Annotated in this window: 38 protein-coding genes; 14 read left to right on the top strand and 24 right to left on the bottom strand. The window is 68.1% G+C overall.

Features of this window, described 5'->3' with window-relative positions:
* A partial coding sequence (gene hrcA / locus A5691_RS23875; protein ID WP_082950473.1) for a heat-inducible transcriptional repressor HrcA occupies positions 1 to 576 on the bottom strand: 576 nt, incomplete at its 3' end.
* 206 nt (positions 577 to 782) lie between these two features.
* Between hrcA and A5691_RS23880 the strand changes: the two genes are divergently transcribed.
* The 3 genes from A5691_RS23880 (at position 783) to A5691_RS23890 (ending at position 2,632) form a co-directional block, all read left to right on the top strand.
* A complete protein-coding gene (locus A5691_RS23880; RefSeq protein WP_067748401.1) occupies positions 783 to 1,097 on the top strand; it encodes a type II toxin-antitoxin system VapB family antitoxin in 315 nt (104 codons plus the stop codon).
* 63 nt (positions 1,098 to 1,160) lie between these two features.
* Positions 1,161 to 1,760 (top strand): carboxymuconolactone decarboxylase family protein, encoded by a 600-nt coding sequence (locus A5691_RS23885; RefSeq protein ID WP_067748399.1) that lies wholly within the window; start codon positions 1,161 to 1,163, stop codon positions 1,758 to 1,760.
* The gene (locus tag A5691_RS23890; protein ID WP_067785043.1) at positions 1,757 to 2,632 is read left to right on the top strand and encodes a sigma-70 family RNA polymerase sigma factor; all 876 of its coding nucleotides are present in this window, start codon (positions 1,757 to 1,759) and stop codon (positions 2,630 to 2,632) included. Before A5691_RS23885 ends, A5691_RS23890 begins: the two co-directional genes overlap by 4 nt.
* Here A5691_RS23890 and A5691_RS23895 read toward each other — a convergent pair.
* The 10 genes from A5691_RS23895 to A5691_RS23940 all read right to left on the bottom strand — a co-directional run bounded on the left by A5691_RS23895 (position 2,626) and on the right by A5691_RS23940 (position 24,987).
* Positions 2,626 to 3,129 (bottom strand): hypothetical protein, encoded by a 504-nt coding sequence (locus A5691_RS23895; RefSeq protein ID WP_067748395.1) that lies wholly within the window; start codon positions 3,127 to 3,129, stop codon positions 2,626 to 2,628. The genes A5691_RS23890 and A5691_RS23895 overlap by 7 nt on opposite strands.
* 177 nt (positions 3,130 to 3,306) lie before the next feature.
* Positions 3,307 to 3,822 (bottom strand): hypothetical protein, encoded by a 516-nt coding sequence (locus A5691_RS23900; protein ID WP_067888972.1) that lies wholly within the window; start codon positions 3,820 to 3,822, stop codon positions 3,307 to 3,309.
* 168 nt (positions 3,823 to 3,990) lie between these two features.
* On the bottom strand, positions 3,991 to 4,209 hold the full coding sequence (locus A5691_RS23905; protein WP_067748391.1) for an MbtH family protein: 219 nt from the start codon (positions 4,207 to 4,209) through the stop codon (positions 3,991 to 3,993).
* Entirely contained in the window at positions 4,187 to 5,482 is a 1,296-nt protein-coding gene (mbtG, locus tag A5691_RS23910) for an NADPH-dependent L-lysine N(6)-monooxygenase MbtG (RefSeq protein ID WP_067748388.1), read from the bottom strand. The genes A5691_RS23905 and mbtG overlap by 23 nt, the downstream gene beginning before the upstream one ends.
* Complete coding sequence (locus A5691_RS23915) at positions 5,479 to 9,888, bottom strand: non-ribosomal peptide synthetase (protein WP_068266811.1); 4,410 nt, start codon at positions 9,886 to 9,888, stop codon at positions 5,479 to 5,481. Before A5691_RS23915 ends, mbtG begins: the two co-directional genes overlap by 4 nt.
* A complete protein-coding gene (locus tag A5691_RS23920; protein WP_068017767.1) occupies positions 9,885 to 16,406 on the bottom strand; it encodes a non-ribosomal peptide synthetase in 6,522 nt (2,173 codons plus the stop codon). The genes A5691_RS23915 and A5691_RS23920 overlap by 4 nt, the downstream gene beginning before the upstream one ends.
* Positions 16,403 to 19,402 (bottom strand): mycobactin polyketide synthase MbtD, encoded by a 3,000-nt coding sequence (gene mbtD / locus A5691_RS23925; RefSeq protein ID WP_067780003.1) that lies wholly within the window; start codon positions 19,400 to 19,402, stop codon positions 16,403 to 16,405. The genes A5691_RS23920 and mbtD overlap by 4 nt, the downstream gene beginning before the upstream one ends.
* Positions 19,402 to 20,718: a polyketide synthase gene (locus tag A5691_RS23930; RefSeq protein WP_068017770.1), complete on the bottom strand. Its 1,317-nt coding sequence runs from the start codon at positions 20,716 to 20,718 to the stop codon at positions 19,402 to 19,404. The genes mbtD and A5691_RS23930 overlap by 1 nt, the downstream gene beginning before the upstream one ends.
* Positions 20,711 to 21,475: a thioesterase II family protein gene (locus A5691_RS23935; protein ID WP_067748377.1), complete on the bottom strand. Its 765-nt coding sequence runs from the start codon at positions 21,473 to 21,475 to the stop codon at positions 20,711 to 20,713. Before A5691_RS23935 ends, A5691_RS23930 begins: the two co-directional genes overlap by 8 nt.
* Positions 21,472 to 24,987, bottom strand: coding sequence for a non-ribosomal peptide synthetase (locus A5691_RS23940; protein ID WP_067890021.1), 3,516 nt, complete (start codon positions 24,985 to 24,987; stop codon positions 21,472 to 21,474). The genes A5691_RS23935 and A5691_RS23940 overlap by 4 nt, the downstream gene beginning before the upstream one ends.
* Before the next feature lie 99 nt (positions 24,988 to 25,086).
* Here A5691_RS23940 and A5691_RS23945 point away from each other — a divergent pair, with 99 nt between their 5' ends.
* A complete protein-coding gene (locus tag A5691_RS23945) occupies positions 25,087 to 26,745 on the top strand; it encodes a (2,3-dihydroxybenzoyl)adenylate synthase (RefSeq protein WP_067890018.1) in 1,659 nt (552 codons plus the stop codon).
* A gap of 11 nt (positions 26,746 to 26,756) precedes the next feature.
* On the opposite strand, the gene A5691_RS23950 is transcribed toward A5691_RS23945, so the two are convergent.
* Positions 26,757 to 27,371 carry a TetR/AcrR family transcriptional regulator gene (locus A5691_RS23950; RefSeq protein WP_067748371.1) on the bottom strand — a complete coding sequence of 205 codons (615 nt, stop codon included), beginning with the start codon at positions 27,369 to 27,371 and terminating at the stop codon, positions 26,757 to 26,759.
* An 87-nt stretch (positions 27,372 to 27,458) separates the two neighbouring features.
* Complete coding sequence (locus A5691_RS23955; RefSeq protein ID WP_082950474.1) at positions 27,459 to 28,205, bottom strand: maleylpyruvate isomerase family mycothiol-dependent enzyme; 747 nt, start codon at positions 28,203 to 28,205, stop codon at positions 27,459 to 27,461.
* Between the two features lie 946 nt (positions 28,206 to 29,151).
* Here A5691_RS23955 and A5691_RS23960 point away from each other — a divergent pair.
* The 3 genes from A5691_RS23960 (at position 29,152) to A5691_RS23970 (ending at position 33,220) form a co-directional block, all read left to right on the top strand.
* On the top strand, positions 29,152 to 30,534 hold the full coding sequence (locus A5691_RS23960; protein WP_067890014.1) for a condensation domain-containing protein: 1,383 nt from the start codon (positions 29,152 to 29,154) through the stop codon (positions 30,532 to 30,534).
* 86 nt (positions 30,535 to 30,620) lie between these two features.
* Positions 30,621 to 31,976: a hypothetical protein gene (locus A5691_RS23965; protein ID WP_068017773.1), complete on the top strand. Its 1,356-nt coding sequence runs from the start codon at positions 30,621 to 30,623 to the stop codon at positions 31,974 to 31,976.
* Positions 31,970 to 33,220: a hypothetical protein gene (locus A5691_RS23970; RefSeq protein ID WP_067748364.1), complete on the top strand. Its 1,251-nt coding sequence runs from the start codon at positions 31,970 to 31,972 to the stop codon at positions 33,218 to 33,220. Before A5691_RS23965 ends, A5691_RS23970 begins: the two co-directional genes overlap by 7 nt.
* A 77-nt stretch (positions 33,221 to 33,297) precedes the next feature.
* Here A5691_RS23970 and fadD4 read toward each other — a convergent pair whose 3' ends face one another.
* From fadD4 to A5691_RS23990, 4 genes are read right to left on the bottom strand one after another with little or no spacing between them, the layout of a single operon-like run.
* Positions 33,298 to 34,827: a fatty-acid--CoA ligase FadD4 gene (gene fadD4 / locus A5691_RS23975; protein ID WP_067748362.1), complete on the bottom strand. Its 1,530-nt coding sequence runs from the start codon at positions 34,825 to 34,827 to the stop codon at positions 33,298 to 33,300.
* A 42-nt stretch (positions 34,828 to 34,869) separates the two neighbouring features.
* Positions 34,870 to 35,802 carry a TIGR03619 family F420-dependent LLM class oxidoreductase gene (locus A5691_RS23980; protein WP_067748360.1) on the bottom strand — a complete coding sequence of 311 codons (933 nt, stop codon included), beginning with the start codon at positions 35,800 to 35,802 and terminating at the stop codon, positions 34,870 to 34,872.
* Between the two features lie 2 nt (positions 35,803 to 35,804).
* Entirely contained in the window at positions 35,805 to 36,416 is a 612-nt protein-coding gene (locus tag A5691_RS23985; protein ID WP_067748545.1) for a nitroreductase family protein, read from the bottom strand.
* A gap of 44 nt (positions 36,417 to 36,460) precedes the next feature.
* The gene (locus tag A5691_RS23990) at positions 36,461 to 37,546 is read right to left on the bottom strand and encodes a dihydrodipicolinate reductase (RefSeq protein ID WP_067748548.1); all 1,086 of its coding nucleotides are present in this window, start codon (positions 37,544 to 37,546) and stop codon (positions 36,461 to 36,463) included.
* Between the two features lie 126 nt (positions 37,547 to 37,672).
* Here A5691_RS23990 and A5691_RS23995 point away from each other — a divergent pair, with 126 nt between their 5' ends.
* Positions 37,673 to 38,581, top strand: coding sequence for an enoyl-CoA hydratase (locus A5691_RS23995; protein ID WP_067748543.1), 909 nt, complete (start codon positions 37,673 to 37,675; stop codon positions 38,579 to 38,581).
* A 35-nt stretch (positions 38,582 to 38,616) separates the two neighbouring features.
* Positions 38,617 to 39,033, top strand: coding sequence for a PaaI family thioesterase (locus tag A5691_RS24000; protein WP_067890001.1), 417 nt, complete (start codon positions 38,617 to 38,619; stop codon positions 39,031 to 39,033).
* On the opposite strand, the gene A5691_RS24005 is transcribed toward A5691_RS24000, so the two are convergent.
* Entirely contained in the window at positions 39,012 to 40,031 is a 1,020-nt protein-coding gene (locus A5691_RS24005; RefSeq protein WP_068017776.1) for an acyl-CoA dehydrogenase family protein, read from the bottom strand. The two genes, A5691_RS24000 and A5691_RS24005, sit on opposite strands and share 22 nt — an antisense overlap.
* Before the next feature lie 107 nt (positions 40,032 to 40,138).
* Here A5691_RS24005 and A5691_RS24010 point away from each other — a divergent pair, with 107 nt between their 5' ends.
* Entirely contained in the window at positions 40,139 to 41,311 is a 1,173-nt protein-coding gene (locus A5691_RS24010) for an acyl-CoA dehydrogenase family protein (protein WP_067889990.1), read from the top strand.
* On the opposite strand, the gene A5691_RS24015 is transcribed toward A5691_RS24010, so the two are convergent.
* Positions 41,300 to 42,091, bottom strand: coding sequence for a TetR/AcrR family transcriptional regulator (locus A5691_RS24015; protein ID WP_067748352.1), 792 nt, complete (start codon positions 42,089 to 42,091; stop codon positions 41,300 to 41,302). The two genes, A5691_RS24010 and A5691_RS24015, sit on opposite strands and share 12 nt — an antisense overlap.
* A gap of 320 nt (positions 42,092 to 42,411) precedes the next feature.
* On the opposite strand from A5691_RS24015, the gene A5691_RS24020 reads away from it, so the two are divergent.
* A complete protein-coding gene (locus A5691_RS24020) occupies positions 42,412 to 43,599 on the top strand; it encodes an amidohydrolase family protein (RefSeq protein WP_067748350.1) in 1,188 nt (395 codons plus the stop codon).
* Positions 43,600 to 43,632: 33 nt separating this feature from the next.
* Here the strand turns inward: A5691_RS24020 and A5691_RS24025 are convergent, their stop codons facing one another.
* The 4 genes from A5691_RS24025 to A5691_RS24040 are packed head-to-tail and all read right to left on the bottom strand — an operon-like array spanning position 43,633 to position 47,535.
* Positions 43,633 to 44,457 (bottom strand): enoyl-CoA hydratase/isomerase family protein, encoded by an 825-nt coding sequence (locus A5691_RS24025; protein WP_067748348.1) that lies wholly within the window; start codon positions 44,455 to 44,457, stop codon positions 43,633 to 43,635.
* A complete protein-coding gene (locus tag A5691_RS24030) occupies positions 44,454 to 45,539 on the bottom strand; it encodes a hydroxyacid dehydrogenase (protein WP_067748346.1) in 1,086 nt (361 codons plus the stop codon). The genes A5691_RS24025 and A5691_RS24030 overlap by 4 nt, the downstream gene beginning before the upstream one ends.
* Positions 45,536 to 46,654, bottom strand: coding sequence for a TauD/TfdA family dioxygenase (locus A5691_RS24035; protein ID WP_067748541.1), 1,119 nt, complete (start codon positions 46,652 to 46,654; stop codon positions 45,536 to 45,538). The genes A5691_RS24030 and A5691_RS24035 overlap by 4 nt, the downstream gene beginning before the upstream one ends.
* Before the next feature lie 32 nt (positions 46,655 to 46,686).
* Positions 46,687 to 47,535 carry an HpcH/HpaI aldolase/citrate lyase family protein gene (locus tag A5691_RS24040; RefSeq protein ID WP_067779974.1) on the bottom strand — a complete coding sequence of 283 codons (849 nt, stop codon included), beginning with the start codon at positions 47,533 to 47,535 and terminating at the stop codon, positions 46,687 to 46,689.
* 52 nt (positions 47,536 to 47,587) lie between these two features.
* Between A5691_RS24040 and A5691_RS24045 the strand changes: the two genes are divergently transcribed.
* A complete protein-coding gene (locus tag A5691_RS24045; RefSeq protein ID WP_067748342.1) occupies positions 47,588 to 48,733 on the top strand; it encodes an acetyl-CoA acetyltransferase in 1,146 nt (381 codons plus the stop codon).
* Positions 48,733 to 49,137, top strand: coding sequence for a Zn-ribbon domain-containing OB-fold protein (locus A5691_RS24050; protein WP_067748340.1), 405 nt, complete (start codon positions 48,733 to 48,735; stop codon positions 49,135 to 49,137). Before A5691_RS24045 ends, A5691_RS24050 begins: the two co-directional genes overlap by 1 nt.
* Positions 49,138 to 49,154: 17 nt before the next feature.
* Here the strand turns inward: A5691_RS24050 and A5691_RS24055 are convergent, their stop codons facing one another.
* Positions 49,155 to 50,675, bottom strand: coding sequence for a class I adenylate-forming enzyme family protein (locus tag A5691_RS24055; protein ID WP_082950476.1), 1,521 nt, complete (start codon positions 50,673 to 50,675; stop codon positions 49,155 to 49,157).
* Between the two features lie 109 nt (positions 50,676 to 50,784).
* Between A5691_RS24055 and A5691_RS24060 the strand changes: the two genes are divergently transcribed.
* Positions 50,785 to 51,411, top strand: a 627-nt coding sequence (locus A5691_RS24060; RefSeq protein WP_067780009.1) for an SDR family NAD(P)-dependent oxidoreductase, incomplete at its 3' end; no start/stop codon positions are given.

Here is a 51,411-nt window from a genome sequence, read left to right on the forward strand (position 1 = left end):
CGATAGCTTCTTGCCGATCAACGCCTGGCCGAGCATCTCGCGGAGCTGGGACAGCTGGTGGTCGTCGATGACGTCGCCGAGTTCGACGATGCGCTGGTCCACCCGACCGGTGTCGGTGATGACCACCATCAGCAGGCGGGCCGGCGTCAGCGCGATCACTTCGAGGTGGCGCACGGTGGACGACGTCAGCGTCGGGTACTGCACCACGGCGACCTGGCGGGTCAGTTGGGCCAGCAGTCGCACCGCCCGGCGCAGCACGTCGTCCAGGTCGACGCCGGACTCCAGGAAGCTCAGGATCGCGCTGCGCTCGGCGGAGGACAACGGCTTGACGTCGTGGAGCCGGTCGACGAACTCGCGGTAGCCCTTCTCGGTCGGCACGCGCCCGGAGCTGGTGTGCGGCTGGGTGATGTACCCCTCGGCCTCCAGAACCGCCATGTCGTTGCGCACGGTGGCGGACGAGACGCCCAGGTTATGACGCTCCACCAGCGTCTTGGAACCGATGGGCTCCTTGGTGGCAACGAAATCGGCGACGATGGCACGCAACACCTCGAAACGCCGATCGTCGGCACTTCCCACTCGTTGTCACCTCCCTGCACCGCGCTGACCGGGTCCATTTTACGGGTCTCGAGCCGCGCCAACGGTTACCAGCGGGCCGTCGGCGGCGGGCAGTCGGCGGCACCCGCAACGATTACCGACGCTTCGGCGCTGGCGACCCTTCGTCCGGTTAGCCTTTCCAGCATGAACCGGTCCGGTGATCGCGACGCGTCGGGGAAGATCGGGCGATGATTTTCAAGGGCGTGCGCGACGGCAAGCCATACCCCGAGCATGGGCTGTCCTACCGGGATTGGGCCCAGATTCCGCCGCAGCAGATCCGGCTCGACGAATTGGTCACCACGACCACGGTGCTCGCCCTGGACCGCCTGCTGTCGGAGGACTCCACGTTCTACGGCGACCTGTTTCCGCACGCGGTGCGGTGGAAGGGCGTCACCTATCTCGAAGACGGCCTGCACCGGGCGGTCCGCGCGGCTCTGCGGAACCGCACGGTGCTGCACGCGCGGATCTTCGACATGGACATGGCGCCGGGGCCGCCGCGGTAGCCGGTCACGTTTGCGCACCGCCGGGTGTCGACTTGGTGAGGACGACATTCAAGGAGGACCGCCATGCCTCGGCTGCAAGGAGTCTCGGACCGTGACGCCGGTCTGGGCGCCAAGATCGCCTTCTTCTTCACCAAACGCAAGCTGGCCCAGATGACCGGGCTCGAAACGGCCGGGATGCTGGAACCGCTGCGGATGTACGCGCACATCCCCCGGCTGCTCAACGCGTACGGCAGGCTCGAGCAGGCCGAGTCGAAGCTGGACATCCTGCGCCCCCGCGACCGTGCGCTCGCGGAACTCAAGGCGGCGACGACGGTGCACTGCGAGTACTGCATCGACCTGGGTTCGCAGATCGCCCGCCGGTGGGGCATCACCGACGAGGAACTGCTCGCGATGGCCGATTATCGGAACGCCGCGTGCTTCTCCGACGTCGACAAGCTGATCCTCGAGTACGCCACCGCGATCAGCCGCACCCCCGTCGAGGTCAGCGACGAGCTTTTCGATGCGCTGCGCGGGCATTTCGACACCGCCCAACTCGTCGGGCTCACCCACGTCATCACGCTGGGCAACCTGCGGGCCCGCTTCAACCTCGCGCTCGGTATCGGCTCGTCCGGCTTCTCGGGCGACCGGGTCTGCGCCCTGCCGGAAACCCACGGTGACACGTGACCGTCGCTGCGTCGGTGACGGCGCGTTTCGAGGCGGCGCGGCCGCAGCTGGGCGCCATCGCCTACCGCATGCTGGGCTCGATCGACGACGCCCAGGACGCCGTGCAGGAGGCGTGGCTGCGGCTGAGCGGAAGCCACGCCGACGGGATCGCCAATCTGGACGCCTGGCTGACCACCGTGGTGGCCCGCATCTGTTTGAACATGCTCCGCGACCGCCGGGCCCGCGGACGGGAGGACCTGGCCGCCGTCCTGCCGGACCCGATCGTGGAAGCCGACGGCGAGTTCGACCCCGAACACCGGGCGATGCTCGCCGACGCGGTCGGGCTGGCGTTGTTCGTGGTGCTGGATACGTTGCCGCCCGAGCAGCGCCTGGCGTTTGTGCTGCACGACGCGTTCGCCGTGCCGTTCGACCAGATCGCGCCCATCGTCGGCCGCACGCCGGAGGCCACCCGCAAGCTGGCCAGCCGGGCGCGCCGGCGGATCGAACAGGCCGACCCGTCCCCCGACGGCGACGCGACCGCCCAGCGGGAGGCCGTCGACGCGTTCTTCGCGGCGGGCCGCAGCGGCGACTTCGACCGCCTGGTCGCGGTGCTGGATCCCGAGGTGGTGCTGCGCGGGGACTTCGGCCGCGGCACCCCCGGCTTCCGCGCCGAGGGTGCACCCACCGTGGCCAAGCTGGCCCGCAGCTATGCGGGCCCGGACCGCGAGGTGCGCGCCGCGACAGTCAACGGGGCGGCCGGCGCGGTGATCTTCGTCGCCGGGCAGGCGACGGCGATCATGGGATTCGTCGTGCGCGACGGCCTGATCGCCTCGATCGACGTGCTGGCCGACCCCGTCCGCATCGCGCGGTTAGACCTGCGCGCCGATCACTGACCGGCGGCTTGCAGCAACTCCATCGCCGACGCCCGCGACAACACCCAGCCGCCCTGGTTGACGAACGTGACGTTCTGCGTGACCGGTGACGTCAGCTTCGGGCCGGAGACCGCGACGTCAGCCGTGGCCGAGCCGGCCGCGGCCGGCTGGATGTTCGTGACACCGAACGACAGGGGCAGGTCGCCGTTCTTGGCCGCCTTCTGCAGCTTCTTGTCGGCGACGTGCGCCTCGATGCCACTGATGCCGCCCTGAACCAGGTTGCTCTTGCTGGCGAACGAGACGCTCGGGTCGGCCAGGCTGTTCAGCACGCCGGTCAGCTGATCGGCGGTCGGCAGGTCGGCGGCCGCAACCGGAGCCGGATCCTGCGGTAACGGCGCACCGATCGCTGCGAGCCGCACCTGGTCCATCGAAGGCGCGATGGAGACCGCGCCGGCGGCCGCACCCCCGATGACGGCGAATGCTGCCGCGCTGGTGGCGAGCAACTTGACGGTTTTCATGGTTCCCCCTTCGACGGGCGCGCCTGGTGAAACGGATCCACGCATCTGGCGTGGTGTCAACGCGCCTGCTACTCCTGTTGATTCGCCTGGCGGCATGGCTACGTTACGGCCACGCCATGTGAAGACAACAGGCGGAACCTGTGCCCCAGCTGTGTGGCGGCCCAGAATTGCGGCCGGCTAGTTGGTCGCGGTCGCGGCCTGGATCAGGGCGATGGCGGCGTCGTGCTGCAGGACCCAGTTGCCGCCCTGATTGACGAACACCAGGTGCTTTTCCACCGGCCCGGCGAACTTCGGACCCGAGATCGCCACGTCGGCCTGGGCCATGTTCGGGCCGGCCGGCGCGATGTTCGTCACGGCGAAGGTCTCCGGAAAGTTGCCGTTGCGGTAGGCCTTTCGCAGATCGTGATCGGCAACGTGGCCCTCGTCGGGGGTGATGCCGTTCTCCACCAGGTTGTTCTTGGTGGTGTACGAGACGCCCGGATTGGTCGCCTGGTCGCACAGGGTCGACAACTGCTCCGCGGTCGGAAGAGCGCCCGGGGCCGGCGGCGGCGGTGGCGGGTCCTGCGGGAGCGGCGCGCCGAGCGCGGCCAACCGCACCTGATCCATCGGTGCCGCGACGAAAACGCCACCGCCGGCTCCCCCTAAGACGGCGAACGCCGCCACGCCGGTGGCAATACTCTTCATGGTTTTCACGGTTCCCCCTTCGATACGCATGCACCATGGCGGGATCTCAGCGATCTTGTCCCCCACACGGTTCCGCGTGACCACGGTTAGTAGGTGTAAGTGTGCCTGGTGTGACCGGCGATTGTGTCTCGGGCCGGTCACGGTACGGCGACGCTACGGCCGCGCACCGCCCGCCCGTTACGAGCGTCGCTCGATCGATTCCCGGAGACTCTTCGGCCGGATGTCGGTCCAGTTCTGCTCGATGTAGTCGAGGCACTCCGCGCGGCTCGCCTCGCCGTAGACCACGCGCCACCCCGCCGGCTTGTCGGCGAAGCTCGGCCACAGGCTGTGTTGATCCTCGTCGTTGACGAGGACGAAGAAGGTGCCGTTCTCGTCATCGAAGGGGTTGATGCTCATCGCGTCTCCTTGTCGTGTGCTGGGGCGGGCCCACCGAACCCACCGTGGATCCCAATACCCGGTCTGACAACAATCCCAAGCAGCTGAGGTTGGGAAATCCCGGCCCCTGCGTCAGACCGGAGAGGTTGGGCAGGAACAACTTGGGTGCGACGTCGGTGACGGCCAGGTCGTGGCCGATCGCCTCCTGCAGGCTGTCGGCGGTCAGCGGTCCGCCCAGGCCGAGCTCCAACAGGTCCAGCACGTCCTGGCCGAACAACGACGTGAACCACAGCGAGTCGGCGCCAGAACCGTCGATGACGAGGTCGAAACCGTGCACCGTCTCGAGGTTCTCGCTGCCGCGGTTGGTGGACAGGGTCAGTCGGATCTGCCCGTCGCGGCCCACCGCGTGGGCCACCCGGCCCCGCAGATGGCGGATGCGGTCGTCGGCCAGCAGGGCCTCCTGCACGTTCGCCGAGAAGACCCCGCGGTCGGTGCGGGCCAGCGCGTCGCGGCGTTCGGCCAGCGTCAGCGCGCTCCAATCGGTGGGGTCGGAGAACAGCGAGTTCTCGAAGAAGCTCTCCCCGCGGGTGAACAGCGTCACCTGCGGCGAGATGACGGTGATGGTTGAAACCCGGTGCCGGAACAGCTCGTTGAGCATCGACGCCGCGGTCTCGCCGCCGCCGATCACCGCCACGCGCTCGGCGCTGATCCGGTCGTGACCCGCGGCGCGGTCCCAGAACTGGGCGATCGACAGCATGCGCGGATTGCCGGGCAGCAAGGATTTCTCGGCCTGACCGGGCCCGGTGATCATCAGGGCGTCGGCTTGCACGGTCGTCTCGTGGGTGTGCAGCGTCCACTGGTCCCCGCTCACGGCCAGCCGTTCCACCTCACCGTGCACCACGTTGAGGCCGATCCGGTCGGCCACCCAGCCCAGGTATTGGCTCCACTTGCGATGGGTCGGCGCCGGGCGGCCGCGGTCGATCCACTCGGCGAACGACGCCGTGGCGATCAAATAGGACTGCCAGCTATAGCGGGTCATCCGCTCGTCGAGTTCGGCGTTGCGGCGGGGCACCAGTGCCGAGCGGTAGGGGAACCCGACATCCTTCTCCGGGCTGGTGCCCAGCCGGTGCGCGCCGTCGGTCCAGCCGCCGCTCGCCTGCCAGTTCGCCGCCACGCCGATACGTTCGACGGCGATCACCTCGGGGGCGTCGACACCCATGTCCCGCAGCACGGAAGCCTTGGCCGCGACGGCGACCGCCTTGGCTCCCGCGCCGAGGATCGCAAGTGTGCTCATGGGGCCATCTCCCGTAGCGATTCGATCCAAAGATGTTGCAGCTCGGCGACATCGGCGTCACTGAGAATGTCGGGCAGCGTGCGCCACTGCGCGGCCAGCACCCGCTGCCCGTCGAAGGTGAGCATGGCGGCCACGATGGTGAGCTCGTGGCGGACCGCGAGATCGGGTTCGGGCTGTGGCGACACCCCGGCCAGCAGCTCCCGCTCCAGCGTCAACGCGGTGCCGCCGTGGGCATGGGCGGCTCCGATGTAGTTCAGCAGCAGTTGCGGCCGGCGCAGCGGGGCGAGTCGCTCGGCGGTGTCGGTGCGCAGGTAGCGCAGCAACCCGTAGTCCAGCCCATCGCCCGGGATCGTCGCCAGCAGCTCCCCCGCGCCTCGTGGGCCCGTCGACGTCACCCGAATCGGGTAGATGGAGCTCAACAGCCCGACGGTGTCGCCGGTATCGATGCTGCGCGTGCCCGTGCCGTCGACGAGACCGTCGGCGCGCCCGTGTGTTTCGAGCGCCAGCAGGGGCGGTGGCGTGGCCTGGTCGCGCGAGCGCCGCCACCGCGTCACCGTCGCCGCCGTGGCGGCGATCAACAGGTGGGGCATCGGCAGGCCCGAGCCCAGTAACCGGCGGGTGAGGTCGGCGTCGGTGGCGATCATGCGGACGTCCAGATCGCGGGCGCGGTCGCGACGCGGATCGACCCGCCGGGCGCCGAGGTCGGGATCGTCGCCGTCGGACTGGGCGGCCCAGAACTGCACGGTGTCCAGTCGGTGAGCGCGCTCGATGAGGGCGGCGGCCCAGCGCCGGTAGCTGGTGTGTTCGCGGATCGGCGCGGGCGCACGCCCGGTGGTCAAAGCCGTTAGGGCGGAGTCCAATTCGCCGAGGACGACCCGCCAGGACGCCGGGTCCATCGCAAGGACATGGGCGGCCAGCAGCAGGACGCTCGGCCCGGCCGGGGGCCGAAGCCATACCGCGGCCAGCATCGTCCCCCGCTCCGGGTCGAGGCGGTCGACGGCCCCGGCCGCGTAGGCGGGGATCACCGCTCGCAGATCGTCGGAGGTCGCAACCTCGTCGATGAGTCCGGTGTGGGTGTCCGGTGCCGAAACCAGGGTCATGGCGGCCCGGTCCAGGCGGGAGCGCAGCACCTCGTGGGCGTTCACGATGCCGGCCAGCGCGGCGTCCAGTTGTTCGCGGGTGACGTTGTCGGGCAGCCGGATGGCCTCGGTCTGCGCCAGGCGGCGCGGCTCACCGAATTCGTAGAGCCATCGTCCGTTGGGCAACACCGGCATGGGTCCGGTGTCCTCTTCGGCATCGCTTGCGGCAGAGTACGTTTCGGAGTCGATCGCCTCCGCTAATTCGCGGATGTTGGCGCACTCGAGGACGAGCCTGGCGCGCAGGGCAATTCCCCGCGCCCGGGTCGCCTGGACCACCGACAGGGCCGTGATGCTGTCCAAACCCAGCTGCAGGAAATCCGCGGAGACGTCGACTCGCGGCTGGTGGAGCAGCTCCGAAAGCACTTCGGCCAGTGCGGCTTCGGTCGGCGTTGCGGGGGCGGCCTCGGCGGGATCCGGCTCGTTGGCGTCGAAGGCGCTGAGCGCGGCCTCGTCCAGCTTGCCGTTGACCGTCAAGGGGATCTCGTCGACCGCGAGGATGCGCTGAGGGATCATGTAGCGCGGCAACCGGGTGCCGAGCATCGTACGTAGCTCGGCCGCCGTCGGCGGCCGGGGCGCCGCTTCGGCGACGACCACGTAGGCCGTCAGCAGCGCGACCCCATGGCGCCGGCGCACCACGACCCCCGCTCGCCGGACGGCGGGATGCGATTCGAGCGCGGCCGCGATCTCGCCCGGCTCGACGCGGTAGCCGCGGATCTTGACCTGAGCGTCGGCGCGGCCCACGTATACCAGCGAGCCGTCGGGGGCCCGACGCACCAAATCGCCAGTGCGGTACATGCGTTCGCCGGTCGCGAACGGGTCGGCGACGAACCGCTGCCCGGTTTGGGCGGCGCGGCCCAGATAACCGCGGGCCAGCTGGGCGCCGGCGAGATACAGCTCGCCCGTCACGCCGCCCGGAACCGGTCGCAGCGCGGAGTCCAGCACGTAGCCGCGCGTGTACGCGGTCGGCCGCCCGATCGACGGGTCGTCATGCTCGGCGATGGCGGCGACCACCGCCTCGACCGTCGTTTCGGTGGGGCCATAGCAGTTGTGGGCCGCCATGCCGGTGCGCGCGCACTCGGCGCGGATGAGGTTCCAGTCGGGCTTGCCGAGCGCTTCCCCGCCCAGGGCCAGCACCGCCAGCGGCACCGTGCTCAGCAAACCGCATGCCGCGAGTTGGGCAAACATCGACGGGGTGGTGTCGATCATGTCGATGCGGTGCTCGGCGATCGCCTCGACCAGCGCCTCGGCATCGGTCTGCGTGTGCTCGTCGACGACGTGCACGGCGTGACCGTCGAGCAGCGCGACCAACGGCTGCCAGGCGGCGTCGAACGCGAACGACCACGCGTGCGCGATGCGCAGCGGCCGGCCCAGCCGGGCGGCCGCCGGGCGCAGCACGTTGTCCAGGTGGTCGTCGGCGTATGCGCTTAGGGCTGCGTGAGTTCCGATGACTCCCTTGGGTTCTCCGGTGGTACCCGACGTGAAGACGACGTAGGCGGCTTGCCCGGGCGACACTTCGACCGGGTGGAAGCCCGCGCCCGGCGGTTCGCCGGCCAGCGGCGACTCCTCGTCGAGCACGATCGCGGCGCCGGATTGACGCAGGATCGATTCCACCCGTTCCGGGGGTGTTGTCGGCTCCATGGGCACGCACATGCCGCCGGCCTTGAGCACGGCCAGCATCGCGACGATGTAGTGCGGTCCCCGGGAAAGCCGAATGGCCACCGGGCTTTCGGGCCGCACGCCGCGGTCCGCGAGGCGGGCGGCCAGGCCGTTGGCGAGGGCGTCCAGTTCGCGGTAGCTCATCGTGCCGGCCGCCCAGCTGATCGCGAGGTTGTCCGGGGTCTTGGCGACGACGTCGGCGAACCTCGTGTGGATGCCGACCGCAGACGGGGCGGGCGGGGCCGCGGCGCGCGGCGGGGCCGCCTCGTCGTCGAAGAGAACGCTCACTTGGCGCAGCGGCCGGTCCCAATCCCGCAGCAGCCGTTCGGCGGCGGTCAGCACCCGCCGGCCGAAGGCCGCGGCGGGAATGGCGCCCAGCGCACCGTCGATCACTTCGACCAGCACCACCAGTTCGCCGCCTTCGATGTGCGCGGCGACGGTGATCGGGAAATGTGACAGGGTTTGCAGGGTGGACGGCCGGAATGTCGAACCGCCTGCGGTCAATTCGACGCCCGCGGCCAGTCCGTCCAGGGGGAAGTTCTCGTAGACCAGCAGGGTGTCGAACATCTCCCCGACGCCGCCGAGCGCGCGCAGTTGGGCGTGCCCGAGGTAGCCGTGCTCACGCAGCAACGCGGCGTCACGCTGCACCGCGCGACATTGCTCGCCGACGCTTGCGGCCGGGTCGAGCCGCACCCGCATGGGAACGGTGTTGATGAACAGCCCGATCATGGTCTCCACGCCGGTCAGTTCGGGCGGCCGGCCGGAGATGGTGACCCCGAAGACCACGTCGTGGGTGTCGGTCAGCCTGGACAACACCAGCGCCCACGCCATTTGCATCAGCGTGTTGACGGTGATCCCGCGGGATCGCGTCCCGTCGACCAGTCGGGCGGTCGCCGCGCCCGGCAGCCGCAGTTCGGTGGTGCGGGGCAACCCGGCGCGCCGGTCCTCGCCCGAGCCGAGCGCCGCCGACAGCAGGGTGGGGCCCGGAAGGCCGGCCAGGTGCTCCCGCCAGACCCGTTGACTGGCTTGCAGATCGCGGCTGGCCAGCCAGCCGATGTAGTCGCGGTAGGGCCGCGGTGTGGCGGGCAACGCGGACACGTCCCCGCCGGCCCGATACAGAGTCATCATCTCGTTGACGAACACCGGCATCGACCAGCCGTCGATCACGATGTGGTGGGCGGTGAGCACCAAACGCCATCGAGTGCAAGGCAATTCGATGAGCAGGAAGCGGATGGCCGGCCCGCGCTCCAGATCGAACGGGCGCCGGCGTTCACCGGTCTCCAGCGCCTGCACATCCTCGGGCGCCGCGGCGACGGTGCGCCACGGCAGGTCGACCCTGGACGGCACGATCTGGACCGGGTGGGCGATCCCTCGGCTGAAGAAGCTGGCCCGCAGATTGGGGTGCCGCCTCAGCATCTTTGTCGCGCAATCACGTAACAGCGCGACGTCGAGCGCACCGGAGATGTCGGCGGCCATGCCGATCACGTACGGGTCGTCGGCGTCGCCGTCGGCGAATTCGGCGAGCGTGGTCAGCGAATACAAGCCCTCCTGCAGCGGGCTCAGTGCCATCACGTCCTCGATGTCGGGCGCGACATCCTTGGTGGCCGTCATGGCATACCGTCGCGCGACGACCAGAGCTGCGTCACGGCAGCCAAGTCGTCGGCCGAAAGGCCGGACGTGCTCATCGGCTCGAACCGGTCGTCGGCGTGCTCGGTGTCGTTCTGCCCGTCGAGAGCGGCCGCCAGCTGCTGCACCGTCGGGTTCTCGAAAATCATCCGCGGGCTCACCGCCAGGCCGGCGGCCCGTACGCGCGCGGCGAGCTGCACCGACAGGATGCTGTCCCCACCCAGCGCGAAGAAATCGTCGAAGCGGCCAACCTCGGGCGTCGACAGCAGCTCGGCGAACACCTTGGCCAGCGCACGTTCGGTGTCGGTGCGTGACGGCTCCGTTTGTCCGCTGGTGGTGACGGACGGCCGCGGCAGCCCGGGCCGATTCAGCTTGCCCGACTCGGTCTTGGGTAGCGCGTCCAGGACGGTCAACGACGACGGGATCATATAGCCGGGCAGCGTCGCGCCGATGGCGGCGCGCACCTCCGATGCGAACGAGGCCTTCTGCGCGTCGTCGACCATTGGCCGTTGCGGCACAACGTATCCGGCCAGGGAGGTGCCGCCGTTCACCTCCCAGGTGCGTGCGGCGGTGGCGGCGACCCCGTCGACCGCCGCCAGCGCAGCCTCGACCTCGGCCAGCTCCACCCGGAAACCGCGCACCTGGACCTGGTGGTCGGTCCGTCCGACGAATTCCAGTTGGCCGTCCTCGGTCCAGCGGGCGAGGTCGCCACTGCGGTACAGACGTGAACCCGGTTCGAGCGCAAAGGGATCGGCGACGAACCGGGTGGCGGTCAGCCCTGGGCGTTTCCAGTAGCCCCGCGCCAGTTGATCGCCGGCGTAATACAGTTCGCCCACGACGCCGACCGGCACCGCCCGCAGCCCGTCGTCGAGCAGGTAGGCGGCCGCCCCGGGAACCGGCTTGCCCACGAGCGGATTCGGCGGTGCCAGCCGCCCGCGGGATACCGCGCCGGACGTCTCGGTGGAGCCGATGTTGTTCAACAGCTCGATCTCCGTGCCGCCGCACACGGACACCAGCCGTCGTAGCAGCGACGCGCTCACCGGTTCCCCGCCGCACACCAGTCTGGACAGCCCCCGCACCGCGTCGGGCCGGCAGTCCACCAGGGCGGAGACCAGGCTGGGCACCGCGGTCACCTGCGCGACCGCGTGCCGACTCATCAAGTCGCCGAGGGCTTCCGGGTCGCGGTGCTCGGCATCGTCGGCGAGGATCATCGTCGCCCCCGCCGCCAGGCCGGCCAGCATCTCCATGCCACCCTCGAGGAACGTGATCGAGGCCTGCGCCAGCCGCACGTCCTCCGTCCTGGGCGGGTAGTGCCGCAGCTGCCAGTCCAGCCGGGCCGCCATCGACCGATGGGTGCCCAGCGCGCCTTTCGGCTTGCCCGTGGATCCGGACGTGAAGACCAGGAACATCGGGTCGTCGGGGTGCGGCGGCGGCAGTTCCCGCCGAGCGGCATCTCCGTTCTCCAGCGCGGCCCGCACCTGCGCGTCGTCGAGCGAAATGACGGCCACGCCCGCTACGTCGGGGATGGTGTCCGCCGCTTCGGCCGTGGCCAGCACCACCGGCGGCCGCACGTCGTCGAGCATGAACTGCTTGCGCGCCCGCGGATAGCCCGGATCGATGGGGAAGTAACCGCCGCCCGCCTTCATGATGGCCACCAGCGCCACCACCAGGTCGATGCCGCGCCGCATCGACAGCCCGACCAACGACCCCGGCCCGACACCGCGCGCGGCAAGCAACGCCGCCAGGCGGTCCGAAAGGCGGTGCAGCGCTGGGTAATCGAGCTGCCGATCGCCGCAGCGCACCGCGATCCGCCCGGTCCCCCAGCCTCGGCTGGGCTCCAGCAATTCCCCAATGGTGCGCGGCCGGTCGTGCGGCGGTCGCTCGCCGCGGCTCCAGTGCTCCAGCACGCGGTGCCGCTCTGCGGCGTCGGTCAGCTGCACGTCGCGCAAACTTTGGTCGACATTGTCGGCAAATGCGGTGACCACCCGAGTCAGCCAGCCGGCGAATCGCTCGATCGTGGCCCTGCTGTACAGCTCGGTGCGGAAGATCAGATTGCCGTTGTATCCGCCGCCGTCAGAGCCGTCGGTGCCGAAGAAGTTGACGCTGAGGTCGGCGTGCGCCATGTCGAAGACCGGGTCCAGCGAGGTGCACACCGTGTCTTGCTCGCCCTCGCCGGAGCCTTGCTCGATCACGCGCGTCGCGGGCAGGTGGTCGCGGACGTGCACGACCACCTGGAAGAGCGGGTTGCGCGACAACGAACGGACCGGGCTGACGCTGTCGACCACGCGGTCGAACGGCAGGTCCTGATGGGCGTAGGCGGCCAGCGCCGTTTCCCGTGCGCGGGCCAGCAACTCGCGCAGCGTCGGGTTGCCGGTCAGATCGTTGCGCAGCACCAGGATGTTGACGAAGAACCCGATCAGCTGATCCAATTCGGCCTCGGTGCGCCCGGCGACCGGGGTGCCCAGCGGGATGTCGAGCCCACCACCGGCTTTGTGCAGCACCACCGCGACGGCCGTTTGCAAGAGCATGAATTCGGTGATGCCCAGCTCGCGGGACAATTCGGCGAGCTTGGCGCGGGTGGTCGCGTCGATGCCGAAGTCGACGGACTCCCCCTCGCCGCTGGGCACCCGCTGGCGCGGGAAGTCGGGCCGCAGCCCGCTGTCCTCGGGCAGCCCGGCCAGTTGGCGGATCCAGTACTCGCGCTGCTCGGCGGCGACAGCGGACTCCTGACCGCTCGCGTCGCCGAGGAACTCCCCCTGCCACGCGGCGTAGTCGGCGTACTGCACGCGCAGCGGCGCCCACGCCGGGGCTTCCCCCGCCCGCCTGGCCCGATACGCGGTCATCACGTCGGCGAACAGCACCCCGGCCGACCAGTGGTCGGAGGCGATGTGGTGGACCACCAGCGACAGGACGTGCTCGGCGTCATCGGCGGTGCGCAGCACCGCGACCCGAATCGGCAATTCGCGGTCCAGTTCGAAGCAGTGCCTGCGCTCGGCGTCCAATTCCCGTTGCAGCCAGGCTTGATCGGGGCCGGAGGCCCGGCGCACGGAAACGTCACCCGCGGATCCGACCACCTGATACGGCACGCCATCCAGCTCCACGTAGGAGGTGCGCAGGATTTCATGCCGGGCAACGACGTCCCCGACGGCGGCGATCAGGGCGTCCATGTTCCAGGGCCCGCTCAGTTTCGCGGCGAAGGGAATGTTGTTGACCCAGCTTGGCCCGTCGACGCGATAGGCGAACCAGCTGCGCAGCTGTGAGGCCGACAACGGCATCGGCTCGTCGTGGGCCGTGGCGATCAGCTTGGGCCGCGACTGGCGAAGCTCGCCGGAACTGAGCCGGTCGACCCGCTCGGCCAACGCGCTTACCGTCGCCAGTTCGAAGACGTCGCGGATGCCGACCTCCACCCCGCACTCGGATCGGATCGCGGTGACCAGTTTCGTGGCCACCAGCGAATGGCCGCCCAGGTCGAAGAACGAGTCGTCGAGCCCCACTCGGTCGTGACCGAGCAACGCGGAAAACAATGCGGCGATGCGTCGTTCGGCGGGTGTGACCGGATCGCGGTATTCGGCGGCCGCCGCGATCTGGGGCTGGGGCAGCGCGGCGCGGTCGATCTTGCCGTGGGCCGTGATCGGGATCTCGTCGAGCGCCACGTAGGCGGCCGGCGTCATGTAGTCCGGGAGCGCCGCGGCCACCCGGGCTCGGATCCGTTCGACGTCAACGGTTTCCGGGTCCGCTCCCGGCACCGGCGTGACGTATCCCACCAGGCTCTTGCCCAACCGCGGCAGGTCCATGGCCAGCACCACCGCCCGCCCCACGCTGGGGTCGACCGAGATGGCGGCGGCGATCTCGCCCAGCTCGATGCGGAAGCCGCGGATCTTGACCTGCTCGTCGGCGCGTCCGACGAACTCGATGTCGCCGTCGGCGTTGCGGCGGGCAAGGTCGCCCGAGCGGTACAGCCGGCCGCCCGGCGTGAACGGGTCGGCGACGAATCGCTCGGCGGTCAGCCCGGGCCTGCGGTGGTAGCCGTGCGCGACATGCGTTCCACCGATGTATATCTCGCCGATCACCCCCGCGGGGACCGGGCGCAGTGCGTTGTCGAGGAGGTGGACCTGCGTGTTGATCTTCGGGCGTCCGATGGGCACCACCCGGGTGCCCTGGGTGCCCTCCACCGGGTAGCTGGTGCAGTTGACCACGGTTTCGGTCGGGCCGTAGAAGTTGTACAGCAGCGCATCGAAGGTGGCATGGAACTTGTCGGCGATCTCACCCGGCAGGGCCTCCCCGCCGATGGGGACTCGGCGCAGGGTGCGCCATTGGCTGACGCCGGGCAACGAGAGGAACAGACCGAGCAGCGACGGCACGAAATGCATCGAGGTGATGCCTTCGCGGCTCAGCAGATCGGTCAGGTAGCCGATGTCGCGGAGCCCGTCGGGCCGCGGGATCACCAGCCGGGCACCCATGATCAACGTGCCGAAGATCTCGCCCATCGACACGTCGAAGCTCGGCGACGCAACCTGCAAGAGCCGGTCGGTTTCGTCGACGCGGTACTCGTCACCGAACCAGACGAAGTACTCGGCGATCGGTGCGTGCGGCACCGGCACGCCCTTGGGCAGCCCGGTCGAACCCGACGTGTAGATCAGGTAGGCGGTGTTGTCCGGGCTCAGCGGCCTGATCAATTCGCTGGGCGCGGTGGCCGGGTACTCCGACAGTCCGGGAATGGGTTCGCGCAGCACGAGTTTGGCGTCGGCGTCGCCGAGGATGAAGGTCAGCCGATCCTCGGGGTAGGTGGGATCCACCGGCAGGTAGACCGCGCCAGCCTTCAGCACTCCGAGCGCGGTGATGACCAATTCGGGTGACTTGTCCAGCAGCACCGCGACGCGGTCCTCGGTGCCGACGCCCTGCTCGATCAGCCAGTGCGCCAAGCGGTTCGACTCTTCGTCGATCTCGCGATAGGTGTACTCGCGGCCCTCGTACACGACGGCGATGGCGGCCGGTGAGAGCGCCGCCCGGCGGGCGACCAGCGCCGGCAAGGTGGTGGGCGGGGTTTCGAATCTGTCGCCGGTCGAGGCGCGGCGCAGCCACGCGGCGTCGTCGGTATTCATCAGCGCGCACGCCGACAGCGCCGTGTCGGGGTTTGTCAGCATGTCGTCCAGCAACACGGCGTAGTGCCGCAGCAGCTGGTCGACCAGTTGCCGATCCAGAACTTCCACCAGGTATTCGGCTTCGATCAATCCGGCGCCCGTGCGGTCCAGCTCGACCATGAAACTCAGTGGCAGCTGGTTGAAATGGCCGCGCAACTCGCCGCGCGCGCACCGCACCCCGGGCGGGCAGAAACCGGCGCCGTCGGGCTCGCGCTGCCCGAAGCTCACCCGGGTCATCCGGTCGGCGCCGTGCCGGCGGTCGGGATTGGATTCGCGGACCAGCCAGTCCAGGTCGGCGCGCGAATGGGCGAAGGCACCCACCGCGCGGTCCCGGGTCTCGGTCAGCAGCTCTCGGAACGTCTGAAGGGGCCCTGGCCGCAGCCGAATCACCACGGTGTTGCCGTAGTACCCGATCGCCGATTCCGTTCCGACGCCGCGGTTGAGCACCGGAGCGGCGATCAGGGAGTCGGTCGACTGGGTGTAGCGGTGCACCAACGCGGCGAACGCCGCCATCAGCACCATGTACGGGGTGGCGCCCGTCTCCCGCGCGAGCGCCGCCGCCCGGTCGACGGTGGCCGCCGACAACGGCATCGCGGTGCGTTGGGCCCGCCAGGTGCTTGGCACCACCGATCCGTTGGGACCCGGAAGTTCAAGTGGCTCGGGTAGATTCGCCATCTGGCGGCGCCAGTATTCGTGGTCCGCGGCGGGATCCGCGGCTTCGTCCGGCGGGGGGGCCGCCTGCGGGGGCTCGTCGGCGAAGCCGTCCGGATCGACGTACGCGCGGGTCAGGTCGGCGAAAAACGGCGCCCACGAGGCATCGTCCCAGGCGACGTGGTGGACGGTGATCAACAGCATCAGCTCGGTGGCCGAGAGCCGCGCCACGGTGACCCGCAGGGGTGAATCCGTGGCCAGGTCGAAGGGCCGACGGAAATCCCGCTGCGCCAGCACGTCCAGCCGCAACCGCCGGGACTGATCGGTCAGGTCCGACAGGTCGTGCTCGGCCCACTCCGGGCGCAGCTCTTCGCGGATGACCGGATACGGGTCGCCGTCGGCGCCCGTGGCGTACGTCGTATGCAGCAGGGCATGGCGCGCGGCCACAGCGTCCACCGCGTGCCGCAACCGTTGGATGTCGACCGCGCCGCTGAGGCGATAGGAAACACAGACGTTGAGCAGCGCGCTGTCGGGGTCCAGCGACTGCACGAACCACATGCGGTGCTGTCCGACCGACATGCGCGGCCCTTCGGCGGTCGCCACGGGCGAAGCGGCGGGCGGGCTGGCCAGGCCGCGTTCGGCGATCTTGCGGCGCAACAATTCCAGGCGCTCGTCGTCGAGCCGTGCGCCGGCTTGGGTGGTGTCCGTCACGCGGGGAGTCCAACCTTTCTGGCTTCGCGAACGTCGGGTTTCGCGCCTTCGCGCGGCTCACCGGAGCCGGCGCGCAACGCATCGATCAATTCGTTGAGGGTGATCCCGCCGAGCATGCGAGCCACCGGAACCGAGCGTCCGACCGTCCGGCGTAGCCGCTTACGCAGATCCAGTGCGAGCAAGGAATCCACCCCAAGGTCGATCAGCGGTGCGCTCGCGTCGATCGAGACCGAGTCGTCCAGGTGCAGTGTCGCGGCGACGTCCGCGCGCACCACGTCGGCCAGCGATCTGGCGGCGGGGTGGACCGCTCCCCCGTCGCTGCCGCGGGACACGCGGAAAGGCGTTGGCATGCACTGGCTTTCGAAGAACACCGCGAGCCGGTCGAAATCCGCGTCGAAGATCAGCGGATCGCCGTCATTGCGGTGGAAGCCGGCCTCGATCGCCGCGTCGGGCACCATCGCGGTCAGACCGGATCGTTCGGTGCGGGCTATCTCGTCGGCCGCCACGACGCCCGCGGCCTGCCACAGTCCCCACCGGATCGCCACGCAGTCGTGACCCCCGCGGCGCAGCTGGGCGACCAGCACGTCCAGCATCCGGTTGGAGGCGGCATAAGCGGCGTGGTGGTGACCACCCCACACTCCGAACACCGACGAGCAGGCCAGGATTCGGCAGTCCGGACGCAGCGGCCACCGCTGCGCCAGCAGGGCCAGGCCACGCACCTTGGCGGCACACACCGTCGCCACGTCGGTTCCGGTCAGCGCGGCGAGGGAGCGCGCCTGGGCGATGCCGGCGGTGTGAATCAGCATCGACGCCCCCGCGCCGGCGTGCCTGACGGCCTCGGCCACGGCGACCGGATCGGTGATGTCGCAGCGCAGGGCGCGTACCTCGGTGTCGTGATTGTCGGTCAGCCGGCGCAGTACGTCCCGGTCGAGACCGTTGCGGCTCAGCAGCGTGACCGTCCGCGCCCCCCGTTCGATGCAGTATCGCGCGTACTGCAGGCCGATGGCGCCGCTGCCGCCGGTGATCACCACGTTGTCCAGTGCGGCGGCGTCCAGCGGCCGACCGGTCGCCGAGTCGCGGCAGTCCCGGAACGTCCGGATGTACCGTCGCGGTACTTCACTTCCGCGCAGCGCGACCTCGGCCGCCTCACCGAGCAGCACCTCGACGACGGCGCGCGCGCTCCGCGCGTCGAGGTCGCGGCCCGGCAGGTCGAGATGCCCGAAGGCCTGGTCGCTGAATTCGAAGCCGGCGCTGCGATGCATCGCGCCGAGTGCTGCCTGTGCCGGTGATACGTCGGTGTCGTCCGGGTCGATGCTCTCGCCGCCCGCGGTGATCAGCCAGACGGCCCGGCAGCGCGGGCCGATCAGTGCGGCGTAGTCCGGCAGACCCGCGTCCGGCCGGCCGGCGATCTGCGCGATCGCCGATGCGGGGTCGCGCTCGTCGAGCCCGGGGGTGACGACGGCGACGATCTCCGCATCGTGCGGCGCGACCACCCGGCAACCGCCCTGTGCGTCAACGGCTTCCATCAGCCTCCGCGTCAACGCGTCCTCCGCGTCAGGGCCGAAGAATCCGATGTCGGCACCCGCAGCGTCCGATGGGGGGGCGGGTTGCCAGGCCTCGACGGCGACGGTGAGCGAAGGGGCCGGTGCCGTGTCGATCAGCGGCTCGGGCGCTGCCCACAGATGGACCGCCCGCATGGGCGCGTTGGGGAACCCGCGCAGCGGCCGCCGGACACCGCCGGGCATGGTGTTGGCCCACTGGCAGCCGGGATCGGCGGTCGCCACGGTCGCGATGTTTTTCGCCAGCACGTCGGTGATGGCTCCCTCGCGGTGGCCCGAGCCGGCGACCACGCTCGTTCGCTCGTCGATCAGGTCCGCGAGCGGGTACAGCAGCGAAGGATGCGCGGACAACTCGACAAAAGTGGTGGCGCCGAGTTTCTGGGCCGCCGTGACCGCCTTATCGAAACGCACCGTGTTACAGAGATTTTCGTACCAGTACTGAGAGAAGTCCGCCCCGCTGCCCACCTCGGCACCGAAGGTCGAGCCGACGAATCTGACCGGGCTGTCCCGGAAGGCCGAGCGGGGAACCCGCTCGGTCAACTGCGCGCGCAACGGCCGCAGCACACTGGTGTGTCCCGGGTAGTCCACGGACAGCTGATGGGCGAACATCCCCCGCTGCCGGGCCAGCAACACGGCGGCCGCCACGGCGTCGCGGTCTCCGGACACCACGGTCGACGAGGGGCCATTGACGGCCGAGACTTCCAACCAGCCCGCGGCTTCCGCGATCAGGGACTCGGCCTCGTCGACCCCGGCCCCGAGCACGACCATGGCGTATTGACCCGCCAACTGGTCGACGATGGTGGCGCGGGCTCCGACCAGGGCGACCGCGTCGGGCAACGAGATCGTCCCGGCGACGTAGGCGGCCGCGACCTCGCCGAGGCTGTGGCCGACGGTGATTGCGGGCAGCACACCGTGGAATCGCCATTCGTAGGCCAGGCTGACCGCGTGGGTGAATTGTGCTCCTTGTATCTCGGTCCGCGACCAGTTGCGATCGTCCCCTCCGGTCAGGTAGGGCAACGGCGACGGCAGTCCCGCAGCGAGGAAGGCCTGCGCGCATCGGTCGGCCGCGGCCCGGTATGCCGAAAGTCGTTGATAGGCCTCGGCTCCCATCGATTGCCATTGGTTGCCCTGTCCGGGAAACACGAAAGCGATGCACGGCGCCACACCGTGCGAGGACCGGGTCACCAGCGGGTGCTCTTCGCCGCGGGTTAGGGCGAGCAGCCCGCCGGCGAGCTCGGCGCGGTCGGCCGCCCGGACGACCGCACGGTGCCGCCGCACCCGACGCAGCCGCAGCAGGCTGGACCCTATCGCCGCGGGGTCCGCGTCGGTGCGGTCCAGATAGTCCAGGATCGCTCGGGCGTCGTTGACGATCAGCTCTTCGTCGTGCGCGGTGAGCAACACGGGTACGCGACCGTCGGGCAGTGGGGATCCGAGCATCACGCGACCTCGGGGAGGGAGACGATCACGTGTGCGTTGGTGCCGGCGATGCCGAAGGCCGACGTCGCCGCGGTCCGTCGGCCGGCGACCGCCGGCCATGGGGTCAGGGTCGTGGCCAACCGCAACCCCTGGCTGTCCCAGTCGATTTCCGGGCTCGGGTCCGCCGCGTGCAGGGTCGGTGGGATCGCCCCGTGTTCGGCGGCGACCACGACCTTGGCCAGCCCGAGCGCACCGCTGGCCGCGAGGGCGTGCCCGAGGTTGGACTTCACCGAGCCGAGCAGTGCGCCGCCACCGGGTGCCGTGTCGCCATAGGTTTGCGCCAGCGACCGCAGTTCCGTGCGGTCGCCCAGGCGGGTGCCTGTGCCGTGGCCCTCGACCATGCCGACCTCGTCCGGCCGGATCCCGGCCTGCGTCATGGCACGGCGAAACAGGCGGATCTGCGCTTCACCGCTGGGCGCGCTGAGGCCGGCACTGCGGCCGTCTTGGTTGACGGTGGTGGCGCGGACCTCGGCGACGACCTCGCGGCCGGCGCGCAAGGCGGCCGATTTGCGTTGCAGCACAAACATCGCCGCCCCCTCGGCCCACACCGTTCCGCTGGCCTGGGCGCTGTAGGGGCGGCAGTGCCCGTCGTCGGAGAGGGCGTGTTGCTTGGAGAATTCGACGAAGAATCCGGGCGATCCCAGGACGTTCACCCCGCCGGCCAGCGCCAGGTCGCAGTCGCCGTCTTGGATCGACCGCACCGCGACGTGGAATGCGGCCAGCGCGGACGCGCACGACGAGTCCACCGTCAGCGCCGGGCCCGCCAGCCCCAGCGTGTACGCGACCCGGCCGGAGATCACGCTCAGCGCGGTCCCGGCGAGCAGGTGCCCGCTGTGCTTCGAGAAGTTGGCCATCTGCGGCCCGTACCCGGTGGCCGAGGCGCCGACGAAACAACCCACGTCGTGCCCGGCCAGGTCGTCGGGATTGATGCCGCTGTTCTCCAGCGCGCGCCAGGAGACGCGGAGCACGACGCGCTGCTGGGGGTCCATGGCGACGGCCTCCCGCGGGGAGATGCCGAAGAACTCGGGATCGAAGGTTGTTGCACCCGTGAGGAATCCACCGCGATCATGGATTTCCTTGAAGCCGCTCCGCCGCGATCCGGCGAGCAGCTCGCTCACCTGCCAACCGCGGTCCGTGGGGAACGGGCCCAGCGCCTCACGGCCGCGCGACAACAACTCCCAGTACTTCTCGGCGGTGTCGATGCCGCCCGGCGCTTCGAGGGCCATGCCGACGATCACGACCGGATCGGCCGCCGCGTCGAACCTGTTGTCAGACATCGGCGTTCACCCGTTCGGCCACGGCGTCGATGTGCTCGTTGAGATAGAAATGGCCGCCGTCGTACAGGAACAACTCGAAGTCGCCCGCGGTGTGGTTCTCCCAGAGCCGCAGCGCGGCCGGATCGACGCGGTGGTCGTCGCGCGCCCCCAATACCCTGATGTCGGCGCGAATGCGGACGCAGGGAGCGCACTCGTAGCGATTGATCGCTTGGTAGTCGGCTCGCACCGCGGTCGTCAACAACTCCGCGAACTCCTCGTCGGCGAGCAGTTCGGGGTCGGTGCCGCCGAGATCGGCGATGTCGGCGAGCAGGCCGTCGTCGGAGGTGGGGAGTTGCGGCATCGTGGCGACCGCCGACGGTGCGGGCCCGGCCGAGACCCACAGGCGCTGCACCGCGGTGTCGTGGGATTCGGCGATCCTCGCGAATTCGAACGCCACGACGGCACCCATGCTGTGGCCGAACAGCCGAAGCGGCGCGACGCGACTCCACGGCCCCGCGTCGAACAGGCCCCGGGCGAGGTCGTGCACTGTGTCGGGGGCCGGGTGACTGAGCCGGTCCGCGCGCTGTGGGTACTGCACGATGTAGGTGTCCCCGCCCAAGGCCAGTGCGGCGGCCACCGACCGATAGCTTGCCGCGGAGGCGCCGGCGTGCGGAAACACGACGGTCGCGCCGGCGCGTCGGCGTGCGCTCCCGCCGGACACCCGCTTGATCCAGGATGCGAACTCCGTCGGCACGCTCAGCACAGGGTCGGATGTCATTGTGCCGTCTCGGTTTTCGCGGTGTGTCGACCGGCCGACAGCACCGCGTCGGCGTCCAGGTGGATGACTTCCAGGTACAGCTCGGCAACCTGGTCCAGCCGCGCGTCGTCCCGCTCGCGGTCGGTGAGCAAATTCGCCAGTGCCGCCACGGTTCTCGTGGCGAAGATGTCGGCGACCATGACATTCGGGGTGTCCAGCCAGGTGCGGATACGGCCCACGGCCTGGGTGGCGAGCACCGAATCACCCCCGAGCGCGAAGAAGTCGTCGTCACGCCCCACCCGCTCCGCGCCGAGTAGGTCACCGAGCAGCGTCGCGAGCGCCGATTCCAGCGGCGTCGCCGGGGGACGGTAGCCGGGCTGCTCGGCCACGGAAATCGCGGCGCCAAGGTGGCGCGCGACGGCACGGCGGTCGATCTTGCCGGCGTTGGTGAACGGGATCCGCTCCACGAGTGCGAAGTGGCGCGGAACCATATGCGCGGGAACGAGTTCGGCCATCAGCTTCGCAAGCCCCTCGGCGGACGGCTGTGCACCGCTGGACATTTCGGGGCACACGGCGGCGGCCAGGATCTCCGAGCCCCCGGGTCCCGGGAGCAGGGCCGCCACCGCTATGGCCACTCCGGGGAGTCGGCGCAACGCCGCCTCGATCTCGCCGAGTTCGACGCGATAGCCGCTGATCTTGACCCGGTGATCGGCACGGCCGACGAACTCGCAGGTGCCGTCGGGCCAATACCTGGCCAGGTCGCCGGTGCGGTACCACCTGCGGCCCGCGTGCTCGACGAAGCGCTCCGCGGTGAGATCGGGACGCCCGCGATAGCCCCGCGCGATGCCGCGGCCGGATACCCACAGCTCGCCGGCGACCCAGTCCGGGCAGTCGTCACCCGCCTCGTTGACGACACGGCAGGCGTTGTTGGTCAGCGGCACCCCGTAGGGCAGAGCGGTCCAGTCGGCCGGCAGCGCGTCGGGGTCGGCCACTTCGAAAATCGTGTTGTGGACCGGTGTCTCGGTCGCTCCGCCCAGACCGGCGAACCGTAGGTTGGGTGCCTCGGCCCGCAGCCGGCGGGCCAGCTCCGGGCGCACCCAGTCCCCGCCGGTGGGAATCACCCGCACGGAAGACAGCCGGCCGCGGCCGACTTCGATCAGCATCTCCAGCCAGCCCGGCATGAAGTGCAGCACGGTGACTTGGTGGGTGTCGATGAGCCGGGCCCAGGCGTCGGGGTCGCGGCGCTGCGATTCGTCGACCACCACGATCGAGCCGCCCGTCCGCAGGGTCACGAAGATGTCCATCACCGAGATGTCACCCTCGAGCGTGGACAGGGCCAGGCATCGATCCGCCGGGCCGATGTCGAAGTGGCGGGCGATGAACTCCACCGTGTTCATCGCGGCGTCGTGGGTCACCTCGACACCCTTCGGCTCCCCGGTCGAGCCCGAGGTGAACAACACGTAGGCCAGCTCAGCGGGATCGACTCTCGCCGGATGGATCTCGGGCGCGAGCTGCACGTCGCGCAGCACGTCGGCGAGGCAGAGCTCGGGCACCTTCAGGTTCAGTCGCTGCCCACCGCACACCACGGCCAGGCGCACAGCACCGGTGTGCAAGATGCGCTCCGCGCGGTCGCGAGGCTGGTCGACGCCGATCGGCAGGTAAACCGCGCCGATGCCCAGGATGCCCAGCAGCGCGGGCACTTGCTCGGCGGTCTTGGGGCCCATCACCGCGACCGTGTCGCCGGGGCCGACACCCGCCGTGCGCAACGCGGCGGCCACCGCCAGCGCCTGCTCGCGCAGCTGCCCGTAGCTGACGTCCCCCGAGCCGGCGAATATCGCGGGCGCGTCGGGCTGTTGCTCGGCCTGCCGAAAGAACCCGTCGTGCAATGCTTCTCCGCTGGGTTCGGCGGTGCGGCCGTTGACCGCGTCGCGCACCGCGCGCTGGGCGTCCGACAGCGGCGGCGGCCCCATCGCCTCCCAGCTGTCGTCGGCGGAGGCCAGCCTGAGCAGTTCGTCGATGTGGTAGGCGAACATGGCGTCGACGACACCCGGGGCGAAGACGCCGTCGCGGACGTCCCAATTCACCAGCACGCCGCCGTCGAACTCGGTGACCTGAGCGTCGAGCAGCACCTGCGGCCCCTGGGAGATGATCCACGTGGGTGTGCCGAATTGGGCGGTGACCTCTCGGCTGAACAGCTCGCCGAGTCCCAGCGCGCTGGTGAATACCACCGGCGCCAGCACCTGGGTGCCGCGATGGCGGCTGAGGTCGCGGAGCACCGACAGTCCGGGATAGGCGGCGTGGGTGGCGGCGGACCGCATCGCGTCCTGCACGGCCCCGGCCCGCGCCACCGGGGTGCGCGCGCCGGTGAGGTCCACATCCAGCAGCAGCGACGACGTGAAATCGCCGACCAGCGAGTCGACTTGGGGGTGCAAAGGCTGGCGCCCGAACAGCGGCACATTCAGCAGGAAGCGCGAGGTGGTGGACCAGCGCGCCAGGGCGTTGGCGAAGGAGGCGGCCAGCGTCATCGCGGGCGTGACCCCGCGGGCATGAGCGCGGGAAAACAGCGCGTCCCGGGTCTTCGGGTCCAGCCAGTGCCAGAGCCGGGCGCTCCTACGCGAACCGCGGTCGCCGGTGGTGGGCAGCGCCGGCGGGTCCGGGAGCTGCGGGATGCGTTGCGCCCACCACTCGCGGGCGGCGTCGCGGGCCGGTTGGGGCCGGGCCTCTTCCGCCTCGATCGCGTCGCGGTAGCGCCGATACGTGTAGCTCAGCGCGGGCAGGTCGTGACCGAGGTAGAGAGCGGCAAGATCGGACATCAAGGTGCGATAGCTCATCGCGTCGGCGGCCTGCATGTCCAGATCGACGTGCAGGCGCGAACGTTCGCCCGGCAGCAGCGTCAGGGCAAGCTCGAACACCGCGCCGTCGAGCTGCTGGTGCGATTTGGCGTCGCGGATGGCGGCCAGCCGCGCATCGACCCCGTCGCCGTCCAGGTGGCGCAGGTCCTCGACGGTGACCGGGAATTCGTCACCGGCCGCCGCGATGCGTTGGGTGCCGTCGGGCAGGAACTCAACCCGCAGCATGGGGTGGCGCCGGGCCAGCTCTTTGGCGGCCGCGCGCAGCCGCGCGGGATCGATCGGGCCGCCGTCGAATTCGACGTAGAGGTGTCCGGCCACCCCGCCGAGCTGCTGGCTGTCCTGCCGGCCGACCCACATCGCGTGCTGCATCGGGGCGAGCGGGAAGGGCTCGCCGTCGGCCCCCGGCGCCGCCTCGCTGGCAGCCTTGTGATCGCTTGGCTCGGTCGCCGGCTCGGCGGTCACCAGCTTGGCCCAGGCCTCGAGGGTGGGAGTTTCGGCCAGCGTGGCGAAATCGACGGCGATGCCCTGACGGCGCCAGCGACCCGCCAGGGTCATCATCCGAATGGAGTCCAGCCCTTGACCGATGAGGTTGGTGGTTGGGTGGACGTCGTCGACACCGACGCCCAGCAGTTCGGCTACCTCTGCCCGGACGTCTGCCGGGCGCGCCGAGGCATGCACCACGAACCCTCCCTGAATTAGCACAGGCTGCCCTAAGTTGTGGTGGTTACCCTATCCTTACTCACGAATCGCCGCTACTACGCCCCCCGCCTGAGGACCTCGATGACCGCGAACGCACGGCAACCCCTGGCCGGGGCCCTCGAAGGGTTTGTGCCGTTCCCCGCCGACCGCGCCGCCGCGTATCGGGCGGCCGGCTACTGGACTGGGCGCACTTTGGACAGCATCCTCAGCGACGCCGCGCGGCGCTGGCCCGACCGAACCGCCGCGCTCGACGCCGCGGACGGCTTCGGCTTGAGCTACGCGCGGCTCGACGAGCGCGCCGGCCGCGCCGCCGCGGGACTGCGGGCACTGGGCATCGCGCCCGGCGACCGGGTGCTGCTGCAATTGCCGAACGGTTGCCAGTTCGCGGTGGCGCTCTTCGGGCTGCTGCGGGCGGGCGCCATCCCGGTGTTGTGTCTGCCCGGCCACCGGGCGGCCGAATTGGGGCACTTCGCCGCCGTGAGCGGGGCCACCGCGTTGGTGATCGCCGACGCGGCCAACGGTTTCGATTACCGCGCCATGGCGCGCGCTCTCGTCGCGGACCACCCGACGCTCGCCCACGTCATCGTCGACGGTGAGCCGGGCTCGTTCACCTCGTGGACGCAACTATGCGGTCAGGCCACCGCCCCACCTCCGACGCCGCCGGCCGACCCCGGATCGCCTGCCTTGCTTCTCGTTTCGGGCGGCACCACCGGCACCCCCAAACTCATCCCCCGCACCCATGACGACTACGTGTTCAACGCGACCGCGAGCGCACAGGTGTGCCGGTTCACCGCCGACGACGTCTATCTGGTGCTGCTCTCGGCGGGGCACAACTTCCCGTTGGCCTGCCCCGGCCTGCTCGGCGCCATGACGGTGGGCGCCACCACTGTGTTCGGCACCGACCCCAGCCCCGAGGCCGCCTTCGCCACCATCGAGCGCCACGGCGTCACCGTCACCGCTCTGGTGCCGGCCCTGGCCAAGCTGTGGGCGCAGGCCTGCGGGTGGGAGCCGGTGACGCCGAAGTCCCTGCGGCTCTTGCAAGTTGGCGGGGCGAAATTGGAGCCCGACGACGCCCGCATGATCCGTGCCGCGTTGACGCCGGGGCTACAGCAGGTGTTCGGAATGGCGGAGGGGCTGCTGAATTACACCCGCCCGGGCGATCCGCCCGAGGTCGTCGACCACACCCAGGGGCGGCCGTTGTGCGTGGCGGACGAATTGCGGGTGGTCGACGCGGACGGCGAACCGGTCGCGCCGGGCGAGGAAGGCGAGCTCCTGGTGCGCGGGCCGTACACGCTCAACGGCTACTACCGTGCCGAGCGCGACAACGAGCGCTGCTTCGACCAGGACGGCTTCTTCCGCAGCGGTGACCTGGTCCGGCTGCGGCGCGACGGGTACCTGACGGTCACCGGACGGGTCAAGGACGTGATCTGCCGGGGCGGCGAAACCATCTCCGCGGCGGACCTCGAGGAGCAGATGCTCACTCACCCGTCGATCTTCTCCGCGGCCGCGGTGCCGCTGCCCGACCCGTACCTCGGCGAGAAGATTTGCGCGGCAGTCGTTTTCACCGGCACGGCGGTCACGTTGGCGGAACTGAACACCCACCTCGATCAGCGCGGCACGGCCGCCCACGCCCGGCCCGATGTGCTGGTCGCCATGGCATCGCTACCGACCACCCCGATCGGCAAGATCGACAAAAAGGCGATCGCGCGCCAGATTTCGGCCGGGCAAGCGCCAAGCTGACAACGGATGAGTCAGCTGTCCTTGTCGCGCAGGGCGTTCAGCAGCCGGTCCATCACCGCGCCGGCATCCGCGCGCGCTTGGCGCTGGTCGTCAGCGCGGGCGATGTAAAGCGTCGCCTCGCGCAGCGCCCCCATGACGGTTAGGGCCGTCGCCTCAACGGGCTGGCGCGGGATGCTGCCGGACTCGATCGCGTCATTCAGCAGCGCCGTCACGAATCCGATGTTGTACCGATGCCCGATGTCGCTCCAGCGTTCCCAGCCCAGCACCGCGAGCGCCTCCAGCAGCACAATGCGCTGAACCTCGGGATCGGAGCACGCGTCCAACCAAAGGCCCGCACACAATCGCATGATCTCGACCGGGTCGGTGTGCCCCGCGGCCGCGACGGCGTCGACCATGCGCGCGGCCATCTCGCCCTCCACCTGCTCGAAAACCGCGGCGAAAAGCTCTGTCTTGTCGGCGAAATGGTGATACAGGGCCCCGCGCGTCACACCCGCGTCTCGCACGATGGTCTCCAGGGACGCCTCCGCGAATCCCAGCGATGCGAACAGGGGACGGGCGGCGCTGATCAGTGCGCCCCGCGTGTCGGCGGCACGCTCGGCCTGTGTCCGGCGACCATCCTGCGCCATGCAACCCTTACCTTTCACACCCCGCATGCATTCTCATACATACCGTATGAAGGCGGCGGGAGGCGCCACCGCGGGAGGCGGCGTCGGTCAGAACACCCTGAGCCGGCGGACGATGTCCAGAGCCGACGGGTCCCCTTCCGCCTGGACAGCCAGGCCGTCCCAGGTGCCGCGCTGAGTGACCCAGCGGACGAACGCTTGCGAATCAGAGGTGATCCCCGCGGTCACATCGCCCCGGGTGCCGAGCCGCAGGGTTCGGGCACACAACCCGTCAAGCCGGACCTCGACTCCAGTGCGTAATGCGTTGAGCAGCTGGGTGTTCTGTTGCGGGAGGGCCGCCTCGATCCAGTCGAGCGTGGGGCCAAGCCGCAGCTCGTCGACCGTGGGCGGATCCGACTGCAACGGTCCATTCGGAGCGAACAAGTCGTACCGGAGATGGATGAAGGACTCGAAGACGAAGGTGGTGGGCACCACCGAGGCCGGATACGTTCCGACGTCCCCAATCGGTATCTCGACGTCTTGGCCCTCCACCGCGGCGAGCAACTCCAGCCCTCGCGCACTGACTGCCTCGTAGTCGGCCAGGACGTCTGCGGGCGTCATCCAGCGACGTGACTCCACATAGAGGTCAGCGGCGCGTTCGGCGGGCAGCCCACCGGGATCGGGCAACGTCGATGGATCGACCGCCAACCAGTAGCTACACGCCATGTGCGACACCAGATCCTGAACAGACCATCCAGGACATCCGCTGTCCTTCGCCCACATCGAAGCGGGCAATCCCGAGCAGACCTCCAAAACAACTCCGCGTTCCTTCGCAATGGCATCGAGCGTGGCACTCACTATCCCTCACCTCCTAGATACATACCGTATGTATAAACATACACACTGTATGTATGGAGTCAAGGCTTCACGGATCTCCGATCCCACCGTTGACTTTCGGCAACACCCGTGGCTAATCGTCTTCCTGCGCCGGCATTTCCGCTCGCGGCCAAAACGGTTGCCAACAGCCAGGTCTGGCAAAGCACGCAGAAGGGTTCCCGTGCCGGGACGCCTGGCCGGCGTGCCTCCGCGGCAAAGAGGGCGGCCCGGACGCGTACGACCTTCCCGGCCGCTCCGTCAGCGCGCGCTGGGCCGAATGTAAGGCGTTGCGGCACATCGGGATAGCCCGGCCGTGGTATCTCTCGGGCGTTCGCGTCGGGTTCGGTCGCACTCAAAGGGAGACCGCGGCAGCCCCTTTCGCATTTTGGATGGCCCGTTCGTCCGATGGATGACGTGGGCAGAAGATTACTTCGACCGGTACTATTCCGCCTTAACCGAACCTGAGATATGGTGATCGCGGCGCCGTTCCGCAGGCCCGGGGGTGACAAGAATTGCATCGCCACGATAGCGCCCGCTATCCGGTGATGGTCGGGCCGAGGCGTCGAGTAAAAGGCTTTTAGTAGTTATCTTGAGTTAGCCGCGCGCGAAATATGCGATCCGCGTTGCGGTTACCTCGCACGGCAAGACGACGGCGATCGGCGAGTCTTCTGCATTCTCGTGCGATTGTCACGCCCGAGGAGAATCTTCAATGACTGCGCCCCGCGACGCTCTGACTGCTTTCGCGGCGTCAACTCGGACCAGCGTGAGCCAAATCACTTCTGCGCATTCCACGCAGCTAGCGGCAGCGCCACTTGCTGGGCTCGTGGTGCGCAATTCCCTCGGCGGTCGAATTCATCCGGCAACCAATGCACGGTCACGTTAAGGTCATCCGGACCGGCGTCGCCTACTGACGGAGGAAAGGTCGCGCATGTTCCTGGGCACGGTTGACGACTGGACAGCCGAGGGCACCGTCGTATCGTGGTTTCCCACCGCCAGCACCTACGAGCAGGCAGCCGACGCGCAATACCATCCGGCGGCGGTCAGTTATCAGCAGTCGCAGCATCTTCGGTATTACCGACGCCAGGTCAACCGCGGCCGCGATATCCCGCGATTGTGCATAGGAGCCTGGGAGATTTGGGGCGTCTGCGACATAGACGCGATGACCCACGCGCTGAACAGCCATGTGCGGCGGCACGACGCCTATCATGACCGGTTCGCCTTCGACGACGGCGACGAGGTGGTTCGCCACGTTATCGCCGACCCCGAGACCATCACGTTGGAAGCAACGGATCTCGGCGAAATGGCGCCGCATCAGATTCGCAAACTGATTCTCGATACGCCCGATCCGCTGCAATGGGACTGCTTCAGCTTCGGAATCATCCAGGGCGAAGACCGCTTCACCATCTACATTGCCGTCGATCATCTGCGCGCCGACGGCATGTCGGCGGGTGTGATTTTCCTGGACATTCAGACGGCGTATTTCTCCGCGCTGCAGAAGTCACCCGTTGTGCCGATACCCGCACCCAGCCACCGCGAATACAGCGCGCGGCAACGCGCATTCACTGCGAGCCTCGATGTCGATTCGCCCGAAATTCGATGTTGGCGGGCGTTTCTCGCGGCGAACAATGGACTGCTCCCCAGATTTCCCCTGGAACTGGGCGAGGCGTCCGCCGATACGCCAGGGGCCATCGAAGTGTTCGACCTGATCGATGACGACCAGGGCCGGCGATTCGAGGCGGTGTGCCGCGCCGCGGGAGCCCGCTTCAGTGGTGGGGTGTTCGCCTGCGCTGCCCTGGCCGAGCACCGGTTGACCGGCGCACCCACCTACTTCGGCCTCACCCCGTTCGACAACCGGCGAGATCCCGCGCACGCCGCGGCCGTCGGGTGGCTGGCCAGTTTCGTCCCGTTGGCGATACCCACCGCCGGTGCGTCATTCGACGAGGTGGTCATCGCTGCCCAGACATCCTTCGACACCAACACGGCCCTCGGCGCGGTGCCCTACTACCACCTACTCGAGACGACGTCCGACGAGGTCGAGGTTCCGGACCGGCCCGTCCCGATGTTGTCCTTCATCGACATCCGAAAGCTGCCGTTCGGTGACTACTTCGATGGTTTGCGGGCCGGCATCTGGGGCGACAACCGGCTGTCGGAGACGGTGTGCATGTGGGTCAATCGCATGCACACCGGGACCCAACTGGTGGTCGCTTACCCGGGCACCGACGTCGCCCGCGAGTCCGTCCAGCGCTATGTCGATACGATGCGTGCCGAGTTCACGAGGGTGTGCGACGCCGGGGTGCACAGCCGCACCTGATGGATTTACGTTCTCCCACGCGAGGTCCCGATGTCAGCACCCGGACACGCAGACGTGTCGCGGGGTCGCGACGTAGCCAAGCCGGGATGGCTGCGCGGAGGTTGGCACTGCTGGACCAGGCCGCATTCTTACGGCTGCGCGCCACCGGTCAAGGCAGTACGGTGCAGTGCACGTGGATATACGACCGAGACGTGAATGTCGACCAATTGCGGGTCTTCCGCGCCAATCTCGCCACCGGCCTGCTCGGACGGCGGATCGAGCGCTCGCCGCTGCCATTCGGGCGTCACCGCTGGGTGGCCGACCGCCGCTCACCCGATATCGCGCTGGAACCGTGCCGGCCCCGGTCGGCGCTCGGTGCATGGGTCGAAAGACGCGCGCAGGTGCCCGTCGATCCCGAGCACGGCCCCACCTTCCACCTTGGCGTCCTGCCATTCGACGGTGGCGGTGCGGCGGTCACCTTGGTGGCATCACACTGTGTGGTCGATGGGCTCGGCCTCATAGCGGCGATCAGCGAGGCGGTCAACGCGGAAAGCGGCAAACATCGCTATCCACAGCCTAATTCACGTAGTCGGGCGCGCGCCGTCGTCGAGGACCTGGCCGGTGCGGCGCTCGCCGTACCGGGCGTCATCCGCGCGCTGATCGCGACTCTGGGGATCTTGTTCAAGGCGTCCTCCGGTCCCCGGGTTCCGCCCACGATGCCGCGGCCAGGTCCGCCCCCACCGGCCGACGACGAGCGCGCGGGCCTGCCATCGGTCACTTTGCAAACCGACGCCGCCGCATGGGAAGCCCGCGCGCACGCCCTAAACGGAACCGCCAACGCCCTATTCGTCGCATACGCGGCCCGGCTGGCCCACCGGATGGGCAGGGTGCTCGCCGACGGAAGCTCGGTGACGGTCGTGCTTCCGGTCAGCGACCGCAGCGCCGATGACGACCGGGCGAATGCGCTGACCTCGATCACGCTCACCGTCGACGGAGCGGCGGCGGCCGGCGACTTGAGCCGGGTGCGTAAGGATGTCAAGACGCTGCTGACGTCGCTGCAACGGCAACCCAACGAAATGCTCGCCGGATTGCCGCTCATTCCGTTCACGCCACGATGGCTGGTCCGGCGCGCCGAAGGCGTTGCCATGTCGACCGGCCAACTTCCGGTCGGCTGCTCGAATCTGGGGAACCTCGACGCCGCCGTGGGCCGCATCGACGGTGCGGACGCAGCCGGGGTCTGCATCCGGCTGGCCGAGCAGGGCGTCACCCGTCGCCGCATCGAGCAGAGCCATGGCCAATTGTTCTGCAGCACCGGAACGTTCAACGGTAGCCGGTTTCTCAACGTCATCGCCTGCCGAAGCGGGGCCGACAGTGCGGCGACCGCCCGCGAGCTCGCGTGCAGCGCGCTGGCCGACCTGCGGCTGTCCGCCACCACCGTCTACGAAGGCCGGACCGGATGGTGAACCTGGACGTCGAGCCGAACCGACGCGCACACCACCGCCGCTACGCGGCCTGCGCCGCCGCGATCGCGGCTTGGGCCCTGGTCGTCCTGTGGTTCGCGATCAAGGTCGTTCCGCTCGATGTGTACTGGATGTCGTACTACGCCGCCGACTACACGCATGGGTTCGTCCGCCGCGGACTCGCCGGTGAACTGGTTCGCTTGCTCCCCGGACATTACTTCGCGGTCGCGCTCGGTTTGCGGTGGCTCTCGACGGCGGTCTATCTGTGCGGTCTGGCAGCGGTCGCGGGCGTGGTGTTGTTGGGTCGCGGCCGGTCAGAGCGCGGGCTGATGGTTGTGCTGCTGATCCCGTTGCTCCCCTTCGGTGTCCCGTTCGCCGCGTACTCGGCCCGGCCGGACCTGTTCGGCGGGGCCGCCCTGGCGTTGTTTTCTTCCGCTTTGGTGTTGGTGCGCTCCCGCAATATCGCGATGGCATGCTGTGCGGCCTACGGCGCCGCCATCGCGGCGCTGACACTGGTACACGAGGCGATCGGGCTGCAGTTCGCGCTGGGCGCCGTGTTGGCGATCGTCGCCCTGGGTGGTGCGCTGGAAAACGGCCGGGGCCCGGGCGCCCTGCTGGCGGTGACGCCGGGTGTCTGCACGACGGCCGCCGTGGCGGCCTTCGGCCGCCACGACATCGCGGCTCAGCTTTGTGCGTCGGTGCCCCGTCACGTGATGCCCAACCCGTTCGCGACGGTCACGTCGCCGGCGTCGCTGCTGCACTACGTTGTTGACGGGCAATCCGTTCGAACCGACTATCACGACTGGGTGTGCCGCAACGTGATGCCGAACTACGACAACGGAATCGGCGATGCTGTCCGCGCCGTCGGCCACATCGGCATGCTCGGTCTCACGGTCTCGCTGATCTTCGGCGCCGGTGCCCTCGCGCTGACCATGTGGGGACTCAGCGCCATATCGGGGGTGTCGCTCGGCACGTTTGTCGAGGCGCTGCGGGGCCGGATGACGTGGGTCGCCGGCGGGCTCCTGTTGATCTGCCCAGTTTTTGTGACCGGCTATGACTGGACCCGCTGGTTGACGATCGTGACGTTCGATGTCGGCGTGGTCTTCATCCTCTTAGCGGCGGGCAGGCCGGAGATCGAGCGCGAGCCCACGCCAAAAGCGTTGCGTTCCTTCATCCTTCTCGCCGTCATACTGGCGCTGATCCCGGTAGGGGCGGTTCCGGGCTTCGGCGGGCCACGGATGCTTTGAGCCCTGTCGCGTCCACTGCCGCGAAGCGCTCAATGATGGTATGCCCGGCGACTCGACCAGGCCTGTTTGACGATCGCCTAGCCTCCGGAGATACCCGCATACTTCTCGACCAGCTCCCGCTTGTACAGCTTGCCGGCATCGGTGCGCGGCAGGCACTCCTCGAAGTACAACCTGCGGGGACACTTGTAGTGCGCCAGCCGATTTCGCAGCCAAGCGATCAGCTCCTCGGCGAGAACCGGGGAAGCCAGGCCTGGATCCGCCAGTTGCACCACTGCGGTCACCGACTGCCCCATCACCGGATCGGGCACGCCGAAAACGGCGGCGTCGACCACGAGCGGGTGACCGATCAGACAATTCTCGGTCTCCTGAGGATAGATGTTCACCCCGCCGGAGATGATCATGTGGTTGCGACGATCGGTGAGATAGAGGTAGCCCTCGTCGTCGAGATAGCCGACATCGCCTACGGTGACCCAGCCCTGCGCACTGCGCGCCGCCGCCGTCTGGGCTTCGTCGTTGAGGTACTCGAAGGGATAACCACCCTCGTAATAGATCTCACCGATCTGTCCAGGGCCGAGCTCGCTACGGTCGTCGTCGAGGATGTGCGGCGTGCCGAGAAGTGGCTTGCCCACCGAGCCCGGGTGAGCGAGCCACTCGTCGGCACGGATGAACGAGATGCCGGCGCCCTCGGATGACCCGTAGTACTCGTCCACGATCGGGCCCCACCAGTCGATCATCTGCCGCTTGATCTCGGGCGGACACGGGGCGGCGGCATGGACGACGCGTCGCAACGTCGAGAGGTCGTAGCGCGTCCTGGCCTCTTCTGGCAGCCGCAGCATCCGGACAAACATCGTCGGCACAAACTGCGCATGCGTGACACCGTGTCGCTGAATGCATTCGAGGGCCTGTTCGGCGTCGAACTTCTGCATGAGGACCGTTGTCGCGCCGGCGGCTTGCGCCGCCATGGTCCACATGGCCGGCGCCGTATGGTAGGTCGGGGCTGGACTCAGGTAGACCGAGTCGGGGCCCACCCCGAGCGCCTCGAAAACGGGTGTCGACACCTTCGAAACGCCGGAGTTCGGCGATGTCAGCGGTCGGCGGATCCCCTTGGGGCGACCGGTGCTACCCGCGGAGTACTGCAGGAGCCGGCCGTCACGCTCATCGGTGATCGGCGTCGAGGGTTCGGCGGCCACGCATTCCGGGTAGCGCAGCCAGCCCCGGAGGTCGTCGTCGGCCATCAACGCCACGGCCGGCAGGCCATCCCCGAGCCGGTCGGACAGTTCCCGGCACGCATCGCGCATCAACCGCGAGGAGACGATGGCCTTCGCGCCGCTGTCGGCAACGACGTAGGCGATCTCGGAGTGGCTCAGGTTGGTGTTCACCAGCGTGTAATAGAAACCGCTGCGCTTGGCCGCCCACATCGCTGTGTGGATGTGTTCGTTGTTTTCCATGAGGATGGCGATGGTGTCCCCGGCGGCCAACCCCGATCGCCGCATGAAGTGCGCGAGCTTGTTGGCGCCGGCCTCGAGGTCGGCGAAGCTCACCGCCGTCCCTGAAGGATGAAGAATCACAGCGGGTTTCGCGGATCCCGCGTGATCACGCAACTGCATGCCGCACCGTCGATTCCTGCCCGATCCCGCGACGTCGATGCATCATCGCGTGACGTCGCGGAACGCCTCCACGAGCGGCGAGAGGACTTCGACCGCTCGTTCGCCCTCCTCTGGGACCGTCACCGTGAAGCGGACATCGGTGACGCCTGCCGCGACCAGCGCCGGTACCGACGCGACCGATGCCGGGTAGTCGATCGATCCGCCGTCGCCCTTCACTGCGCGCGCGACACCTTGGACTTGCAGATTGCCGGCGTCGCCACCGGCGGCGACGACGCTGTCCTTCATCTTGCTTATCGAGGTGGGCAGGTCGGCAAATGCCGAGCCCCAGGGAATCCAACCGCTGCCGAACCGCGCGATTCGCCGCGCGACGTTGCGGTTCACCGTGCCGCTGATCCAACACGGCACACCACCGGGTTGCACCGGCTTCGGCATCTGGTGGATCGCGTCGAAGGACAGTTCGGGCGAGTGATACGACGCCCGCTGTTCGGTCCACAGCGTCTTGCAGACCTCCAAGGTGTGGTCCAGCAGCCGCCCGCGGTGTGCGAAAGACAGTCCGGCTGCCTCGTATTCCTCTCGTTGCCACCCCACCCCGACGCCGAGATCGACGCGACCGCCGGAAAGCACATCGAGCGTCGCCAGCTGTTTGGCCAGGACCGCGGGACGCCGCAGGGCGGCCAACAGTATCGAGGTCCCCAGCCGGATCCGCTCGGTCGTGGCAGCGATCGCGGTGAGCACGATGAGCGGTTCCAGCCAGCTGCCGTCGGGCCCCGTAGGTTGGCGGCCGCCGGACGCACCACCGACCGAGGGGTCGGCGTATGCCTCCAGCTTCTCGCCGAACACCACATGGTCGGAGACGACCACACGGTCGATCCCCGCACCATCCATCGCCCGTGCCATTGCCAGCGTCGCCCGCCAATCATGTTGCGGGCCATCGGTAAAGGTGCGCAGGTACAACGAGATCTCGGGGTATCCCACTGTCACTCCCCTGTCTTGTGCCAAGGCCGGTCCCAACGATCGATGGCCGCGACCTCGTCCAGCGGTTTACGCCGCACGGCATGATGTCCGCCCTTGGGCCAGCCGACCGTCAGCAACGTCGCGATCTTCCAGTCGCCGGGAATGCCGACCATCGAGCGCAGCTGGTCCTCGCAGGACCCGTGCCACAGGGTGATTGCGGCGCCGAGGCCCTGCGCGCGAGCCGCCAGCAAGAAGTTCTGCACGGCGGGAAAAATGGACCCGCCCTGCTGGAGTTCGGTGGTCCCCCGCTGCGGCTGGACGCAGAACAGCACCAGCACCGGCGCGGCGCCACCGACGCTCATGTGTTCGGCCATCGTTCGCAGCACGCGTGATTTGGGGTCGTCAGCCTCGTCCGCCGGCATCGCGAACCGATAGAACTCGGTCATCACATCCCATGTCCGGTGCGCCGCTGCCGTGACCACGTCGCGCACGCTACTCGATCTGAGCACGACGAATTTCCAGGGCTGCTGATTGCCTCCGGACGGCGCCCAGCTGGCCGCCCGCAGGCAGGCCTCGATCACCTCATCGGGTACGGGTTCGTCGAGGTAGCGCCGGACGGCCGACGCCGTGCGCATCACCTCCCACACGTCGGCCGACGTCCGGGCGATGCGCTGTTCGCTCACGGCTTCCCCTTCGCGGGCAGCACGCCCCGCCAGGTTCCGCCGCGGGCCGGGCCGGTCACCAGAGGCAGGTCGAGGGTCGACAGCAACCCGGGCGGCGCGGCCATCACGGCGGGGATGGCGTTCAGCTCGCGCATGACGGTCGCGTAGGTCAGGCCGCGCATGTTATTTCCGCGGCCATGCATCTCGATGTCGACGGTGTAGGTCGGCATGCCGTCGATGATGACCCGGTAACCCCCGTGGGGTGACGGGTGCCGCGGCCAGTCCGGTGCCGCTTCCTCTCCCATGCGGGTGACGTGTTCGAGCGTGACGCGCTCCTCGCCGCCCACCATTCCGGCCAGCTTGAATCGCATGCCTCCTACCGTGCCAGGCTCGATCCATCCCGATGCGACCTCGTATCGGGTTGTCGCCAACCATTTCTCGATGGTGGTGTCGACGCGATCGAGCGGCAGGCCAACACCGTCGGCAACGAGATGCACGATGGGTGCCCACAACGCAGCCAGGCGCTCGGTGTCGAACAGCGGCGCCGGATGGTCGGGGGGGCAGCCAAAACCCATGAAGTCGAACATGATGTCGGGTTGTCTGATGGGCCCATAGTCCAAAATCTCGAGCATGGTGATGCCGTCGACGCGGCTGCTGAAGCCCGTCATGGTCAGCGCGATCACGTCGTTGGCCCACCCGGGGTCGACACCGCTGTTGAAGAAGCTGGTGCCGCCTTCGGCGCACGCCTCCTCGAGCAGGCCGACGGTTTCCCTGTCCGCCGCGGGTGGGTAACACATCGGCACCAGTGAGGTGCACACCACATCCTTACCCGACCGCAGGCAGCGCGCTATGTCCTGCGCCGCCTCGCGGTAGCGATAGTCGCCCGAAGCGAAATAGGCCACCACGTCCGCGTCCGTCGTCAGGGCGGCATCGACATCCCGCGTGGCGATGACGCCGGTCGCCGGCATTCCACATAGGTCACCCGCATCCTTGCCGTCCTTGGCTTCGGCGTGGACGACCACGGCGGCCAACTCCAGACCCGGGTGCGCGATGAGAGCGCGCAGCGCGCCGACACCGACCTGGCCCGGACCCCAAAGAATCACCCGCGGCCTGCGTTGGCCCTCCGCCATGGGCACCCCTTCCGGCCGAGTTCGGCCACCGCGTGAGAACATATCTTCTCATATAGAGATAACACCATTACCGGACGGGATGAGGAAGCAGGGCCAATGGTGAACGATTACGAATTCTTGAAGTGGGAGACCTTCGACGACGGCATGATCATTCGCATTTCGCTGAATCGCCCCGAACAGCGCAATGCCCAGAATCGCGGCATGCTGGTCGAACTCGACGACGCGTTTGCGCGGGCGGAGGCCGACGACGACGTCCGCGTGGTCATCCTCGCCGGCGAGGGCCCGATGTTCTCGTCAGGTCACGATATCGGTTCCAAGCAGGCGCGCGCGGAATTCAGTCCGGGGCCGGGCCAGCACCCCACGGTGACGATCAACGGCGGGACCCGCGACGGCGCCGAGAGAACCATGCTGCAGGAATGGCACTACTTCTTTCAGAACAACCTTCGGTGGCGAAACCTCCGCAAGATCACCATCGCACAGGTGCATGGGGATGTGTTCTCAGCGGGACTGATGCTGATCTGGGCGTGTGACCTGATCGTCGGAAGCGAAGAGGTGCGCTTCGCCGATGTGGTCGGTACGCGGTTGGGCATGTGCGGCATGGAGTACTTCGGCCATCCGTGGGAGTTCGGGCCGCGGCGCACCAAAGAGCTCATGCTGACCGGCGACGCGATCGGAATCGAAGAGGCCTACCGGATCGGGATGGTCAGCAAGATCTTCAAGCGCGAAGAGCTGCCCGAGCGCACACTCGAGCTGGCAAGGCGCATCACCCAGGTCCCCACGATGGCGGCGTTGCTGATCAAGGAATCGGTAAACCAGTCCGTTGACAACATGGGCTTTTTCAACGCGCTGCAGTCGTGTTTCTCGTTGCATCAACTGAATCACTCACACTGGGCGCAGATCCGCGAGGACAAGGTTCCGACCGCCGGGGAGGCCCAGGGGGTACCGGACTGGCGAACCGCTCCCCCGGTTGTGCTGGCGGCCAAGGACCAGGTCCGGTCCGACGCGTGAGCGCCACGTCGTCCCGCCAGCCTGCGCCCCAACCGATGGGGGTGACCATCCCCGGTCACCTGTTCGGCCAGCTGCCCTTCTACGACGTGGTCGATACCGACGAGTCGGTCGTCGTCGACCTGCACAACCGCCCGGACCTGGTGAACTACCGCGGCGCGTTGCAGGGCGGGTTGGTCGCCACGCTCATCGATGTGGCCGGCGGGCGACTCGCCGTCAAGCACGCGGGTCAGGGTAGCGGGGCGGGCACCGCGGACATGTCCATCCATTTCCTGGCACCGATTGTCGAGGGCCCCGCGCGCGCGAGTGCCACGCTGCTCCGCGCGGGAAAGAGGATGATCGTGGTCGGTGTCGACGTATTCGACGTGGGTCGAGACCGGCTCGCGGCACGGGCGACGTTGAGCTTCGCGATCCTTGCTCCCCGCGGCCCCACTCAGCCCGCGACCGCGCCGTAACGCGCATCGGCGACGCGGTCCAATGCGGTCGCGGGATCGCCGATGACCATTGCCCAGCCGCGGACCCGGCGGTAGTACAACTGGATGTCACCCTCCATACCGAACCCGTATCCGCCGTGGATGTGGAGGCTGCGTCGCGTCGCGTCGCGCGCCGTCTCGTACCCGAATGCGAAGGCCATGCCGGCCAGTTCGCGAACGCGATCGGGCTCGTCGGCGAAGGCGCATGCCGCCTTGAGCCCGAGCAACCTGGCCCCGTCGGCGGCGGTGGCGCTGTCGGCCAGCGGGTGAGATACGGCTTGGAAGGAACCGATTGCGGTGCCGAAGGCGTGGCGTTGTCTGGCGTATTCGACGCCGATCTCGACGGCCCTCTTGGCAGCGCCCGCCAATGCGACGGCGGTCATCGCCAGCCACAGGTCGAGCGCCCGTGAGAACAGCTCGCGCGCCGCGGACCTGTCGGCGAGCACAACGGCGTTTGAGCCAATCGTGATGTCAGCCAGGGGCATTGACGCGAGGTTTCCCACCGCTTTCCGGTTATCCCCGACCGGCACCGCCAGCAACCGTTCCTCCGAGAGGGCGATGACGTAGTCTGCCACCGCCCCTGCCGGGACCAGTTCCAACCGCCCATCGCGTGCGGGACGGGGCGCGAGTGTGGCCAGTCGCTCGCCCGCGAGGACCTCGCTCAGCAGCCCGGCGCCGGTATGGCCGGCCTCAGCCAGCGCGCGGGCGGCGACTTGCGCTTCGATGAGGGGCGCGGATGCGAGTGCCCGGCCGCATTGTTCGGCGATCAGCGCGAGTTCCAGTTCCGAGGCACCCCATCCTCCAGCGGCCTCACCGACTGCCATCTCAACCGCACCCGTCTCAAGCAGCGCCTTCCACAGTTTGGCGTCGAAGCCCGACGGCTCGGCCGCCCGGATGCGCTCGGAGGTCGACTCACGGGTGAACAGCGCGGCGAACGAATCGACCAGCTGCCGCTGTTCACTCGTCAAGCTCAGGTCCACGACCGTACGTCCCTCACACAAGCGGATATGGTTACTCTCAGATTTGAGATTAGCATTATCACACGCACCGTCCTTGACTGCGTGCGACGACAGATTGGCCCATGCATATGCATTTTCACCTCGATGCCGACACGGCAAGCTTCCGCGACGGCGTCCGCAACCACCTTCAAAACGTGTTGAGCCCCGAGTTCGAGGAGCGCATCTACCGCAGCGGCGTCGCCCACGACGACGAGTTCGCCAAAGGTCTCGTCGACAAGGGGTATTTCGCCCCGGGCTGGCCCGTCGAGTTCGGCGGACAGAACCGCGATGCATGGGACGAGCAGATCCTCAAAGAGGAGCTCATGCGTTGCGACGCGCCGGTATATCTTTCCGAAACTACGCGGATGGTGGCCTCGATCATCCGCGAGATCGGCACTCCCGAGTTGAAGGATCGCATTCTGGCCGGGGCCCTCAACGGCGACATCACCATCGCGCTGGGCTTCACCGAGCCCGAATGCGGGTCGGATGTCGCGGCGGCCGCCACCAAGGCGGTCCGCGACGGATCTGGCGAAGATGCGGATTGGGTGATCAACGGCTCAAAGATGTTCACCACCAACGGTCACATCGCCGACTTCATATTCCTGCTCGCACGCACTAGCCCCGACAAGCCCAAGCACCAAGGTCTGACAATGTTTCTCGTGCCTTGCGCCTCGGATGGCTTTGAGGCACAGGCGGTCTGGACTCTCTCCGGAGAACGGACCAACATCACGTTCTACAGCGACGTCCGCGTCGGGGACGAGTGGCGGATCGGCGAAGTCGACGCTGGCTGGGAGGTGCTGGGGCTTTCGCTGCGCTACGAGCACGCATCGGGGTGGGGCCCGCACCTGATCCGACTGCTGGATCATGCCGAACACTGGGCCACCAGCACCCGACCCGATGATGGCGCACCGCCCATCGCCAAGTCCGACGTCCGGCGCCGGCTCGCCCGAGTCGCCATGGAGACCGAGGTGTCGATGCTGCTGCAGCGACGATGCGTATGGATGCACGAACAGGGCGAGATACCGGTGGCCGAGGGCCCGATGTCCAAGCTGTTCAGCACCGAGGCGCTCGAACGCGCCAGCCAAGATGTGGTCGAATTGGTCGGCGCCGACGGCTTGCGCAGCTATCTCGAGCCGACCGCCCCAGAGCATGGGCGGTTCGAACACTCCCTACGGTTCTCGCTGGGCACCACGATCTACGCGGGCACCAGCGAGATTCAGCGAACGATCATCGCGCAGCGAGGTCTCGGCCTACCCCGTTAACTTTTTGCCCCGGCGCGCCGCGGTCGTCCGCGGCGCCGCCTTGCGTGCGGGCCGGGCCTTGGCGCCGTCGACGGGCGGCGTGACGGCCTGTTTGCACCATGCCCACAACTGGTCCTCCGTCAGCTTGGGGTCCTTGCCGCCACCCAGGTGGAAGACGCCAATCTGCGCGAGCGCGGTGAGGGTGGTGTTCAGCAGCGTGGTCAGCTGGGCGGGGGTCATGTCCGTGCGCACCAGCCCGGCCCGGGCGCACGACGTGATGATCTTCGTCAGCAGCTTCTGGTGGGGTTCCCACACCTTGGCAAAGTCATCCGGCCGCTCGATCTCCAGGCTGAGGTTGTAGATCGTCATGACCCGGCCACCGACCGCTTCCGAAGATTCCGCGCGGGACAGGACGCCCCTGCAGAACGCCTCGAGTTGCTCCATCGGGCCGTCGGCCGCGGCGACCTCCTGCCGGATGTCCTCCGTGAATTGACTGGTGACGTTCTCGTAGAGCGCCAACAGAAGTTCTTCCTTGCCCGCGAAGTGTTGGTAGAACGCTCGCAAGCTCAGGTTCGACCGGTCGATGAGCGTCTGGATCGTGAAGTCGGCCTTACCGGACTCCTCCACCAACTCCAGGGCGGTGGCCAGAAACCGCGAACTGCGGGCGAGGGCGCGCGCCCGCGCCGTGCTCAGGCGCCGCTCGATCGTGCGTTGCTGCCAGGTGCCGGGCACCTCGACGTCGTTGTCAACAAGTTCCAAGCCGGTTTCGATCGGGCGGCCGGCGGGCTTCTTCGTAGGCATAGTGCGAACAAGAATACTCGCCCGCACGCGAAAATGTGCGTCCTACCTACCCGTGTATGTTGATTGCCGCTTTGCGTGATTGACGGTTTCCATCCTCCGTCGGGTTTTGTCGACGCGCGTGCCGCCCTGCCGGAGAAGGCTTTCCGGGCACGGCCGCGATGGCGCCCTACCAGACGCGCGACACCGCGGGGTGTTCCTGGCCAGCCAAGCGTCCCCGCGTACCTCGAATCGAATCGCATGCGGTACCGTGGAAACGGTCATTCTCTCTACGAATCAGTGCGCCGCGAATTGAAGCCGCGGGCCGTCGAAGGAGTGCAGCGTTGAGTGCAGACATTCTGATCGTCTCGCCGGATGACCACCTGGTGGAACCGGCCGATCTGTGGACAAGCAGGCTGCCGGAGCGCTACCGCGACATCGGGCCGCGAATCGTTCGCACCAAGGGGCGCATGGACCCGAGCGTCACGTCCGATGTCGCATTCGTCGAGGATCCCGACGGCCGTGACGCGGATATCTGGCACTACGAGGATGCGGTCATCCCGATCCCCCTCATCAGTGCCGCCGCCGGCTACGACCTCGACGAGCTCAGCACCGACCCGATCACCTACGACGAGATGCGTCCGGGCTGCTTTCGCCCGGCGGACCGGCTCGCGGACATGGACATCGCAGGCATCGAGGCCTCGGCCTGCTTCCCCAACACGCTGGTCCGCTTCTGCGGCCAACGGTTTCTTTACGGCAAGGATAAGGAACTCGCCAGACTTTGCGTCGAGGCCTACAACGACTTTCAGATCGACGAATGGGGGGGTAGCTCGAACGGGCGGCTGATCCCGCTGGGGATCATTCCGCTGTGGGACGTCGAACTCGCCGCCAAGGAGGTCGAACGGGTTGCCGCCAAGGGAATGCGCGCGGTGTGCTTCTCCGAGCTACCCAGCCGTCTCGACCTGCCGTCCATCCACAGCGGCTACTGGGACCCCTTCTTCGCGTCCTGTGAGCGCAACCAAGTGGGCATCATGTTGCACATCGGGTCGAGTTCCTCACTCACCAAGTCCTCGCCCGACTCTCCGCACGTGGTTACCAGCGCGCTCATGGCGGTCAACTGCACGATCGCGTTGGTCGACTGGCTGTTCTCCGCCAAGCTCGTTCAATTTCCGGACCTCAAGATCGCATTCGCCGAGGCGCAGGCCGGCTGGATTCCCTACTACCTGCAGCGTGTCGACGAGGTCTGGGAGGACCGTCGGGCCTGGGGCGGCATTCATCCCCTGTTGACCGAACCGCCCAGCAACCAGGTGCCGGGGCGCGTCTACTTCTCCACCTTCGGCGACCCGGTCGCCTTCCGCATCCTCGATCTCGTCGGCCCCGACCAGCTGATGTTCGAGACCGACTACCCGCACAACGACACCAACTGGCCGAGGAGCCTGGAGGTCGCCAATAAGGCGACGGAGGGCCTGGACGAGGAGACAAAGCGGAAGGTGTTGTCCACCAACGCCAAAACGTTCTTCGGCATGGTGTGAACAACTGGCTCCGGGGATTTCGGATCGCGGGTACTACAACGCCTTCCAGTCGGGTTTGCGCTTTTCGAGGAAGGCTCGCGGCCCCTCGACGGCGTCCTTGGTCAGCGCGACTTTCATCCGATAGTTCTCGGCGAGCAGTTCGGCCTCATAGATGGGCAGCGTGAGACCCTTGCGCACGGCCATCCGCGAACCTCGTACCGCCAGTGGCGCATTTGAATTGACGATTCCGGCGATCTCCCACGCCCGGTCCACCAATGAGTCGTGCGCCACCACCTCGGTGAAGATACCCAGGTCGTAGGCCCGTTGGGCGTCGAGTCGTTCGTGCTTGCCCATCAAGATCAACCGCATCGCGACGGGCAGCGGCAGAATCCGGGCAAGCCGCACCCCTTCGCGCCCGGACGTCACGCCGATGCTGACATGCGGATCCATCAACGTCGCGTGCTCCGACGCGACGGTGATATCCGCGGTCGTCACGAGATCCAGTCCCGCTCCGCAGGCGATGCCGTTGACGGCGCAGATGATCGGCTTGGTCATCTGCAGCCACGGCGGCGTAGCCTCTTGGGGCGCGTCCCACTGGCGCATCGAGCTGAGGATGGGCTCGCCCTGGTTGTCGATTCCGGCCGCGTTGTCCATGTCGTGGTCGGCCGCCTTGTTGACGTCCGCGCCTACGCACAGGGCGCGTCCGGCGCCCGTAATGATGACCGTCCAGATCTGTTGGGAACGTTCGATTTCCGAGTATGCGATCGACAGTTCGGCGATCATCTCGTCGTTGATCGCGTTGAGGACCTCGGGGCGGTTGAGGGTCACGCAAGCGGTGTGATCCCGCACCTCGACGTCGATCGTTTTGTACTGACTCATCTGATCCGACCCCCGCTCTCCAAAACGCCTGTGGCGCTGGGACGAAATCCGAATGCGTCTTGAAATCGGTCGCAGAAGCGGGGCCAGACATCGGGATTCAGTAGCCGTGGTGGCACACCGCCGCCGAAGATCGTCTGCCACTGCGTGGCCGTGGCAACGGCGATATCGCGCGTGGCCTCGACCGTGATACCCGCGGTGTGGGGCGTGGCCACCACATTGGCAAGCTGCAGCAACGGATTTTCCTGGCGCGGTGGTTCCTCATGGAACACATCCAACCCCGCCCCGGCGATTCCTCCGGTGCGGAGCGCTTCGAGGAGCGCGGTTTCGTCATGGACGGGTCCGCGCGCTGTGGTGATGAAGAACGCTGTCGGCTTCATCGCCGCGAACTGCCGACTGCCGATCAATCCCTCGGTCTCACTGGTCAACGGACAGGTCACCTGGACGAAGTCCGAGCGCTCGAGCAGTTCGGCAAGCGCGACGGCTCGCACCCCGCGTGCTCGCGCGCTCGCCTCGTCGAGGTAAGGGTCGAAAACGAGGACCTCCATATCGAACGGCGCGCACAGTTCAACCAGGCGCCCACCGATCGCCCCGAGCCCGATGACACCCAGCGTCTTGCCCATCAACTGATTGCCCCGCAGGACCATTCGATCGCTGAGGGAACCGGCTCGCAGCATCCGGTCTCCCGCGGTGATCTTCTTGGCCAGGTCGAGCATAAAGCCCAGCGCGTGCTCGGCGACCGCCTCCGCGCCCGGCCCGGAGTTGTTGCACACCGCGATTCCGGCGCGTGTGCACGCGTCCACGTCGATGACGTCGTACCCCGCGCCCGCCGAGCACACGGCGAGAAGCTTGTGACACCGTCGCAGCAAATCCGGCCCGGCCAGCCACTGCGCACCGCCGGCGTAGCCGGCCACGTCCGTGCGGGTGGCGACCTGGTATCCGTGTGCGGATTCCAAGATGGCCCAGCTGTCCGTGTCGGCCGCGGTCAAGTCGAGCTTGACCAGGTCGACGTCGGCATTTTCGAGGATCTCGCCGGCCACGGGATCCGTCCACCGCTCGTAAACCAGACGCGGACGAACGCTCACGTGTTCTTGACTTTGGGTTTCGCCTGCGCCGCCTTGAACATTTCGGCCAGTTCGGTGTTGACGTTCTTGTAGTCGTTGCGGGCGATGGCGCCGTCGCGGCCCTCGACTACGTCGTATCCGAGGCGCAGGTCCTTGTTCTCCATGTGGAAGTACTCACGGCCGATCGGCAGTCGGCGGTCTTCGCGCGGCACTTCCATCCACGCCCGCAGGAAGCAGCGCGCCTTCTTCGGATCATTGCTGCTGACGAAGTCGGACCGCGAATGGCACATCGCGAAGTTGTTGGCCACCGCGGCCTCGCCGGATTCCAGTCGGAATTCGACTTGCTGCTCGACCAGGATGTTGCGCAGTAGATCCACCGCCTCGACCTCTTGTGGCGTGAACTCACGGCCCAGGGCGTGCATCGCGGGCAGGATGCTGCTGTAGGTGAAGTTGATGCAGATTCGTCCGTCGATTTGGGAGAAGACGGGCACGTCATAGGGCGTCACGTCGGGTTGGTCGTCGGGCTGCTCGCTGCGGCGATGATGCGGGAACCCCCGGTAGAGCACTTCGAGCAGATCCGGCCGTTCCGCCAGAACCCGGTTGTGCGCAGCAGGCCCGCTGGCGAACTGGCTCTCCCCACCCTGCGCCGCGGGATACACACACAGCAGCGACAGGATGTCGGCGGCGTCGTTGTGCATCGCCAGCTCAGCCCGGGATTTGGTGCCCCGGGCGGGTTGTACGCCACCCGGCAGGATCTCCTCCTGCACGCGCACCATCCGGTGACCGAAGGAGTTGTTCGACACGAGATACCCGAGGTGCGTGCAGAACGCCCAGTAAATTCTCTCGAGTTCCTCGATCGAGTGCTGTTCGACCGGAAAGCCGCGCACGCAGGCCAAGCCTTTGCCGAACATTAGTTCCCGGTAGAGCCGGGCCAGATCGTCGTCGAGATCCGGGTGCCGTGCGTCCTCGGGCGTGATGTCGTCTCGGTCCTTGTTCGCCGTCTTGGCCAGGATCGATTCCAAAGCCGCTACGTTGCGGGCCGATAAGTCGAACGCGAAGTCCTCCTTGCTCGTGAAGTCGGCCCCGGTCCACGCCATCGTGTCGGTGACGGGTTCGGTATAGATGGCTGTCGGCATCCGGTCCTCCTGAATGGGTTGGCTCACTGCGGCTATTGGTCGTCGTTCGTGCAAATCGGTTCGCGCGGTGACTCGCTCAGCCCGCGGAGCGCTTGCGCGCGCGTGGTGGCCGCCTCCGTCATCATCCCAATGTCGGTCCCCGCCGAGATGAACCGCAAACCCATCCCCACGAAACGACTGAGCAGTTCGAGGGACTTTATTCCGGCCATCCCGAGCGCCACGCCGTGACTTCGGCAAGCCGCCGCGACCGATTCTACCGCACGCTGGAAATGGGGATTCTCATACTGCCCGTGGATGCCCATTTCAGCGGTCAGATCGCTCGGCCCGACGAGGATCATGTCGACGCCTTCCACCGACGCGATGGACTCGCAAGCTTCGACCGCCTGCGGAGTCTCGATCATCACGGCCACGACGGTGCGCCGTTCGAGCACCTCGACCAATTGTGTCGCCGGACGCTGCCCGAATCCGCTGACAGCGTTGGGACCCGATATCGATCGATGGCCGAGCGGGGGAAACCGCGCGGCGTGAACCACCGCCTCCGCCTCGCTCTTCGAATTCACATGCGGGACAATCACTCCCACTGCCCCGCCATCCAGCACACGGGCAATGACGCTGGCGTCGTGCGACGGCACCCGCACCAGACCGGATATCCCCGCCCCGAGCGCGCTCATGCAGAGCATCTGTGCGGTTTCCAATGACGTGGATGTGTGTTCGAGATCGACATAAACGGCGTCGTACCCGCAGGCCGCCGCAACCGCGGGAACATCAGGGGTGCGTGAGTTGAGCAGAGCCAGGCACAGCACCAGGGGGTGTCCTCGCAAGGCGTCCCGCAGCGCCGTCGTCATAGGCTCACGGTAGCCGACCGAGAATGCGGTTTCCATCTTTCTGCGAACTGTCGTTATCGAGCGGGCGGCGGTGTGATAACCATGAGCTATGCCGCCGAATCGCGTCGCTATCGTGGGCGCAGCCCTTTCCGACTGCGGTCGAGTTCCCGATAAGACCGCCATGGCGCTGATGGCGCAGTCCTCGCGGCGCGCGGTCGTCGATGCGGGCCTGACGAAGGACGACGTCGACGGTTTCGGCGCTCATGGGACGTTGCTTCCGCCGGTCGAGGTCGGCGAGTACCTCGGTCTGCGCCCCGACTGGGTCGACGCGACCAACGTCGGAGGATCCTCGTGGGAAGTCATGGCCGGTCACGCCGCGGCAGCGATCGCGGCGGGGCAGATCGAGGTCGCCTTGTTGACGTACGGATCGACCGCGCGCTCGGACGTCAAGCGCCGGGTGCGACCGTCCGCCGCCGCCATGGGCACCGGAGGCGTCCTGCAGTACGAGACGCCGTACGGCGCGACGTTGATCGCCAAGTACGCCATGGCGGCCAGGCGACACATGATCGAATTCGGCACGACCGTCGACCAGCTGGCGGAAGTCGCCGTCGCCGCCCACGAGTGGGCGGCCATGAACGAGAACGCATTTGAGCGCGACCGCATCACAGTGGCCGACGTGGCGAGCGCACCGATGCTGGCCGACCCGTTCACCTCCAAGCATGTGTGCCTGCGCACCGACGGTGGTGGCGCCGTCGTGCTGGCCAGCGAGCGGGTGGCCAAGGATTGCGCGAAAGAGCCGATCTGGATTCTCGGGTCGGCCGACGCGACATCCCACGTCAGCATGAGCCAATGGCCCGATTTCACGACCTCGGCCGCCGCCCGCTCGGGCCCGCGAGCCTTCGCGCAGGCGGGCGTCGGCCCGGGTGACATCGACGTGTGCCAGCTCTACGACTCCTTCACGTCCACCGTGCTGCTGACCGTGGAAGATCTGGGCTTTTGCGCCAAGGGCGAAGGGGGACCGTACATCGAATCCGGTGCGCTGCGCCCGGGCGGGGCGCTGCCGACCAACACCGACGGAGGCGGGCTGGCCTCCTGCCATCCCGGTATGCGAGGGATGTTCCTCATGGTCGAGGCGGTGCGGCAGTTGCGAGGCGAATGCGGGCGGCGCCAGGTCGGCGGGGCCCGGTTGGCCTGTGTGCACGCCATGGGCGGGTTCTTCACCCACAGCGCCACGATGATTCTCGGGAGGCAGTAGTGACGGCACCCGATCGGCCCACGATCGACACCGACGGACAGGCCTGGTGGGCGGCCGCGCAGGACCGCAGATTGACGGTCAACCGATGCCGGTCCTGCGGTCGGGCCTCGTTGTACCCACGGCCGTTCTGCCCGCACTGTTGGTGCGAGGACGTCGAATTGGCGCCGGCCACCGGACGCGCGCGGCTGTACACCTGGAGCGTCATCCACCAGAACGCCGCGCCCTTCGACGCCCATGTTCCGTACGTACTGGCAATGGTGGACCTCGAAGAGGGGCCACGGCTGATGACCGTCGTCGAGGATTGCGCCATCGAAGACCTGCGCGCAGACATGGATCTGATGGTTGCCTTCCGCGAAGACGGCGATGGATTCGTCGTACCGGTATTCCGCCCGGCACGCGCCTAAGCTTCGCCGGCTGCCCGTTATCCCGCAGTCGCGAGACGGTCGGCGAGCAAACGGCGCCGCCCGACCGACCCTTCGTCAAGCTTCGCGCGGTCGATCTTGCCGTTGGCGTTGATTGGAAGCGGCTCGTCCCACAGCACGAGTTCTTCCGGCAGTTTGTATTTCGGCATCCCCTCGGATACGAGAGCGACGGCGACCTCGGCCAGAGTGATATCGACGTCGGGTTCGAGCACAATTGCCATGGCCAGCCGCTCTCCGGTGGTGTCGTCGGCGACCGCATAGGCCGCACACTCGCGGACCCCGGCGATCCGAGAAACGGCCTCCTGCACCTCGGCCGCCGGGATCTTCAGCCCGTTGCGAATCACGATGTCCTTGATGCGGCCGACGATCCGCACCCGGTCGCCGACGATGTCCGCCACATCGCCGGTGCGGAACCAGTCGCCGTCGAACGCCATCTTGTCGTCCTCGGCGTCGGTGTATCCGAGGAACGTGTGCGGCCCCCTGATGCAGCATTCGGCGGATTCGGCCGCGGATCCGACGCGCACTTCGACATCGTCGAGCGCCACTCCGTCGTCGGCATGGCGCACCGCCCGCGACTCGCCCCGCAGACCGGAGGTGCTTACCGGTGCCTCCGAGGACCCATACGCACGCATGACGACGATGCCGAAATCGTCTTCGACGCGTTCGACGATCCGCCGGTCCAGCGTCGTGCCGCCGAGATAAACCGCCCGCAGCGGGACGACGGCGTCGCGCGCCACGGCCTCATCGAGTATCCGGTCGAGCAGCCGGTCCGGACCGCCGTACCACGTCGCACCCGAGGTGACCAGCAGGTCGCACGTCGCCGACGGGTTCCAACGGTCCTCGAGAATCACCGGTATTGCGAGCATCGGTCCGATGAACAGCGCTTGCAAGACACCGGTGACCGACGCCAGCGGGCTGATCAGAAAAATCCGGTCTTCTGAACCCAGGCCCGCCGCCGCAATGTAGTTCGCCGACGCTTTGGCCAATGTGCTGAGCGAGTGGATCACGCCCTTTGGCCGAGACGTCGTACCCGAGGTGTAGAGCACGAAGGATGGTTCGTCGGCCGGCCGCGCCGGGCGCGGCGGATCGCTGGCCAAGCGCTCACCGGCACCGAGTTCGATCCAACGGCACAGCCCGGATAATTCCGGCTCGGAGACCGCCGTCCAGTTCGGCGCCGCGCCGAGCCGCGCCCGGGTGCGGGTGAGAATGTCGGCGACGTGTTTGGCCCCGGCACTACGCGGCACGAGCAGCACCATCGCATCCGCCCGCAACGCCGCGTGGATCGCGACCACCGAGTCAACGTCGTTGCCGACCACCAAGACGATCGCGCTGCCCGGCACGACACCGGCGTCTGCCATGGCCACGGCGGCCGAATCGATGCGCTCGTCCAGCTCGCCGTAGGTGAGTTCGGCGCCTCGGTCCACCACCGCTGGACGGCCGGGATGCCGGGCGGCTGCGGAGCGCACCATGTCGAACGGTTCCCCGGTCCACAGGCCGGCGGCGCGGTACCGGGGCCGCAGCGCCTCGGCGCGCCGACGCGCATGCGGCAGCAGTTCAGTCGGGCCGCCCATGGATGTCCCCTCCAATGCAAATTACTGCTCTCGATTGAGTAAATGTAACCTCTCACCCATGCAGTCAATGACTTTCGATAACCAGGTGGCCATCGTCACCGGCGCCGGTGGCGGGCTTGGCCGCTGTCACGCCCTCGAGCTCGCACGGCGCGGTGCCCGCGTCGTGGTCAACGACCTGGGCAGCGCCGTGGACGGCAGCGGCGCGTCGACGTCGGCGGCCCAGGCCGTGGTCGACGAGATCACAGCGGCGGGCGGCACCGCGGTCGCCAACGGGGACTCGGTGGCCACCGAGGACGGCGGCGCCGCGATCGTGGCAACGGCCATGGACGCCTTCGGCCGGGTCGATATTCTGGTGAACAACGCGGGGATTCTGCGCGACGCGGCTTTCAAGAACATGACCGCCGAGCAGGTTGATGCGGTCATATCGGTACACCTCGCCGGCGCATTCAACGTGACGCGGGCCGTGTGGCCGATCATGCGGGCACAGAATTACGGACGGATCGTTCAGACCACTTCCGGCACCGGACTTTTCGGGAACTTCGGTCAAGCCAACTACGGCGCGGCCAAGATGGGCCTCATCGGCATGATGCACGTTCTCGCCATCGAAGGTGCCCGCAACGGCATCGCCATCAACGCCGTCGCCCCCATCGCACGGACGCGGATGACCGAGAACATCATGGGGGAA

Source organism: Mycobacterium sp. E183 (assembly GCF_001667735.1).
In the GTDB taxonomy this organism is placed as follows: Bacteria; Actinomycetota; Actinomycetes; order Mycobacteriales; family Mycobacteriaceae; genus Mycobacterium.

Excerpts from the sequence above, each read along its gene's own strand:
- mbtG (WP_067748388.1), bottom strand. The coding sequence starts at position 5,482 with ATGAGCACACTTGCGATCCTCGGCGCGGGAGCCAAGGCGGTCGCCGTC.
- A5691_RS24010 (WP_067889990.1), top strand. The coding sequence starts at position 40,139 with ATGCATTTTCACCTCGATGCCGACACGGCAAGCTTCCGCGACGGCGTC.
- A5691_RS24035 (WP_067748541.1), bottom strand. The coding sequence starts at position 46,654 with ATGCCGACAGCCATCTATACCGAACCCGTCACCGACACGATGGCGTGG.
- A5691_RS24040 (WP_067779974.1), bottom strand. The coding sequence starts at position 47,535 with ATGGAAACCGCATTCTCGGTCGGCTACCGTGAGCCTATGACGACGGCG.
- A5691_RS23885 (WP_067748399.1), top strand. The coding sequence starts at position 1,161 with ATGCCTCGGCTGCAAGGAGTCTCGGACCGTGACGCCGGTCTGGGCGCC.
- A5691_RS23935 (WP_067748377.1), bottom strand. The coding sequence starts at position 21,475 with ATGACATCCGACCCTGTGCTGAGCGTGCCGACGGAGTTCGCATCCTGG.
- A5691_RS23915 (WP_068266811.1), bottom strand. The coding sequence starts at position 9,888 with ATGACGGCCACCAAGGATGTCGCGCCCGACATCGAGGACGTGATGGCA.
- A5691_RS24045 (WP_067748342.1), top strand. The coding sequence starts at position 47,588 with ATGCCGCCGAATCGCGTCGCTATCGTGGGCGCAGCCCTTTCCGACTGC.
- A5691_RS23985 (WP_067748545.1), bottom strand. The coding sequence starts at position 36,416 with ATGCGCACGGCGTCGGCCGTCCGGCGCTACCTCGACGAACCCGTACCC.
- A5691_RS23895 (WP_067748395.1), bottom strand. The coding sequence starts at position 3,129 with ATGAAAACCGTCAAGTTGCTCGCCACCAGCGCGGCAGCATTCGCCGTC.
- A5691_RS24015 (WP_067748352.1), bottom strand. The coding sequence starts at position 42,091 with ATGCCTACGAAGAAGCCCGCCGGCCGCCCGATCGAAACCGGCTTGGAA.
- A5691_RS23945 (WP_067890018.1), top strand. The coding sequence starts at position 25,087 with ATGACCGCGAACGCACGGCAACCCCTGGCCGGGGCCCTCGAAGGGTTT.
- A5691_RS23965 (WP_068017773.1), top strand. The coding sequence starts at position 30,621 with ATGGCTGCGCGGAGGTTGGCACTGCTGGACCAGGCCGCATTCTTACGG.
- fadD4 (WP_067748362.1), bottom strand. The coding sequence starts at position 34,827 with ATGCAGTTGCGTGATCACGCGGGATCCGCGAAACCCGCTGTGATTCTT.
- mbtD (WP_067780003.1), bottom strand. The coding sequence starts at position 19,402 with ATGCTCGGATCCCCACTGCCCGACGGTCGCGTACCCGTGTTGCTCACC.
- A5691_RS23970 (WP_067748364.1), top strand. The coding sequence starts at position 31,970 with ATGGTGAACCTGGACGTCGAGCCGAACCGACGCGCACACCACCGCCGC.
- A5691_RS24000 (WP_067890001.1), top strand. The coding sequence starts at position 38,617 with ATGGGGGTGACCATCCCCGGTCACCTGTTCGGCCAGCTGCCCTTCTAC.
- A5691_RS23930 (WP_068017770.1), bottom strand. The coding sequence starts at position 20,718 with ATGTCTGACAACAGGTTCGACGCGGCGGCCGATCCGGTCGTGATCGTC.
- A5691_RS23905 (WP_067748391.1), bottom strand. The coding sequence starts at position 4,209 with ATGAGCATCAACCCCTTCGATGACGAGAACGGCACCTTCTTCGTCCTC.
- A5691_RS24025 (WP_067748348.1), bottom strand. The coding sequence starts at position 44,457 with ATGAGTCAGTACAAAACGATCGACGTCGAGGTGCGGGATCACACCGCT.
- A5691_RS23950 (WP_067748371.1), bottom strand. The coding sequence starts at position 27,371 with ATGGCGCAGGATGGTCGCCGGACACAGGCCGAGCGTGCCGCCGACACG.
- A5691_RS23960 (WP_067890014.1), top strand. The coding sequence starts at position 29,152 with ATGTTCCTGGGCACGGTTGACGACTGGACAGCCGAGGGCACCGTCGTA.
- A5691_RS23880 (WP_067748401.1), top strand. The coding sequence starts at position 783 with ATGATTTTCAAGGGCGTGCGCGACGGCAAGCCATACCCCGAGCATGGG.